The sequence below is a fragment of the Vibrio crassostreae genome (genome assembly GCF_041439375.1).
Lineage (GTDB): Bacteria > Pseudomonadota > Gammaproteobacteria > Enterobacterales > Vibrionaceae > Vibrio > Vibrio crassostreae_D.
Map to the genome: position 1 here is coordinate 1 of NZ_JBGONY010000035.1, position 57,361 is coordinate 57,361.

Below are 57,361 nucleotides of genomic sequence, written 5' to 3' on the forward strand. Positions count from 1 at the left end.
TGTCACGCCGGGGGTCGCGGGTTCGAGTCCCGTCCACTCCGCCACTTATTAGAAAAGCCCTGCTAGCAATAGCAGGGCTTTTTTACATTTGAAGAAAAGTGTTTTTCTCTAGCAGAATCAGTCCCACAAAGGTTTAGTCCTCAATTGGCGACCCTGCGTTTAGCGTTCTCGCTACTCCCTTCATTACGTATTAGAAACCCTAGTTTGACGACTAGGCTTTCGTCGTTTCCGATATCTGAGTTTTATTATCTGTCTCCGAGATCTTTACTTCCTATTAATTTGAACTGGCTGATAAAGATGCTTCGTTTTTAATAACAAGGTTTTGTTGGTCTGTAACTCTTGCTTTATCCCTTTTACTTCATGAATGAATCTACAGGGTTGTTACGTGAAGCCTCGGTTATAACGGTTTATAGTTGGACTATTGATGGCTATTTTGTTAATTCACCGTGACTTTAAGTGGGCATCTGTCTACGGGTAAATATCTTTAAACGCCTTTTCTCAAGGTGATCTCCATTTACTCTGGGCTTAAAGGTGTCACTTTTCTCTATGATTCCTCTTGAATCTCTTCTAAGAGCTTGTTTATAAAAATCGTAAACTACATACAGACACAATTAAAGTAGTTCTATGTGTGTTTGGGAGGCCCTAACGCACAATTTCATAGTTACTTTAATACACTTGGTTTGGTGGGGAAGGCGAGTAAGGGCTCGATAGATTATGGTTTATAAGTATCGTTGAGGTTATCTGGAGATAAACAACAGATATAAAAAAGCCGATGCTGGGCATCGGCTTCGTTGAGTTGCTTCGAGTTAAGCGGGTTGAACTAGAGCGAGCGCTTTACGAGAAACCTCGTGAGCTGCTTTCGTTAAGTTTTGCTTCTCTAGTGCGTCAGATAGATATCCGTAATCTGAAACATTTGAACGAAGTGCTAGCGCTTTCTCAAAGTGGCTTTGTGCTTCTGCCCACTTCTGTTCTCTTAGGTAGAACTGAGCCAATGCGCTGTGTGCTTCGGCATTGCCACCATCTTTACTGATGGCACGTTCTAGCATAACCACAACTGGGTGGTGATCGGCTAGATTCAGCTCTGGAAGCAACATGTAGAGCTCATTTGAACCACTCTTTGCAATGTTCTCTTTGATCACTGTGAACGCTTCTGTGTCAGCTTTACGAGCAATCAGTTGTTTCACAAAGCATGATACAAGGTGCGAACTTTGTTTCTGCTTTCTTGAAAGCTTGTTCCAATGGCTAATTAAACCTTCGCTACCTTGCTGTTGCGCGACATCATGAAGTAAACCACATTGTGCTTTCTGTTCTAATTCGCGCTGCTCATCATCTGTTAGAAGTTTGTTCTTTACTAACTTCGGCGTTAATTCTAGCAATGGCTGCCATAACTTAAGTTGCATATAGGTGGCTTTTAACAGGCCAAGTACAGCGGTGTTATTAGGGTATGTGCCTTTTAGGGTAGAAAGTGTATCGAATGCGGCTTCGTAGTTTGACTCACTGATCTGTTGTTTTGCTTTAGTTAGCTCTACCGCCAGTAGGGAGTCGTCCTGTTGGCTAGCAAGCTTGATGTACTTATCACGCTCACGTGTATTCCCTTGTTCGTGCGCCGCTTGAGAAGCGACTAAATAACAAAGTAGAGGCATGTCGTGATGGTTAGCCCAACGAGTTACCTTCTTCTCAGCGTTTTTCCAGTCACCTTCAAGCAGCTTGATGATGCCTTCGTTGGTATAACGACGAGAACGTTTCAGTTTACGAACACTGAACCAGTTCCAAGTTGTCGAGCTTGCGTACATAAGCTTTTTAAACAAGTACTCTAAGCCGAACAGAGCAGCTAGAAGAGCAATAACAAAGATAACCAGTGTTGTCACGCTCATCTCAATGGTCTTATTGGCAATTGAGATCAGAACGTAGCCTTGTTGACCAGAGAACTGAGTACCAACAATTAACCCAGCACCGAGAACGAGAAAAAGAAAAATCCAACGAATCATTATTTTTCCTCCGTGGTCATAACGGTGACTTCACGTCGTAGGCGCTCACGTATCACATCTGATAACTCATTCTGAGACTCAAGCTTTACAGGGTATTTCACAGAGATGTTCTGTTCACTTAACTGTTTAATCGCTTTCTCAAATTCAATCACTGAGTTGTTATCTTGGTTTAGGTACGCTTTCGACCACTCGCTAGCGGTATTAAGAGCTACACTATAGAGTTCACCTTGCTCTTTGTAGACGGCGCGAATAGCGGTCTCTAATTTACCTTTGATGTTTTCACGCAGGTAGAAGTGTTGCTCAGGAGATAGTAGAGGGATAACTTCGCCATCACGACTGCGGAATGTGATGAAGTTTTCTGAGAAGTCTTTCATCGACGTCATCAGGTTATTTTGCCAATCATTAATATCTTGCGATACTGCTTTTTTCTCAACAACTGCGGCTTCTGGAAGAATAGCATTGGCAAGCGGCAGCGAATCGACTTGCTGCTGAAGACTTGTGATGCGTAGAACTAAGCCATCACGGTCGATCAGAGGAATAGTGCGAAGCTTGGTAATGTCATTGGTCATTGATTGACGCAGTGACACTAAGCTAGGGTCGTTCAGTGCTGCGATACGTTGATCGGCACTTTCCATTAACTTAGTTGCGCTAACGGCATCATGCTCTAGAAACAGTTTACGTCCTGCTAGTTTCACAAGGTAATCGGCTTCGGCAAGTAACCAGTCATTCGGGCGGCGACCTTTAACGTCAGCCACTGCTAACTGTAGGCTTTGAATGCTCTTTTGCTGTTGAGACTGTACTACCTGAGCTTTCTCCACCGCGTGCGACGCTTCTTGGATAGTCTCTTGCTTGATGGTTTGCAGGTCTTTATTTACTGCAGATTGGGTATTCTGAAGTTGCGCTTGAAGAGTGGCGATTTGAGCCGAGTACTCAGAACTCTTTTGCTGCATTTGAAATGCGATACCGCCACTGAAAATAATAGAAATAGCGATCGCAATAGCACCTAGCTTGACACCGCGCTTACCTTGCTTTTCTGCTTTCTCTATTTGCTCTTTATGCTCAGCTTGAGGATGTTCATTATTAGCGGTATTTGAGACAGAGGCATCGAGCTTCTGTTCAGATTGTTTTGTCTCTGTAGAGTCAGCTTTTTCGTTTTCAACAACTACTGACTGAGTGTCTTGTTTCTTTTCAGGTTCAATATGCTCATTATTTTTTTTGCTTGTCATGCTTATTTCCTGTTTCTAGCTAGGGCCGGAGAGCAGCCAGTAATATTTGGTTCGTAGCACTGTGAGTATTGGTCACGTTCGAGAAACCGAGTTGTTGTGCTCGTTCTACAATGCGCTGGCTTGGGACAAATAGATGTCTTGTTGACAGCCAAGCCAAATACTCATCAGGGGTAATTGAGCAGAGATACTCCAATTGTTCCTGACTAGTGATGACAACTTTGGACGCTTTTTTGTTTATCCATGTTTGATAGGTATTGTGGTCGCTAATGGGAATATATTCTCTACGGTAGGTCTCACAATAAGAGACTTGTGCACCTCGATTGAGTAGGGAATCTCTAATGAGCTCACGCCCACCATTACCACGTAGTATCAAAACGGACTTATTTTCTACGCCATTAAGTTCAGTAAGTTTAAGAAGATGTTCACTATCACTAACTTGAGGGTAGTTTACTTTTTGTTTACAGACTTTGCTTAAAACGTGCGCAGTTTTTTGACCAACGCCAAGATAAAGCGGCGAAGTGGGCCAAATGGATGAGGTTTTCGAAAGGATGTTTTGAGCAGCGGTCACGGCGTGGTGACTGACTGCAATAATGATATCGCTGTTATTAAGCTGGGTGCTTAAATCCGAAGAGTTTGGATTATCAACGATACGAATCAGCGGATGATGGATTGCTTGAATTCCTTCATCCGCTAGTTGTTGGCAAAGCGATTGCCCCTCTGAACCGGGGCGAGTCACCAACACAGTCATGGTTATTCTTGGTCAGCGTAGAGTTTGGTTAGGATTTCTCTTGCACCATCATCCAGCAATTGATTTGCTAGAGTCACGCCAAGCGCTTCTGCGTCTTTACGAGGACCAGAGATCTCACCACGAACCATCTTCGAACCGTCCGGTTCACCAACTAATGCACGTAGCCAGATGTTGTTGCCATCTAATAGTGAATAGCTACCGATAGGCACCTGGCAACCACCTTCTAGAGTAAGGTTCATTGCTCGCTCGCAAAGTACACGATCAGCCGTGTCTTTATGATTCAGCGGCTCAAGAAGCTTGATTAGACGTTCATCATCTAGACGGCACTCAATACCAACAGCGCCTTGGCCTACAGCTGGTAGAGACTGTTCTGGTTCGATGAAGCTGCGAATACGCTCTTCTAGCTCTAAACGCTTAAGGCCAGCAGCAGCCAGTACGATCGCATCGTATTGACCATCATCGAGTTTACCTAGACGAGTACCAACGTTGCCGCGCAGCTCTTTGATGATTAAGTCAGGGCGAGACTCAAGTAATTGACACTGACGACGCAGGCTGCATGTACCCACGACGGCACCTTGTGGTAGCTCGTCGATATTGTTGTAGGTATTTGAAACGAAAGCATCACGAGGATCTTCACGTTCACAAATCGTCACCAGACCTAGACCTTCTGGGAAGTCTACTGGGACATCTTTCATTGAGTGAACTGCTAGGTCAGCACGACCTTCTAGCATTGCTACTTCAAGTTCTTTAACGAACAGGCCCTTACCGCCAACTTTAGCAAGCGGAGTATCGAGGATGATGTCACCTTTGGTCACCATAGTTACCAACTCAACCTCTAAACCAGGGTGAGCAGCTTGCAGTGCATCCCTTACAAAGTATGCCTGCCAAAGGGCAAGAGGGCTTTTTCTGGTCGCGATACGGATTGGTGCTGAATTTGTCATGGTGGTTCCGATATAGGTTCTGTAATAGCCTAATCCTACCATTATGAGGCGAGAATTCTTACTGTTTGATCATTCGATACTTTGATAGCTGAGAGATTTTCATTAGTTCACCAAAATAGTGTGATTGGTATCTCATTTGAAACATGGGCTATTATTAGAAATAGTCAATAAAGAGGACACTACGGCGCCGTGAGTTTAACTTTCTGTCATCAAGGAATTGACCAGTATGACGGATTCCTTTGCTTTACCACTAAGGGTAAAAGTGTTAAATTGATCACGTTTTGTTGCTGCTTTCGTTCAGTAACTAAACAGAACTGCACTTAACCTCAAACCAAGGACTTACCTTGCAGGCTTACACTCAAACTTTGATTCAACGATTAGACAATCTAAATCAGCAGCGCATTGATCGTGCGTTGGCGTTGATGAATGTGCAAGGCCAGCGAGTTTTCAACCTTATTCCCGCACTGCTTCACTTTAATCACCCGATGATGCCGGGTTATTATGACCAACAAGTTCCTTTTGGAATTCGTAGCTTCACGCTTAATGAATTCCAAAAGCAATTTGTCTCTGATACCGAATTAACGCTGGGTGGCAAACTTACCGAGGCTGCTGAACCTGCAATCCTTGGCTTGTACACCATGGGTAGTACTTCTTCTATTGGCCAAAGTACCTCAAGTGATCTTGATATCTGGGTGTGTGTGTCTCCAGATATGGATGGCGCATCTCGTGATAGCCTTACCAACAAATGTTTGCTGATTACCGATTGGGCTGAGACCTTAGGTGTGGAAGCTAACTTCTTCTTGATGGATGAACAGCGTTTCCGTTCGAATCATTCGGAAGAGATGACCGGTGATAACTGTGGTTCTTCACAGCACTTGTTACTGCTTGATGAGTTCTATCGCTCAGCGGTTCGTTTAGCCGGTCAACGTTTGTTGTGGCAAATCATTCCGCCTGAAATGGAAGAGTGCTACGACGAGTATGTTCAAGGTTTATGTCAGGACGGCTATCTTGATTGCTCGCAGTGGATCGATTTCGGTAAGCTAAATCGTATTCCCGCTGAAGAGTACTTTGGTTCAAATCTATGGCAGCTCTATAAGAGTATCGACTCTCCGTATAAATCGGTGTTAAAGGCGATCCTGTTAGAAGCCTATTCATGGGAATACCCAAACACTCAACTGCTGAGTATTGATACCAAGCGTCGCTTCTTCGCGGATGAACCGGATCTGTATGGCATGGATAGCTACTATCTGATGCTTGAGAAGGTAACGCGCTATCTAGAACGCATTAACGACCACACTCGATTGGACTTGGTGAGACGTTGTTTCTACCTTAAGACCCACGAGAAGTTGTCACGAGATGCGGGCATTGGTTCTGTTGCGTGGCGTCGTGAAGCCTTAACTGAGATGACTAAGTCTTGGAATTGGGGACATGAAACCATTGCTGAGCTCGATAACCGCCGTAACTGGAAGGTTGAGCAGGTTAAAGTGGTACACCATGCACTGCTTGATGCCTTGATGCTGAGCTATCGTAATCTGATTCAATTTGCGCGTCGCAACGACATCACTTCTGCAATTAGCCCACAAGATATTAGTATTTTGGCGCGTAAGCTTTACGCTGCGTTTGAGGTATTGCCAGGTAAAGTGACGTTACTGAATCCGCAAATCTCTCCTGATCTGCATGAACCAGACTTGAGCTTTATCGAAGTTCGTCAGGGTCAGTCGAATAAAGCCGGCTGGTACCTGTATAAGCAGCCATTGGTAGCGCATCGTATTCTTGGTCAGCCTTCACTTGAGCACCATGAGTACTTGAGTAAACTGGTTGCTTGGTCATTCTTTAATGGCTTGATTACGGAGTCGACGCGTTTGCACTCTGTGGTGCGTGATGCTCACATTGATATCGATAAGTTCTATCAAATGGTGAGCGATCTGCGTAATACGTTTTCTTTGCGTAAGCGTCGCCCGAGTATGCAAGCACTGGCGAGTCCGTGTGAGATAAGCCAGCTCGCGATGTTCATCAACTTTGAAAATGACCCAACTTCTGAGTTAAGTGGTCGTGCATTAAAAGTGGACCTCAAGAATGCTGATATCTTCAGCTTTGGTGAAGAAGGTAAGAGCTTAGTCGGCAGTGTCGATCTGGTTTATCGTAACTCTTGGCATGAAGTACGTACGCTTCATTTCCAAGGTGATACAGCAATGCTGGATGCACTTAAAACGGTTCTTGGCAAAATGCACCAAGATGCGTTGCCGCCAGAGTCGGTGGATGTGTTCTGTTACAGCAAAAACCTGCGTGGTGTGATGCGTAATATGGTGTATCAACTGCTTGCTGAGTGTATCGACTTACGATTGAAACCGATTGAACCAGAGAAGCGTCGCCGCTTTAAGGCTATTCGTTTAGCTAATAAGATGTTTGGTCTGTTCTTCGAGCGTCGTGGTGTATCGGTACAGATGTTGGAAAACTCGGTTGATTTCTACCGTAGTATCTCAACCAATAAGTTGAAGGGTTCACCTTTGCTGATGCTCGATAAAGAGCAGGAGTATCAACTGCCAGAAGTGGTGGATGGTTTTGCGAGTGAGGGTTTAATTCAGTTCTTCTTTGAAGATACCGATAAAGGTTTCAATATCTATGTATTGGACGAGTCGAATCAAGTAGAGGTGTATCACCAGTACAATGGTGAAAAAGATGAGATGATCGCGAACGTGAATTCTTTCTACACATCGGTAAAAGATGAGTCGAAGATGTCGTCTAAGTTGATTAACTTTAATCTACCTCAGTACTACCAAATCGTTCACCCAGAAGAGGGCAACTCCTACGTTGTGCCTTATCGTAACGATGCAACTTTAGCTTCTCGGAGCTCAAAGATAGTCAACATTTAGGTTATTTAGACTGATTGATACTAAAAAGGAGTGATTGATTCACTCCTTTTTAGTTTTGCTTACAAATGATTAGACCCAATCAATCTCTTCACCTGCGTGCTTCACGCATTCTTCTTTAACCATCTCAAACAGCTCCATGCCCGTCTTAGAACATGTCCATTTGTTATTGATCAGCTTGAAGTGAAAGCCACCAGATTTAGACGCTAACCAGATTTCTTTCATTGGTTCTTGGCGGTTGATAATGATTTGGCTGCGGTTCTCAAACTCGAGCGTCATTACGTTACCAGTCACTTCGTAATCAATATCTGCCTCTGATTCATCGATAGCTTCTTCGATGTTTTGCATCTGTATATCGACCAGCTGATGAAATTCAGTCTCGTTCATCCTTTCTATCCTATTGCTTTTCTTGAGTGTGGTGCGATTATAGGGGGCATTGAGTTAATAATCACGATATGCAAAATGAAAAAATTAATTACCGCTCTGTTTATGGTGTCCGTTATTGGACTTTCTGGTTGTGGTCAAACGGGTCCGTTATACGATCCTGATGAAGTTCAGCAGACTGAACAATCACAATAAGTGAAACACGCAGAAATCGTTATTTATAAGGGATAAGAACTTTGGATTACTTCAACTATCAGGAAGATGGCCAGCTTTGGGCTGAGGACGTCGCACTTTCACAACTCGCAGAGCAATATGGTACGCCGCTGTATGTATACTCTCGTGCAACATTAGAGCGTCATTGGAACGCGTTTGACTCATCGGTTGGTGAGCATCCGCACTTGGTGTGTTATGCCGTTAAAGCTAACTCGAACCTTGGCGTGTTGAATACTTTGGCTCGTTTGGGTTCAGGTTTTGACATTGTTTCTGGCGGTGAGTTAGAGCGTGTAGTAGCTGCTGGTGGCGATCCGGCAAAAGTTGTGTTCTCTGGTGTCGGTAAAACAGCTGCTGAAATGAAGCGCGCACTTGAGTTGAACATTAAGTGTTTCAACGTAGAGTCTGAGCCAGAACTTGAGCGACTGAATAAAGTTGCTGGTGAGCTTGGTGTTAAAGCGCCAATTTCATTACGTATCAACCCAGATGTTGATGCCAACACTCACCCTTATATTTCTACTGGTCTGCGTGATAACAAGTTTGGTATTGCTTTCGACCGTGCTCCAGCCGTTTATGCGTTTGCACAAACACTCGATAACTTGTCTATTCATGGTATTGATTGCCACATTGGTTCTCAGCTAACGGATATCGAACCTTTCATTGATGCTACCGATCGCCTGCTTGCACTGATCGACCAACTACGAGCTGATGGTATCAACATCAAACACCTTGATGTCGGTGGCGGATTGGGTGTGGTTTACCGTGATGAATTACCACCACAGCCTTCAGATTACGCGAAAGCCTTATTGGCTCGCCTAGAGAATCATTCTGATCTAGAGCTGATTTTCGAGCCTGGAAGAGCGATTGCTGCTAACGCTGGTGTATTATTAACAAAAGTCGAGTTCCTCAAGCCAACCGAACACAAGAACTTTGCCATCATCGATGCAGCAATGAACGACCTGATGCGTCCAGCGCTTTACCAAGCTTGGCAAGATATTGTTCCAGTTAGCCCGAGACAGGGTGAAGCCGTGACTTACGATTTGGTTGGCCCAATTTGTGAGACGGGTGATTTCCTAGGTAAAGATCGTGACCTTGTTCTTGAAGAAGGTGATCTGCTAGCAGTTCGTTCTGCGGGCGCTTATGGCTTCGCGATGTCATCTAACTACAACACTCGTTCGCGTGCGGCTGAAGTGATGGTTGATGGCGATAAAACTCATTTGGTTCGTCAGCGTGAAGAGCTTGCGAGTCTATGGGAACTTGAAAACATTCTTCCGGAGTAATTTTAAGCGTTATGCACTTCCACTTTTCTAAAATGCATGGTTTGGGCAATGATTTCATGGTCGTGGACTGCATTACTCAAAATATTTTCTTTTCTCCAGATTTGATCCGCCGTTTGGCGGATCGTCACACTGGTGTGGGTTTCGATCAGCTACTTGTGGTTGAGGCTCCTTATGATCCTGAAACTGATTTCCATTACCGCATATTCAATGCGGATGGCAGTGAAGTGGAGCAGTGTGGTAATGGGGCTCGTTGTTTTGCACGATTCGTTCGCATGAAAGGCTTAACGAATAAGTACAGTATCAACGTCAGCACCAAGAAAGGTAAAATGGTTCTCAAAATTGAAGAGAATGACCTGATCACTGTGAACATGGGTATTCCTGAGTTCGAACCAGGTAAGATTCCATTCAAGGCAAAACAGCCAGAGAAGACGTATATCCTGAGAACGGATGTACATACTTTGTTCTGTGGTGCGGTAAGCATGGGTAACCCACATGTGGTTACCGTCGTTGATGATGTCGATACTGCTGATGTGGACACCCTAGGTCCGCTTCTCGAATCACACGAACGTTTCCCTGAGCGTGTTAATGCTGGTTTTATGCAAGTGGTTAGCCGTGAAGAAGTTCGTTTGCGTGTTTACGAACGTGGCGCGGGTGAAACTCAGGCATGTGGCAGCGGATCGTGTGGCGCAGTTGCCGTTGGTATCACTCAAGGCTTACTGGCTGAGAATGTGAAGGTTCGTCTACCAGGCGGTGACTTACACATTAGCTGGCAAGGCCCGGGTAAACCTCTGTTTATGACCGGCCCGGCAACGCATGTGTTTGATGGTCAACTTTCTTGCTAATAACGATTTATAACCAATAGATTAATAAAACATAAAGGATAGGTTTTGTCTTACGTTGAAGCCGACGCACTCACCGCAGAAGTGGTCGCGGAATATTTACGTGATAACCCAGATTTTTTCCAAGACAGAAAAGATTTGGTTGATCGCCTTGCTATCAATAACGTTGAGCAGGGCGCTGTTTCTCTGGTTGAGATTCAGCTTAAACGCCAGCGTCATCGAATCGAAGAGCTTGAAGAAGAGATCACTGGCTTGATGTCGTTGGCGGCAAATAACGATAAAACCTTCTATGAGTTTATGGATCTGCAAGCGCAAGTGCTGAAATGCAGTGACTTCATGCAGGTGATAAAGGCCGTTGAACAAAAAGCGTTAGACCTTGGGCTTAAGGCTCATGTTCGAATTCTTTCACAATCGGGTTTTTATCATTTAAGTGCTGAGGGCTACTCTAAGTTTTCGCTGAACCATTTCAATGGCAAAGATGCTTATCTTGGGCGCTTGAGAAAAGCCGACAGACACGATTTGTTTGGTGATTATCCAGTTCCAGAGCTAGGCTCTTATGTAGTACTACCGCTTGCTAAGCAGTCTCCATTGGGGTTGCTCGCCTTTTCTAGTGAAGAAGGCGGACATTTCCAACCCCATATGGATACGCTCTTTTTACGTCATTTAGCACTTGTTGTCGCTCATTTGGCGGACACCTTACCTTGGCAGATAAATAATGAGCCTAGAGCCCAAAATACCTCTTCCTAACAGCCTTCAAAAGCCACTTTCTCGCTTCTATGAGTATCTCAGAAGCGAGAAGGGACTCAGCCTACACACTCAACGTAATTACAAACAACAACTTGAAACTATGGCCGGTCATTTAGTCACGCTAGGGCTAAAGGATTGGGGCCAGGTCGATGCAGCGTGGGTAAGACAACTTGCCAGTAAAGGCATGCGTGAGGGAATGAAAGCAAGCAGCATTGCAACACGCTTATCTTCACTGCGCAGTTTCTTTGATTTTCTTGTGTTGCGTGGAGAAATGACGGCCAATCCAGCCAAAGGTGTTTCTGCTCCACGTAAACAGCGTCCTCTGCCTAAAAACCTCGATGTTGATGAGGTTGGACAGTTGCTTGATGTTAACGAGGACGACCCACTGTCGATTCGTGACCGCGCGATGATGGAAGTGATGTATGGCGCTGGGTTACGACTGGCAGAACTGGTCGGTATTAACCTCAAAGATGTGTTGGGTCGCCAGGGTGAAATCCGAGTCATCGGTAAAGGCGATAAAGAACGCAAAGCGCCTTTTTCTGGTTTAGCTAAAGAGTGGGTCGATAAATGGCTTAAAGTTCGTGGTGAGTTGGCTTCACCGGGTGAAACCGCACTGTTTGTCTCGAAGTTAGGGACTCGTATTTCTCATCGAAGCGTGCAAAAACGTATGGAAGAGTGGGGAAAGAAGCAATCTGTCGCGAGCCACATCAGCCCGCATAAACTGCGTCACTCCTTTGCAACGCATGTGCTAGAGTCGAGCCAAAACCTTCGTGCTGTTCAAGAATTGCTTGGCCATGAAAACATCTCGACGACCCAAGTGTATACCCACTTAGATTTCCAACACTTAGCACAAGCTTATGATCAGGCTCACCCGAGAGCGCGTAAGAAGAACAAAGATTAGATTTAAGGGTTTACTATGCGAATTTATCGAGGGTTAAAGCCCATCAAAGCCATGACCTTTGACTTAGATGACACCCTGTATGACAACTGGCCTGTGATCATGAAGGTTGAGAAGGAGATGGCACAGTGGCTTTATCAAAAGCACCCAGTGTCGGCTTCTTTATCGCTCGAAGAGTGGCAGGGCATTAAGCAGCAAATCGCCTCTGAAAACCCAGCTTTGAAACATGATGTCACAGTATGGCGTGAAACTCAGATTAAAAGTGGTTTGCTGCAATTGGGTTATTCTCAGCAGCAAGCAGAACAAGCGGCTCGAGAAGGTATTGAGCATGCATTATGGCTACGTAATCAAGTCAATGTTCCTGACGAAACGCATCGTGTGATGACTGAGCTTAGTCAAGGTATTCCTCTAGTTGCGATTACTAATGGTAATGTCGACCCACACAAAATTGGCTTAGGGCAGTACTTTCAATTAATCCTTAAAGCTGGCCCTGATGGAAGAGCTAAACCCTGCCCAGATATGTTTGAAAAAGCTCAGCAACACCTAGATTGTGACGCTGAGAATATTCTTCATGTTGGTGATCACCTCAAAACGGATGTCTATGGAGCCAAGCAAAATGGCTTCCAAGCGTGCTGGTTTAATGACACTGGTTCCAATTTATACCTCTCTTCGAAGGCGAGCGTGCTCCCTGATGTTGAAATAGACCAACTTAGCGATCTTATGCGACTAATTTAATGGCTTGGTAAGCTTATTGTGTCGCATTTATGATAGTGAATTGTTACATTAGTCGCCTATAAAAGCCTGATTAGGCTAGGATAATTGGCGGCTACTTTTTATCGATTCATTTCAGTCATAGCAGTGGTTGCGGGTTCTCTACTCCATTAGAATTTGAACAAGGGTTGGCATGCAAACATTTACATTTCTCGCAAATACTGAGGCGTTGTTTAGAGCTCAACTTGATCAGCGAGAATGGTGTGACAGCAAACAGTACCTTATCCAAATTTTCTCAGCTCAATCTTCAGATCTAGCTCGTCAAATCGCGAGTGTTGCTCTCAATCGTTTAAACAATGCGACGCTAATTGGTCAGAGTGCTCGTCATGTTATCTGTGATAATTGCCTTGAAAGTGCATGCACCTTAGTCATCATCAGTGAGTTCAACGAAACCCATCTAACCTCGGCAGTCCAGCCTTTTACGGGTAATCCAAATCAAGATAGCCAAGACTTAGCTTTGCAACTGCACCTTACCGAAGGCACCAAAACGGTCATCAGTTTGTGCGATCAGGTCGAAGGGCGTGATTACCCTATCTATAGCGCTTTTGAAAACCTGCCTTACGCATTGCCGATTGCTGGTGGACTGTGCCATGAGAATGAATTTGGCCGTTGGGTTATGTATAACGAGCAAACCTACCAGCATGCCTGTGTTGCTGTGGCTCTGACTAACCCAAGATTGAAGGTTTGGTCGGATGCGTACTCTGAGTGGAACCCGATTGGGATGAAACTGCGAGTCACACATGCGGTCGGAAATCGCTTATACGCGTTGAATGACAAGCCGGCGATTGAAGTATTCAAACATTACCTTGCGGATGGCAAAGACCTTCCTTTTAGCCAACTGATGAGCTTTCCACTTTATCGAGAACTTGGCAGAAAGAAGGGTATTTCAACACCTCTACGCATTAATGATGATGGCAGTATCGAGTTTGATAGCCCTTGGCATGTCGGTGAAGAGGCGCAGTTTTGTTATAACCACCCCTCTTTGAGCGCTGAAAAGGTGCGTCACGGTGCCGAGATGCTAGCCATGCATCAGCCTGAGTCGGTGATCATTTATAACTGTGTATCTCGACTTGAGTTTATCGACAGTAAACTTGAGCTTAAGCCATTTGAAGGGATAGTGAATACATGTGGTGCCTACTGCATGGGTGAGCTATACCGCAATGAAGACCGCCAAGAGATACTGCACCACAGCCTGACTTATATCGCTATGCGCGAGTCTGACGAGGTTAAAGAGTTTCGTTGTGAAGATTTTCAGTGTGGCTCAACAGTGTCGCCATTGCTTAACTTGGTCAGAAATGCAGTCGCTGATCTTGACAGTATGAATACCCAGATGGAGAAAAAACTCCATCAACAAGCGCGTCGCTTAACCGAGAGCTATCGCATTGACTCACGCACTGGCTTACCGAACCGTATTGTATTAAAAGAGCGCCTCAATACGATTCTATTTAGTGAACACTTACTCACGTTAAAGCTCACGAATTTCCATCAAGTTAACGAAAAATACGGCTATCAGGTGGGTGACCAGTTACTGCTTGACCTGTCTAATCACTTTATTGAGCGATTGCAGCTTCGTGTCGTGAAGGAGCCTCGCGTGAAGGTTGAGCTGTTCAGTATTGGGGTCGGAGAGTGGGCGATTATCTTTAACGCCAGTGTTGGTAGTACAAAAATAAAAGAAGGTTTCGTTGAGTTTGCCGATGACATCGAACACATAAATTTTGAGCCGTATGGTTTGGCTGATATTGATTACCTGTCAGTTTCTCTGTGTGGCGGCTTTGCTAGTCGTTGTGATTTCTTAACCGACAGCGGTGACGAGATCTTATTGAAAGCGATCGAAGCTCGACGTTATGGGGTGCGGAACAATACCCACATCACCAATGCCAAAGACATTCAGGTGAGCGAAGAGGACCGCAAAGAGCAGCTCGGTTGGTTGAGCTGTGTGAGCCGTGCGATTTTAGATCAGAACATCATTACCTACTCTCAGCCGATTGTGGAATCGGGCACTCACGAAATGATTGGCCAAGAGTGTTTAGTCAGAATCATGGAGTCGGACGGTACTATTGTGGCACCAGGAAAGTTCTTACCTATCATTGCCGACACGCACCTCTACACACGCCTTAGTCGACATATGATTAAGAGCACTATCGGTTATATGGCGGATAAACAGAGTTCGTTCTCTATCAATCTATCCCCACAAGATTTGTTGAGTGACAAGACGCTTGAGGTACTCGAGGCTGCGATCAGTGGTATGAACGATCCCACTCGACTTGGCTTAGAGGTTTTGGAATCTGAGCAAATCAAGGATTATGGCCGCATGATAGAGGTGTGTGATCACTTCCGTGCACTCGGGGCGAGAATCATTGTTGATGATTTTGGCTCTGGTTACTCCAATATTGATGAGATCATTAAGCTTGAGCCACAGATTATTAAGCTCGACGGTAGCTTGATTCGTAATATCGACAAAGACCAAAAACAAAGAAATATCGCTTCTCAGTTGGTTCGCTTATGCCAAGTGTTCAATGCTAAGACGGTTGCTGAATTTGTCCATAACCAACAGGTTTGTGAGATAGCAGAACAAATGGGTGTCGATTATCTGCAGGGTTATTACTTTGGTGAGCCTAAGCGATTGTTTTAGTTATTAATACTCATGGGTTATCATGCCGGCTGGTTTCGAAAATGCTCAATCACCATTGATGTCTGCTTTGTAGTGGAATAAGTGATGTCTAACTAACGTCACATTATTTATAAGACGATTGTAAGTATTCCGTGCAAGCCTTATCTATAATAAGCACAATAATAAATCATTAACCTAGCGATTAATGTGAATATGCAGTCGACTTCTCTCCTGATACAAGACATTGAGCAAACCCAACGTGAATTGGAAAAGATAGATTTTCATCAACACGAAAACCTACTAATTCAGGTGTTTTCGTCTTTCGAGAAAGGTTCTGTTGCGGCTGCCTGCCAAGTGATTCAATCGACTTTCCCCAATGCCAAACTGATTGGTTGCAGTGCTAACCACTACATCAGCCAAGGCGTCATCCTGCACCAAGGTCTTTATCTGATTGTTACCCGCTTTGACGCGACGTCTTACTCTTGTGGTGTTGTCGAATATAGCGAGCAACCATTGGTCGATAGCCACGCTATGTGGCAACAGCTTGAGTGCAATGATAATACTCAAAGCATCATCTGTTTCGCAGACTGCTTGCAGATAAATAACCGAGTTCTATTTTCAGCGTTTGAGCAGTCGAGATATTTATTACCTATCTGTGGCGGTGCATCGACCATCACAGATAATGGACGATGGGTGATGCTAAACGGTATTTGCTATGAAAATGCCTATGTGATGTTGGCGCTGCACAGTGCAGAGCTATCCATCACTAAAGGTTATTTCACTGAATGGAACCCTATTGGCCGGACTTTCAGAGTGACAGGAGCCCAAGATAACTGGTTGGTTGAATTGGATGGTATACCTGTTCGTGAGCTCTACAATCGTTACCTCGCTGATGGCCTTGAATTGCCTTTTGAGCAACTGCATAATTTTCCTTTGATGGTTGGTGATCCGAAAGAGCAAAGGATTCACTTACCGCTCAAGGTGACGGAATATGGAGAGATAGAGTTCAGTGGCCAATTCCAAGTGGGTGATGAGGTCCGGTTTTGTTATGACCATCCCTCATTGACCCTGGAGCAGGTCCGACTGGGGGTTCAACAACTTGCCTCTCATAAGCCGGAACAGTTTTTTATCTATAACTGTATCTCTCGCATCGACTTTATTGATGGCAACCAAGAGGTTGAGGTTTTCCAGAAGCTGGCCGACAGCTATGGCGTGTACTGCATGGGAGAACTCTATCAAGAGAATGACCAACAGCGAATCTTGCACCATAGCCTTACTTACCTCGCATTAAGAGAAGGCGAGGGTAAGGTAGTATTGCCATTAGATACACAACCCGCGACCAATATATCCCCTCTGTTTTCATTGATCCGAAATGCACTGCTTGATGTCGATGACATGAACAACAGCATGGCGAGTAAGATTCAGCAACAAGCCACCGCGTTAACTGCGAGCTACCGAATTGATCACCGTACTGGCTTGCCTAATCGAAGTGTATTGCGTGAGAAGCTGTCGAAGATGAGCAGTGATAGCCACTTGTTAGCTTTGAAGGTCACGACCTTTGGTCAGATCAATGAAAAGTACGGCTATCGAGTGGGTGACAAGCTTCTGCATGACTTGAGTGAGTATTTTCAAAAGGCGCTGTGGCAGTTCTTTGATGAGGGATGTCAGCTCTACAGTATCGGTATTGGTGAGTGGGCAGTGGTGTTCGATAGCTGGGCGAGCCAAGAACATATTCATCAGCGATTCTCGGAGTTTGCCGATCAAACCGAGCATGTAAATTTCGAACCTACAGGTTTACCCGATATTGATTACTTGTCGGTGTCTATCTGTGCGGGTATTGCCAGCCGTCGAGATTTTCCAACGACCTCTATTGATGACTTATTATTGAAGGCGATTGATGCGAGGCGCAGTGCCGTCAGCCAGAATAAACACTTAGTGAGTGCTAAGACGTTAATTCAACTGGAGAAGCATCGCCAAGAACAACTTGGTTGGCTGTCGTGCGTGAGTCGCGCTGTGCTTAATCAGAATATTGTGGCGTGTTCTCAACCGATTGTTTCGGCGCATAGCCATCAGGTAGAGAGCTACGAGTGCTTGGTTCGAATTGAAGAAGACGGTCAGTTGATTGCACCGGGTAAGTTTTTGCCAATCATAGAAGGAACGCACCTCTATACACGCCTCAGTCGTCAGATGATAACGCGCACCTTTGATTTTATGAGTCAGCGAACCGATTCGTTCTCAATTAATTTAGCGCCACAAGATTTCAGCAATGAGAAAACCATTCTTCATCTTGAACAAGCCATCAAGAAAATCAGTCACCCACAGCGTATTGGTTTAGAAGTGTTGGAAACGGAACAAATTCAGGATTACGGTCGCTTGATTGAGGTGTGTAACCACTTCCGTGATCTTGGTGTGAATATTATTGTCGATGACTTTGGTTCAGGCTATTCGAACATTGATGAGATATTGAAGCTAGAACCACAAGTCATAAAGCTTGATGGTAGTCTAATTCGCAATATCGATACGGATAAAAAGCAACGTAAGATAGCGCAACAGCTGGTGAGCTTATGTCAGATTCTGAATGCTAAGACGGTGGCGGAGTTCGTACATAATGAACAGGTGTGTCGAATCGCAGAGGATATGGGTGTCGATTACCTGCAAGGTTACTACTTTGGTCAGCCTCAACGCTTATTCTGATAGGGAGAGTAAAATCTCTTTTCAACGAACAGCCAGAGTGTGCGTTTCACGTGAAACACTAAATGGTTCAATAGATTAAAGTCCGATGTAAAAAGGGTGAGCTCATGGCTCACCCTTTTTGTTTTTAGTATCTGTCCCGTCCTGAAATGTGTTTATTGCCTTCCCGCGCGCCTGCTTGGTCTATTTGAGGGCATGGCCACACTTGTCGGCATGGAATACCTTTAGATACTGTTGGTAGTAGTCATCAATGAGTTTGGCAGGTTCACCCTCACCTAAAGACTTGAGTAACTCAACGCCCACCTCGCAAGTACACAAGTGGCCACTGTCTTGATTACGGCGCAAGGTGTATGAAGATACGCTAATGATGTCGAGGTGAACTTGTGGAACGGCTTGTAACCATGAGCTCTTGTTAAGCATCTTCTTCGCTTCTTGCCATGTGCCATCTAAGATGATGAATAGCGGTTTACGACTCAGGGCTTGGGTCATCACAGCTTGCTGGCACTCGATACTTTTATCACTTGGGAATAACAGAAACGGTTGCCGTGTTTCATCGTCAAGCAGCGCCATTAGCTCCGCTGGTGGTGTTTTCCTTTGCCATACAAGGGACCGACACTGATCAAGGGATTGCTGAAGCAGCTTTCCGGTATTGGTATCGCGCGACAGTTCATTCTCATGAGTGAGCAGTACAAGATCGATTTGGCTTTCGACACTAGGTATCAGGTGACAAATACATTGGTGAGTGAAGCCACAACCAGGGCAAGCTTGTAGGTTACTCATGTTTACAGCTTAACCCCACTTTGTGCAGGTGAGATACCATCAGCAAACAAAACCACATCGCTGATATCAGCATCATTTGCAACTGGAGCGACACTTGGGTTGAGTGGGTAGCTGACACCAGAGTATGACAGTGTGTGTTTCGCTGGTGTTGCACCGCCGCCGCTGACATTGAAGATCAGATCTTGCCAGCCGTGGTTTTGTGATTTACCTAAGCGTATGTCGCCCTTAACCAATGTCACTCGGCTATTGAAGCGCCAGTTATCTTGATGATTTTCGAAAATCAGCAGTGTACAGCCACCAGAGCCACACCAATCGAGCTGGGCAAACAGTTCTTCTTTACCATCGCCATTTAAGTCGTAGGTTAACCAGCGGTACTTAGTATTGTCTGGTGAGGTGTTATTGATCTTAAAGTATTCGCGGATCGCTTGGTCAACTTTTTGATCAAGTTGATCGCTAGAGTTGACCTGCTTTGCGGTTAGATCCACGGCCGTGGTCGTGTTCACTTGTGCCTGTTCACTCTTGGCCTCAAATAGCACCAGACCACCATTGGCAATCGGATAGACAACGTTGCCCACTTTTTCTTTCTCAGCGACCAGCTTACCGTTATTGAGCGTGAAGATACGCTCTGAGATCAGGTATTGCTGCTGGTGGCGAGTCATAACCACTTGAACCTGATTTTGGTTGAGTTGCTGCCAGAAGCCTTGTTCAACAATCGAAGGATCGCCATTGCTGTAAGAGTAAGTCGTAATGGCGCTGTGGTCATCGTTGAGCTCTAGGTTAATTGAGAACCCAGAGTTTTGTGTTGAGCTTGCGAAGTAGAGTCCGCTCCAGTCCAGAGTTGGATCTTGGTTAGATACTGTTGCACAACCGTTGTATTTGTTGTCATTAAGGTTGAGTTTCGCTTCCCAGCCATAGATCGAATCGCTCATGCCGTCGCTGCAACTCTCTTTTGTAAGGTTGAGTTTGCCTTGCGCTGCTTTACCTTCTAATTGGTAATCACGACTGCTTGGTGTGGTGCGGCTTGATTCAATATCGAGGATCTGTGGCTGTTCGCCCATCTTAGTGTATTTGAGCTGGTCTTTATCGAAGCTTGCTGACCAGAAAGGTTCATTGCCGAATACACGTGTTGAACGCAAGGGTTGCTCACAACGATCAGGGTTTTCTGCGGTTAGGATATTCACTTGATCAACCACGAAACGTGCCGTGAAATCTGCGTTATACCCTGTTTGGCTCGGTACGGTTAGATGACCAATCAGCTCGCCGTATAAGGCTTGGTAAGGTCTCGCTGAGAGCCCTTGCGCTTCTAATGCGAGTTCTGGTGTTAAATCTAACCAGTATTGTTGTTGGCTACCGCAAGGGGTGAAGGTTCGGCTTTCGTGGCCAACCACAACCTGACCACGCATGATGAAGGTTTGCGGTTGAATGCTCAGTGGCTCATCCAAGGTTGTTGGTGGAACTTCAGATTGTTGCGGCGTATCTGGCGCCGTTACACAACCTTGTAGCGCGAATGCGACTAGCCATGTCACTGGGTTTTTCATTACCTTCATGTTATATCTTCCTCGGAGCAACCGTTAATTGGATTTATTATGGCATATTGGTTATTTAAAACAGAACCCGACACCTTTTCTATTCAGACTCTTAGAGTACAAAAAACCTCTTGTTGGGAGGGTGTACGCAACTATCAGGCTCGAAACATGATGCGTGATGATGTCAAGCTTGGAGACTTGGTGATGATATACCACTCATCATGTAAAAAAGTTGGCGTAGCAGGGATCGCAAAAGTAACCAGAGAAGCCTACCCAGATCATTTTCAATTCGATCCCGAGAGTGATTACTACGATCCTAAATCTTCTCCTGATAATCCTCGCTGGATTATGGTGGATGTCGAGTTTGTACGAGTGACTGAGCGTTTGATTCCCTTAGCAACATTGAAAGCCATGCCAGAGCTATCAGAAATGCCATTGGTGAAGCGCGGTAATCGCTTGTCCATCATGCCTGTTACTGAACAGGAGTGGCAGGCCATCTTAAGCAAAGAAGTACTCGGTTCTCGCTAACCTTAGAGGAAGCTTTTAGCGTAAGGTTCAAAAAAGGCAGCCATTGGCTGCCTTTATGTTTTTATTGGGACTGCTTAGAGTAGGTGTTTTTCTAAGTAGTGAGCAACGGCGTCGTCTGCGTTGCTGCCAATCACTTCATTGTCTGGCAGAGCTTTCATCACTTTCTCGTGTGATGTGCCCATGATCAGGCCTTTACCCGCCATAGCTAGCATCTCAGCATCATTCATACCATCACCAAAGGCGATGCAGTTATCAAGAGTCAGGTTCAGTGATTTCGCAACCGCGTCTAACGCATGGCCTTTCGATACTTCTGCTGCCATCACTTCTAGACACCAAGGTGTTGAGAAAGCGATGTTCAGTTTGTCGCCAAACATGTCTCTTAGCTTTTGTTCAAACGTCACTAGGTATTCATGGTCTTGTTCTGGGTGTGTGAAGAAAACTTTCGCAATGCCATCACTCGGCGCGTTGTCAGCTTCAAATCGCTTGTAGCTAAAGCCAGACTCACTGTGGAACTTAGCCAGCATTTCATCTTCACGATCCAGCAACCAATCTTCATTTTGGTACATGTGAATGAAGATGTTTGGATCTTGGCGAACCACATCAATAACAGGCTGAACTAAATCCTGAGGCACGTTCTGGCTATACATTAGCTGATCATTTTGGTCGTGTACGCGCGCACCGTTTGAAGTGATCATGTAGCCCGGAATACCAGCAATCTCTCGAATACCCGCAACATCGACATGGTGGCGACCCGTCGCGAAGATAAAGGTGTAACCTTGGTCGTGTAACTTCTTGAGTGTCAGCTTGGTAAAATCGCTTAACTGATGGTTGGGAGCCAGAAGCGTACCATCTAAATCAGAGGCAACGATTTTCACGGAATCTTTAAGTGCAGGAATAGTCATTTAACCCTCATTGCAAAATGCTTAACCAATATCGACACCAGCCAATGCTAGCGCCCTTTGAAATACAATATCTCTATCTAGAAATTGTATGCCAAATTCACGCAAGAAAAGAGGGCAAAGCTCACTTACTTCTCTTCCTCTTTAGCACATATCTTCTTGGTAGGTTGCTTAGCGTGTTAGCTCTGGGAAAAAAACTGATTGATCGCATCCAGTGTTTGATTGCGGTATTCATCTTGCTCAAACAACACTTCATGCCTAGAACCTTCAATCAACTTAAACTGGCAATTAGAGTTCGTTTTCTTCAGTTTAGAGATGAACTTTACTTGGGCACTGTTGCTGACAATCTTCTCTTCCCCTGCTTGAATCAAAAGCAGTGGGATTTTGATTTGGCGAGTTTGTTGGATGGCCTGCTTGGCTGCCATTAACCCTTGCCACACCCAGCGTGTGCTCGGTCCGCCTACCTGCAAAGAGGGTGACTCGTCATACAAACGGCGGAACCACTGATAGCGAACCTTGCTGTGGCTCAGTAAGTTGTTTTCGAAAGGTTTTGAGTAATACGCTTGTTGGCCTGGCGCATAAGTTGGTTTAGCGTGATATGCGGTAAGCACTTGTCCAACAACCATCGCGATAGGTTTTAGGTACCATTCAGTGTTGATGCCAAACATCGGCGCACACAGGGTTACCTTATCAAACGGGTGATCCGGATGAGTCTGTAGATAGCGAGTCGCGATGGTACTGCCCATTGAATGTGCAAGAAGATAACGCTCGGTATATTTACTTAAGTCAAAACTGGCAATGATGTCAGACATGTCTGATGCATAATCATCGAACTCATGAATGTGACCAATGTCAGAGTCTGTTACCATACGTTCCGACTGACCTTGACCTTGGTGGTCAAATGAATAAACGTCATAGCCTTGTTGATAGAAATCATAAAAGAGTTCTTGGTATTTTAGGCAGCACTCGATACGGCCATTTGAAATAACGATGGCTTTGGTATGAGTCGGTGAGGTTAGGCTACACCAGTACAGCTTCTTTTTACCGGATGATGTTACATACCCATCTTTTCGTTGTTGCCAAAGAGTGGGGATCGGGTGTTTAATCGCTTGCTCGAACTGAGGTTCTTGCGTGTACGAAAACGGGGCGACGCTGTGGTTTTCCATGGGAAATTACCTGAACTGGTGCATGTGAGAGCTTTATCGCTACTAATGTTGTTAGATTAAAGAACTAGTAAGGAAATGCAAATGGATACTCATGTTTGGCTTGCTTATGTCGTCACGGCGATATTGTTTAGTTTGGCTCCGGGTTCAGGTACCGTTAACTCAATCAGCAATGGACTAAGTTATGGTACCAAGAAGTCGCTCGCGTCGATCGCAGGCTTACAGCTCGGTCTTGCATTCCACATAATGCTGGTGGGCGCGGGTATTGGCGCATTAGTCGCTCAATCTGCGTTGGCATTCACTATCATCAAATGGGTGGGCGTGATTTACCTTCTTTGGTTGGGTATTCAAAAGTGGCGTGACAACTCTAGCTTAGTGGCCTCACAAGAAAACTCGACGCTATCGAGTGGCAAGCTGCTTAGAAATGCGGTGCTGATTAACCTTACCAACCCAAAATCTATCGTATTTTTGGTGGCTTTGTTTCCTCAATTTATCGATCCCACACAACCACAAGCACCGCAGTTATTAGTGCTAGGTGTGACGACGGTATTCATTGATAGCGTTGTTATGTTGGGCTACACCTCATTAGCTTCACAAATGGGACGTTTTATTCGTTCAGATCGCATAATGGGTAAGATAAATAAAATCTTTGGTGGTATGTTCATGGGCTGCGGCGCATTGCTGGCTGCCGCTAAAGCCTAGTGAAAGCAATAGAGTTATAGTTAAATCAATTAGAGTTATCAAGAAATGACCGCTACGTATGTTGCTCGACAACCTATCTTAAACCGTAACAAGAACACACTTGGTTATGAGCTGCTGTTTCGTGACGGAGAAAGGAATGCCTATCCAGCGCATATAGAGTCTAACAGAGCAACGTATCGTCTGATTGTTGAGAATTTCTTGTCGGTTGGTCTTAACCCGTCGATCCCATCTTCACGTTGCTTTATTAACTTCCCGTATCAAAGCTTGATTCGTCGGTTGCCTTTGAGCTTGCCGAAAGACAAGGTTGTGGTTGAGATCCTCGAAACCTGCCAACCGACCGACGAATTATTAGAAGCCGTTAAAGAGCTATACCAAGCGGGGTACATGATTGCTCTAGATGACTTTACTTCGACGCCAGAATGGGAGCGTTTCCTTAAATACACACATATTGTTAAGCTCGATATCATGCAGATGGGCTTGGATGAGGCGTGTGATTTGGTAAAAGCTCATCAAGGGAAAAAGTTTAGCTTTCTTGCTGAACGAGTCGAAACCGAACAAGAATTCCAGCAAGCCAAAGAGGCGGGCTTTAAGTTCTTCCAAGGCTATTTCTTTAGTAAACCGGAAATCATCAAGACCAAGTACATCAGCCCTGAACAAGTGATTGCCATGGAGCTGTTCCAAGAAGTGTGTAAGCCGGATGTCGACTTCCAACGTGTCGAGAGCATCGTCGCGAAGGATGTCGCTTTGTCTTATAAGCTACTGCGTTTTGTGAACACCATGTCGCCTCGTCTTGAGGTAACTATTTCGTCATTCCGTCAGGCCTTGGTTTACTTGGGGCAAGAGAAGCTGAAAATGTTTGTTTCGCTGGCGGTGGCGTCTTATGTCTCTGATAAAAAGCCGAAAGAGTTGTATGGCTTGTCTTTACAGCGAGCGCAATTTTGTCAGCGTATGTCTCGTTATCAGGTATTTGAAGGGCACACTGAGCAAGCCTTTATGATTGGTTTGTTCTCATTGTTGGATGCATTGCTCGATCTATCGTTAGAGAATTTAGTTGAGCAACTGCCTTTGTGTAAAAGTATCAAGGTGGCTCTGCTACGTAGAGAAGGGCCATATGGTACCTTGCTCGCGCTTGAAGAGAGCTTTGAACATGCCGATTGGCAACAGCTTGATGAGCACTGCGCTGATTTAGGATTAAGCGTGGATCAGGTAAAAACGGAGCTTACCGAAGCTCGCCGTTGGAGTCATACCGTGACCAACAAGCTCTGATGTTTCTTCGTTAAACTTTTATGACAATTGAAACGCACGCCTTGACGTGCGTTTTTTTATAATTAATATATACGCATATCCATATATGAGTATGTAGTTATGCTTCCTCACCAATTTTTTAAATTACTGTCTGATGAAACGCGAGTGCGTTGCTTAATGATGATTGTGCGCCAAGAGTGCCTCTCTGTTGGTGAGTTGACTCAGGCATTACAAGAAAGTCAGCCAAAGGTTTCACGCCACCTTGCGCAGTTGCGCTCAAACGGCATTTTGACTGACGTTCGCCAAGGACAATGGGTTTTCTACCGCTTATCCAAAGATTTACCGGGTTGGATGCTAAAGTTAATTGATGACCTTATCGCATCGAACTGTTTGAAAACTGAATATCAACAAGACATTGAACGCCTAGAAGCTATGACTTCACGCCCTCAATGTTGCGTTTAATTGAATATTTTTAGATTCCCCACTAGCTGAGAGAGCATACGATGACAGTTAAAGTAGGTATTAATGGTTTTGGCCGCATCGGCCGTCTAGCACTTCGAGCAGCATTCGATTGGGCAGAGCTAGAGTTTGTACAAATTAATGATGTAGCGGGCGATACCGCAACGTTAGCACATCTTCTAGAGTTCGATTCAGTTCAAGGTCGATTTCACCACGAAGTAACTGCAGAAGGCGATGAGATGATCATAAATGGCCAGCGCATCAAGACCACACAAGAGCGCGACATCGATGCGATCGATTGGTCTGGCTGCGATGTGGTTATCGAAGCGACCGGTGTTCACCGTAAGACTTCTTTCCTAAACAAATACCTAGAGCAAGGCGTGAAGCGTGTTGTGGTATCAGCGCCAGTGAAAGAAGAAGGCATCGCAAACATCGTTGTTGGTGTGAACGACAACATTTTTGAACCAGCAGTACACAAAATTGTGACGGCTGCGTCTTGTACCACTAACTGCATCGCTCCAGTAGTGAAAGTGATCAACGAGAAGCTTGGTATAGAGAATGCGTCATTCACAACGATTCACGATCTAACTAACACGCAAACCATTCTAGATGCGCCGCACAAAGATCTACGTCGTGCACGTGCATGTGGCATGAGCTTAATCCCAACAACAACTGGCTCTGCGAAGGCGATTGTTGAGATCTTCCCTGAGCTAGAAAACCGCATCAACGGCCACGCGGTTCGTGTACCACTAGCGAACGCGTCTCTGACTGACATCATCTTCGAAGTGAAGCAAGACACGACGGCAGAAGAAGTGAACGCGATGTTGAAAGAAGCATCTGAGAACGAGCTAAAAGGCATCCTTGGCTTTGAAGAACGCCCACTTGTGTCTATCGACTACAAAGGCGATCAACGTTCAACAATCGTAGATGCACTATCAACTATGTTGGTAGGTAAGCGCATGGTTAAGATCTACGCTTGGTACGACAACGAAATGGGTTACGCGACTCGTACGGCTGAGTTAGTGCGTACCGTTGGTTTAGCTTAATACTCTTCATACTTGAAGCTGCAGCGTTGTTAACTGCGTAAGTTCACCGGAGCGCCGGCCGCCCTAATCACATAGAGCCCCTATGCTCATAGGGCTGAACTTCATTCCTTTGTAGGGAAAAGGTTACCTAGCTGCAACTCCAATTATTTTGAGTATTGGTTCTATAAGAATTTAAGAGATAACACTATGACACACCCAACATGGCAATTAGACCTTGAACAAGGCGCGCTGATTCTGACTCCATGCCCAGGTACTAAAGACGCTGATCTTGATGCATCTCTGGCACAACTGAAAGAGCAAGGCGTTGAAGCTATTGTGACTGCGCTCGATGATGCAGAGCTAGCAAGCAAAGACGTGGCAGCACTTGGCGAGAAAACTCGTGTGCTAGGCATGCAGTGGTTCCAAATCGAAATCGAAGACGATTGTGCTCCGGGTGCTGAGTTTGCGGCGAAATGGTCTGCAGCAAGCCCTGAGCTACACAAAATCGTTGATAGTGGCGCTAAGGTAGCAATGCACTGCATGGGCGGCTCAGGTCGTACCGGTTTGTTCGCGGCTCATCTGCTTTTAGAAAAAGGCTGGGATCTCGACAAGATCGTTCAAGAAGTTCAAGCACTGCGTCCAGGTGCTTTCACTAAACCTATCCAGGTTGAGTACATCAATGGCGTAGCGAATAGCGAATAGCGAATAGCTAATAGTCATCGGTGTTAGACAAGGAGCTTTTGGTATCTGGAGTGTTAAGCTTATCGTGACCCAAAAGCTCTTTTTGTTTTGATTGCAGAGATAGCATTATGTTTTCAAATCTAAGTAAGAGCGTTCGCCAATACATGTTGGTGACTTTCAACTACTGGAACTTCACCATTACCGATGGTGCACTTCGTATGCTGGTGGTCCTGTATTTCTACGACCTTGGTTACAGTTCGTTAGAGATCGCCTCACTGTTCCTTTTCTATGAATTCTTTGGTGTGGTGACGAACCTAATCGGTGGCTGGCTGGGGGCGCGTCTTGGCCTCAATAAGACCATGAACATTGGCCTCGGGATGCAAGTCTTTGCCTTGGGTATGTTGGCATTGCCATCGGCTATGTTGACTATTCCTTGGGTAATGGCAGCGCAGGCCTTGTCAGGTATCGCTAAAGATCTCAATAAGATGAGTGCCAAGAGCTCAATCAAAACCTTGGTACCGGATGAGAAGCAAGGTGCTTTGTATAAGTGGATTGCGATTCTGACCGGGTCTAAGAATGCGCTGAAGGGTGCAGGCTTCTTTATTGGTGGTTTGCTGCTTTCAACTATTGGCTTCCAATACGCTGTGCTTGCGATGGCAGCCGTGTTGGCATTGGTGTTCATTGGCAGTGTGTTGAGCTTAGAAGCGGACATGGGTAAAGCGAAAACCAAGCCTAAATTCAAACAGATCTTCTCTAAGTCTGAATCCATCAACATCCTATCTGCAGCGCGTATGTTCCTATTTGGTGCCCGTGATGTGTGGTTTGTGATTGCTTTGCCGATTTACCTAGGCAGTGTGTTTGGTTGGGATCATTCATGGGTTGGTGGTTTCTTAGCTGCTTGGACTATCGCTTATGGCTTTGTACAGGGCATTGCGCCGAAGATTACTGGTAAAGCTCAAGGCAAGGTGCCAGATGGCCATGCTGCGCTGTTATGGGCAGGTGCGCTGGCTATCGTGACTGCTGCTATCGCTTATGCAGTACAGATTGGTTGGCAACCAGAGCTCGTTATCGTGGGTGGTTTGATGGTATTTGGTGCCATCTTTGCGGTGAACTCATCACTTCACTCATATTTGATTGTGAGTTATGCGAAAGGCGATGGCGTTTCTCTTGATGTCGGTTTCTATTACATGGCAAACGCGATGGGCCGTTTGATTGGCACGATATTGTCGGGCTTGGTATTCCAAATGGCAGGTTTGTTTGCGTGTCTGTGGGTTTCCTTCGCATTCTTAGCGATAACGACGGTGATCTCTCTGCGTTTACCTAAAGTACCGCAAATCTCAGCGGCATAAGCTTCAGCCGCATGAGTAAGAGCTCAAGTCGCATAAGCTAGCGTCGTATGAGCTAAATTCGCGATAAGCATCTCCTTTAACACTAAGCTGACTTGGTATTTATTCCGGTCAGCTTTTTTATTGCTATAGTAGAATGATTGAATATTAATCAGGCATTTACATGAAGCAGCGAATTCTCTTTTTTGATTTAGCACGATGTGTCGCGGCCGTAGCGGTTATCGCGATTCATGTTTTGGCGCCTTATCGCAATGAATTGGGCACTATTCCTTTCGGTGAATGGTTTACTGCCATTACGGTAAACGGTTTCAGCCGCTGGGCAGTACCTGTGTTCATTTTGATTACTGGCGCACTGATGCTCAGTGATCAGCGCCCGTTTGACGCCAAATACTACCTCAAGCGTCGTCTGGGTAAGGTACTGATACCTTTCATTGTCTGGTCGCTTTTCTATACCTATCTTTCGGGTTGGTCGGCAATGGGCTTTGATGCCGACGTCAGTTGGGACGTGTTGCTTAATAGCTACCATCATTACACCTATTACCACCTTGGTTTCTTCTATTACTTCATCCCGCTCTACTTTGTGATTCCGTTCTTGCAGATCATGGTCAGAAAGTACGGTGATAGATCTGTCTATGCCTTTACGGCGGTATGGTTGTTCACAACATTGCTGTTCTTACTGAAAATCGATGGCCCTTGGAGTCACGAGTTGTGGTTGTACACCGGTTACTTACCATTGGGTTACTTGCTGTATAAGATTGTGCCACTTAACAAGATGACAGTTGGCGTGAGTGTATTACTGGGTGGATTTGCGTTACTAACCACGGTTTACATGGTGGTTGATGCAAGCTTGGTGGCAGAAGAGTACACGGTAGGGCGCTGGTTATCTTACAAGACGTTGAATACCGTATTAGCAGCGAGCATGGTGTTCATGGTATGCCGTTACTATGGTGAAGGCTTGTCTGAGAAGAGTAACCAAGTAGTTGGCTTTATCAGTAAGCACAGCTTAGGTATTTACCTGCTGCACCCTATTGTCTTGTGGCCAATGAAAGAGTTCGGTTGGTACCAAGGACATCCAGCTTGGGTTATTCCATTATGGATTGTGATCAGCGGAGCTGGCGCGTTATGGATGAGCTGGTTGGTCTCTAAGTCAGAGAAAACACGTTGGTTATTGCCTTAGCGGTGAGTGCTAAGGCTTTCTGATGGATTGCTTAGGAGAGACAGTTGAAGCGGCTGACGTTTAGCGCTTCAACGCAAAGTGTAAGAACTTATCGCCTTGGTAGGTTAAGGTTCCTTTGTCGCCCGGGTTAAGGGCGTGGAAGTAGTGGATGCCGACTTGGAATTCTCGCTTCGGACCAACCACACCACGTTGAACGTAAATCCAGTACTCTTGATCTTCTTGGCCAGGTTCTGCGTCAGGAAGGTCGATGGATTGTTTGTCTAACACCGTGACATTCACTTTCTTCTCTGGCGCATTTTCACCTTGCGAGTGTTTTCTATAGAAACCAATAAATACCCAAGCCGCTAGAGCAGCGAGTGCAAAGATGGCAAAAAAGAGTGAATTAGGCATATAACCTCCATGTAGTCGTGATGGTTATTCTAGTCTTTCAGGCAATAGGGATATGTGTTTAAAGCCGTTATTCGTGAACTGTTGTAAGCCAAGCTGATTATTTTTCGGCAGACATCACATTTAATGGCCAGTTTGGGATAAAGCATTGTTATTTATTGTCTCTTTCTCTCGTAAATAACAGTGATTTTGTATAAGAATAGGGAAATGCTCGACTAGAATTATAGTGTGGAGTGGGAGGGCCAAGATGACCGATATTGAAAAAGTGGTGACAAGAACTCGCAATATAGAGAAATTATTGAGGCTTCAATATCATGCCGAAGGCGAAGGATTGCATGAGCTTGTAACAAGCTGTGAAGAAAGGTTACCGCACGATATGGTGAGTAAGCTGCGTTATATCGCAACGTGTCGTAACAAGGTAGTCAATGAACATGAGGCTAAGTTGGAAGACCAACATAAATTCATCATGATGTGTAACGACTGTGAGAAGGAGCTGACTCCACGTAGTGGTCGTTTTATCTGGCGAGTTGCGATTTTACTGATGATGGCAATGACTTTAGCTGCCGCAGGTTTCTATTATGCGAACTGGGATGTGCTAACACTGCATCTGTTTTCGAAGTGAAAAAATTGAACAAAAAAAGGGACGCTCATGGCGTCCCTTTTTTTATCTGTAACTTGCTTAGTACATCATCGGTAGTGTCATTAGACCTACAACTACCGCGATCATTACAAGTCCTTGTCTTTGCGAAGATGAAATCATAACACTACTCCTAAATTTGGTTGTCTCTCGCTATGTTTTAAAGAATAGCCCACTTATAGGTTTAGATCAAGAATTACTTTCGAAAGCTCCAAAAGTAGTAGAAAACTATTAGTTTTTGGCTTGTTTGTCTCTATTTAACTGTGTGTTTTGGTGTGTTCTTATTTTGTTCGTTGTGATTCATGTTTGTTCTTATTTATTTTAAGTTGCTGTTTTATAATGGTTGTTATGTGTGATTTATATTGTTAAAGGTTGTTAAATTGTATTAATGGGGGTTGGTGGTGGTGAGGTTTGTTTTGGTTGGTTTTTTAAATTTTCGGCTTGGTTTTTGTGGCGGTTTTTACCGGGGGCTTGAAATAACCTGACAAAACTGGGCTTTAAAAAAGAAAACTGGCTACTTTACAAGTCTAGGGTTGGTTGGTGTTTTTATTTTCCTATTAAACTTGAGTTTATCTCTTTAAGTTATTGTTATTATTTACTTTAAATGTGTTTATTTTAATTTTTCAAGTGTGGTTTTTGGCGGAATATGGTCGGTTTTTGTGGGTCTGATAGGTTAGAATTGACCAAAATTCAAGTATGGTGACTCTAATGCCAGTTTGAATGGGTTTTATGATGATTCGCGCTAGTTTTAAACGAATGGCCATTGTCACGGTAGTAATTGTTACGACTTCAATCTAAAGAGACTCTTTTTAGTGGAAGCGTAATCAAGATCCAACTTTGAGGCGCTGAGGCTTTACATCAACACTCGTGTGCCTAGACTGGCGACGATTTAAAGCAATAGGGCAAATGGTATGTGGAGTTGGTTGGCGGTTTCCTTGTCTGGTATCGGAGCAATAGCAGGAACGAAACATGGACATATCGGTCAGGCCTTATCGTATAAGGTTTTTACCTTTGTATTATTAGCGACCATTGCTTTAACTCAATCTGTCGTTGCTGATTTTACCTATTGGGTCGTTGCTGGGTTGGCGGTTTCTGCGATCGCAGATGTCTTGCATACTGTTACTCAAAAACGTTCTCTGCATTTTGTTTGCTTCTTGTTGGCTCAGCTCTGCTACAGCAAAGCATTTTGGTTACAGCTATCAGGAGAAATGGTCTGGTGGTTATTCGCGCTGCTGTTGGCGGCTTGTGTCGTTGCTTTCTTCTTATTACTGCCTCGCTTAGACAAACTCGTCTTTCCTGTGGTTATCATGGGTATTGTGCTTATTCAGCTTGCATGGGCTTCTGGTGAACTCTGGTTGCTTGATCCTCAACTGTCGCATGCGGTGGGCTTTGCTGGTTGTGCCGTGTTGCTGCTTTCGGCATTAGCATACGCGCTAAATTTCTATCGTAGCCCAATTAAGGGTGCCTACTTTTGGGTGACGGGCAGTTACTTTCTGGCTCACGCTCTCATTGTTGCTTCCCTTACCATTTAGGGTAGAGCTAGCTTAACTCTGAGCTACATCAAGGCAGCTCAGATGAAAGTAGGTACTCTACATCTACTTCATTAAACATGAGATAGAGTTATGACTACCGAAATTCATGCACACAACGTTTTAAACCTACTGAGTGAAAAGCCACTGACTCGCGAAGAGTTGACGCAGGAGCTTGCTCAAACTTATGGCGCAGAAGCGCGCTTTCATACCTGTAAGCTGAACGGCCTGGATTTAGATGGATTGCTGAAGTTTTTCTTGAAGATGGAAAAGGTCGTAGTTATTGATGACAAGCTTTGCACTAATCGCGAACGTGTGTGTAACCACTAATTCCCAGTGACTTGGTTTTTAGAGCCTTTTGGCTTTTATAGATTAAGAGGAGTGGATGCGATGTTTTCGGTTCCACTCTTTGAATTACCTTTCTACCTTTCTAGTTGCTCTCGAAAAACCATCTTCTAATTACATAAGTTAATCCTTTTATTACTGCGTTCGAAAATCAATGTTGAGGCTGCTATACTCCGCGCACTTACGCTTTTCGAGACAAACTTATGGAAATTTTATCTGCAGCAACCATGCTGTTTCTTATTATGGATCCGCTTGGCAACCTGCCAATCGTGCTCTCTATCCTTAAGCATATTGATCCGAAGCGTCGTCGTATTGTTCTTGTTCGTGAACTGATGTTTGCGCTGATTATCCTGCTGTTGTTCTTGTTTGCTGGTCAAAGCATTATGAACTTCCTGCATGTGCAGCCTGAAACCTTGAGTATCTCTGGCGGTATTATTCTGTTCATCATCGCGATTAAGATGATTTTCCCAAGTGCGGGTAGTATTACTGGCCTCGCGGCGGGTGAAGAACCGTTTATTGTGCCGATGGCGATCCCAATGATTGCTGGCCCTTCAGTGATTGCGGCATTAATTCTGTTGTCGACACAGCACCCTGACAACATGTTAGAGCTTTCAGCCGCGGTGATGTTGGCTTGGGGCGCTACCTTCTTCATTCTGATGTTTAATGGCTTCTTCCTGCGAGTGTTGGGTGAGAGAGGCCTTAAAGCCATCGAACGCTTGATGGGCTTGTTGCTGGTTATGCTGTCGACGCAAATGTTCCTAGATGGTGTGAAAGGCTACATGGGTTAACATCAGTATCATCGCTGAATAAAAAAACGCCGCTCAAATGAGCGGCGTTTTTGTCTCTACTGTTTCTGTCATGATGTTTTCTGTAGCTAAGCGTTTTATATCTGAGCTTAAGCTTGATTACATCATGTGCTTGCGTCGGATATCGAGTAGGGCAAAGACACCGAAAATCAATATTGACCACTTCTCCCAACGTGACATTTCGATCTTGTCGCCGAAAGCACCGATAAAAATCAGCATCTGCAGGCCGTGCATGAAGAACAAGAACGCTGTCATGATATAAAGCGCAATCGCCGCATTACCCGGGAACGGGTAGAAAATATTTACGATTAAGATAAACCAAACAAAGGCGATGGCTGCTTTTGCTAGTGGAAGCAAGAACTTCATTCAATAACTCCTATTCTTCAGTGATTCGATTGAACAGTCGGTAACTTGACTGTCCGGTAGTCTTATCGCGATGCAATTCCCAGTTCTCTGGCATAGCTTCGAGTTTCAGCTCTTTCTCTGTCTCGACGTAAATGATGGCATCGTCTGCAAGCCAACCGTTACTCTCAAGCAGTTGTACTGTTTCTGCCAATAAGCCTTTACGAAATGGTGGATCAAGGAAAACCATATCGTAAGGGGTGCCTGGCTTCTTAAGGAAAGAGATAGCGTCAGTATTTACAACATTGATGTTGTCTGCTTTGAGCTCTTTCGCGTTATCAGAAAGTTGTTTAGCAGCCTTTTGGTTCATTTCGAGCAGCGTCACCATTTTTGCTTGGCGAGAAGCTGCTTCAAAACCTAAACCGCCAGAACCGGCAAATACATCCAAGCAAGTTGAATGTGGGATATCTTGAGCCACCCAGTTAAAGAGTGTCTCTTTTACTCGGTCAATGGTTGGGCGTAATCCTTCTAAATCATGGACGGGCAGTTTTCTACCTCTCCATGAGCCACTAATAATTCGAACAAAGCCTCCGGATGGCTTTTTTTGTGATGTGTTTTGCTGGCGACGTCTTACCATAGATTTTTTGACCGCTAATAAAGTGATACTATACCGAGCCCAATTTAAGTGGGTTCGTGTATTAAATAAATTTGCAATGACAAAGTGTATCAAGCTAAAAGCAAACTTATCACTGCTTTGTCATTTTTCTTTACTATTCGTTTGTACAAGCTTGTATTGTATAACAATAGCAAAGAGTCGACGTGTATTAAGTCAATACAGCTAATTAGTAGATCTAGGAAACTCCTCTGATGACGGAAAAAAAGAAGCGCGGATTATTATCGTGGCTTGGTTTTGGTGAAGAAGAACAAAGCCCAAAAACTCAGAATGAAGCGAACGTAGAAAGCGTTGAAGATCAAACTGAAGTTGAATCACAAGTTGAGGCTGAACAGGTCGCGCCTGAAGCTGAAGTCGCTAAGCCAACGGCATCTGAGCAAGCGCTTGAAGAAGCTCAACAAGAACAGCAACCTGTCGCAGCAGAAGCAGAAGCAGAAGCAGAAGCAGAAGCAGAACAGGAAGAAGTGGTTGTTCCTCAAGCTAAGGTTGAAGAAGTACAAGAGAAGCCAACAGAAAGCTTCTTTGCTCGCCTTAAGCGCAGCCTAAGCCGCACTAAAGCAAACATCGGCGCCGGTTTCTTCGGTCTGTTCAAAGGCAAGCAAATCGATGAAGATCTGTTTGAAGAGCTAGAAGAGCAACTTCTGATCGCTGATGTGGGTATGAATACCACGGTTAAGATCATTGAAAACCTGACAGAAAAAGCATCTCGCAATGACCTAAAAGACGGTGAAGCGCTTTATGGTCTGCTCAAAGAAGAGATGGCAGACATCTTAAGCCAAGTAGAACAGCCACTGGTTGTTGATACCACTAAAACACCTTACGTTATCTTAATGGTTGGTGTGAACGGTGTAGGTAAGACAACTACGATCGGTAAACTGGCAAAACAATTCCAAAATGAAGGCAAGAAAGTGATGCTAGCGGCGGGTGATACCTTCCGTGCTGCAGCCGTTGAACAGCTTCAGGTTTGGGGTCAGCGTAATGATGTGCCGGTTATCGCTCAGCACACAGGTGCGGATAGTGCGTCTGTTATCTACGATGCGATTGAAGCAGCGAAAGCACGTGGCGTTGATGTTGTGATTGCCGATACAGCGGGTCGTTTGCAGAACAAGAGCAACTTGATGGAAGAGCTGCGTAAGATTGTTCGTGTAATGAAGAAGATTGATGACTCTGCACCACACGAAATCATGCTAACGCTCGATGCCGGTACGGGTCAGAATGCTATCAGCCAAGCGAAACTATTCAGTGAAGTGGCTCCAGTAACCGGTATTACACTGACTAAGTTAGATGGTACGGCGAAAGGTGGCGTAATTTTCTCAATTGCTGACCAGTTCCAGATTCCAATCCGCTACATTGGTGTGGGTGAAGGTATTGATGACCTGCGCCCATTTGAATCTAAAGACTTCATTGAAGCACTATTTAGCCGCGAAGAGTAACGCGAGTAGCAAAGTGGTTTATCCTTAATCTGCTACCGTTTTTAAATTTGATATTAGTGATCGTAAGAGGAATTTTCGGTGATCAAATTTCAGCAAGTGAGTAAAGCCTACCGAGGTGGAAGACAAGCGCTCCAAAAAGTGGACTTTCACCTGAAACGTGGAGAGATGGCTTTTTTGGGTGGGCACTCTGGGGCTGGTAAAAGTACCTTGCTGAAGTTGATCTGCGCGATAGAGCGTCCAACCGATGGACGTGTCTGGTTCAACGATCACGATATCACTCGTATCCCAGCCAAAGACATCCCTTTCTTACGCCGTAATATTGGGATTGTTTTTCAAGACCATCGCCTGCTGATGGACCGTTCGATTTTCGATAACGTCGCTCTGCCTATGCGTATTGAATCTATTTCTGAAAACGAAATAAAACGCCGAGTCAGTGCTGCGTTGGATAAGACAGGCCTATTAGATAAAGCCCGTTGTTTGCCAAGCCAGCTTTCTGGTGGTGAACAGCAACGTGTGGGCATTGCTCGGGCTGTGGTGAACCGTCCAACCCTACTGCTTGCGGATGAGCCGACGGGTAACCTAGACCCTGAATTATCTAACCGTGTGTTGCGATTATTTGAAGAGTTCAACCGCGCAGGTGTGACGATCATCCTAGCGACGCACGATATCGGGTTAGTGAACACTCGCCCTCAGTACCGCCATCTTGAATTAAACCAAGGATTTTTGAGTGAGGTTGAAGACTATGGCCGCGAATAAGCGCATCAAAAAACCTCAATCTAATCGAGCAGCAAACCGCACCTCAAGCGACGGCTTCTTTGTTGTTCACTGGAAACAAGCCAAGTCATCGTTCTCGCAAATGTGGCAGCGCCCGTTAGGCAACTTGCTGACCCTTGCGGTGATCTCTATGGCGTTGGCGATGCCAGCTTGTTTGTACCTGTTGGGTAAAAATGTGGGTGAAGTAGCGCAAGATGTCACTAGCCCGTCACAAATAAGTGCTTATGTAGAGGATGGTATTCCTGAGCCACGAGTAATGGTGCTTAAGGATGAAATCGAAAGTTGGGATCAAGTTGAGCTGGTGGAGTACATATCTCCGCAGCAAGGGCTTGCAGACCTCAGCCAGTATTCTGGTTTTGAAGACGCCCTAACTATCCTAGATGATTATTCACTGCCAGGTGTGCTGGTGATTACACCAAGCGTACACAGCGATACCTTAATTAAAGAACTGGCAGGCACAGTTAAACAACAAGAATTAGTAACCGATGTTCGTCTAGACGAAGATTGGTTAGCTCGATTAGATGCGATCAAAGCACTCGCGGCTGTCATCGTGATTACCTTAACGGTATTGATGTTGGGCGCGGTATTTCTGATTATCGGCAATACACTACGATTTAATGTGTTGGCGCATAAAGAAGAGATTCAAACCATGAAGCTGATTGGTGCGACCGACAGCTACATTCTTCGACCATACCTTTATGCTGGGATGTGGTTTGGCGTATTAGGTTCGATTAGCGCTTGGGTAATGACGGCATTAATTACCGTATTACTGAACAGTGCAGTGGATGACTTGGCTCAGTTGTATGACAGCCACTTCCGCTTAATTGGCCTGAGCTGGGATGAATCTTTACTGCTTTTGATCGTCGGAACTCTGCTTGGTAGTGTGGCTGCGAAGCTTTCTGCACAGCGTCACCTAAAAGAAATTGAACCAGTTTAGGTGAATAGAGTCATATTTAGACGAAAAATAGGCACTTCTTAACCAGTTTTTGCCTTGTATAGACGAATTGATTATGCATAATTACTTCCCCCTCCTTGAAACCTGTTCATTTTAGGTTCAAGATTGTCGGGTTTTAATAGATGTATTACTCCAGATCAGAGATTGATGAGGAACCGAATGGCAAACCAAGCGTATCAAATGGCTTTAGTCACACAAGATAGTTTAGATAGCTATATCCGCTCAGCGAACAGCTACCCAATGCTGACACCTGAAGAGGAACGTGGACTTGCAGAGCGATTACATTACAAAGGTGAGATCGATGCTGCGAAAGGCTTGATCCTTTCCCACCTACGATTCGTGGTGCACGTCGCAAGAGGCTACTCTGGCTACGGGCTGCCAATGGCTGATCTCGTCCAAGAAGGTAACATCGGCTTGATGAAGGCTGTTAAGCGCTTCAATCCAGAAGTTGGTGTTCGATTGGTTTCTTTCGCAGTTCACTGGATCAAAGCTGAAATCCATGAATACGTTCTGCGTAACTGGCGCATCGTTAAAATTGCGACAACTAAGGCACAGCGTAAACTGTTCTTTAATCTTCGTAAGTCTAAAAAGCGTTTAGGTTGGTTTAATAACGGTGAAGTTGAGACAGTTGCTCGTGAACTGGGCGTTGAGCCTTCTGAAGTTCGTGAAATGGAATCTCGCTTAGCGGCACAAGACGCGACGTTTGAAGCGCCTATGGACGATGACGACGGCGGTTCTGCTTACACAGCTCCAGTTTACTACCTAGAAGACAAAGCATCAGACGTTGCTGAAACGGTAGAAGCGGCTAACTGGGAGTCACACACCAATAATCGCCTAGGACTCGCACTAGCAAGCTTAGACGAGCGTAGCCAACACATTGTTCGCTCACGTTGGTTAGACGACAACAAAGCAACCCTGCAAGACTTAGCGGATACCTACAGCATTTCTGCAGAGCGTGTTCGCCAGTTAGAAAAGAATGCGATGAAGAAATTGAAGCAAGCTGTTGGCGATTTCTAATAGCATCTAGTTTCTATTAGCTTCAGAGCTAGCAAATAACTGAATTTTGAAAAGGCCGAGATCGAGAGATCTCGGCCTTTTTATTTTGGATCGATTTCTCAACTTTTGCGATCGAAATTTGCAAAATGATTTTGTGGATAACTCTGTGAGAAGTTTATTCGTCAGCTGTCTAAAAGCAGGGTGTAGTAAGGCTTTGACGGGGTTTTTCGAGTGGGGATATTTTTCAGTTAACCCACAGTTAGATCAGGATCCTTACTACATGTTGTGGATCTATTTTTAAAAAGGCACTTTATTCACGCAATTCACAGATTTATCCACAAATGGTGTAAAAGTGATCGCTGGTGGATAACCTCATTAAGTGGATGTGAATGTTAGCCTTGGGATAGGTTACAATGGCAGCAAAGTAAATCAGTATAAAAGAGAAAGTCATGGACCAGTTTAAACATATCGATGTTAAAGGCGCTCAAGCCCTCATTGAACAAGGCAACGCTCGACTTGTCGATATACGTGACCCGCAGTCTTTTGCGGTTGCTCACTCACAAACAGCTTACCACCTGACTAACGATACAATGGTGTCGTTCATGGATGAGGTTGAGTTCGAACAACCTATCTTGGTGATGTGCTACCACGGTATTAGTAGCCAAGGTGCAGCACAATATTTAGTGAACCAAGGCTTTGACGAGGTATATAGTGTAGACGGCGGTTTCGAAGCTTGGCACCGTGCTGAACTTCCTGTGATTGCTGGTTAATTACCTTTATCGCTTCAAGCATCTCTCATAGTATGAATAGGAAGTAACAATGATTAGATTGATGGTGTTAGACAACCCACGTCTTGCTCAAGCATTTATTGATTATATGGCGTCTCGTCAGATCCCTATTCAGATGTCTCCTGAGGGGGAAGGGCGTTTTGCGCTTTGGCTTATTGATGGTCAATTTCAAGTTGAAACCGAAGCTGAGCTCAATCGCTTCTTGTCGGAACCCAATCATAAGCGCTATCAAGCGGCGTCTTGGGACATGGCAGAGACCAGGAAGAGCAACTTTCATTATCATACACCAAGCTTCATGGGCATGATAAAAGCCAAAGCAGGCCCTGTGACACTCAGTATCATGCTGGTATGTGTGGTGATTTTTGCTCTGCAGCAGATAGGTTTCGGGCAGGCGATTTTTAACGCCTTACATTTCCCTGCGGTTGATGGGCAGCAATGGCAATTATGGCGCTGGCTCAGTCATGCTGTTTTGCATTTCTCGGTTATGCACATCGCATTCAACATCTTGTGGTGGTGGCAACTGGGCGGAGATATTGAGAAAAAGTTAGGTGGTCTTAAGTTACTTCAGATCTTTGCCGTATCTTCAGCGATTTCTGGTGCCGGACAATACTGGGTCGAAGGGGCGAACTTCGGTGGTTTATCTGGAGTAGTGTATGCCTTGGTTGGTTACTTATGGGTTGTCGGAGCAAAGGCGCCGCAACTCGGTTTAGGTATCCCAAGACAGATCGTTGGCTTTATGTTGGTGTGGTTAGTTCTTGGATACATGCAGCCATTTATGGCCATCGCTAATACCGCTCACTTGGCAGGTTTAGTCGCAGGTGTGATTATCGGCTTTATAGATTCAATGAAAGCGCCGAAATCGGCAACAAGCTAGCGCGTTAGTTACCGAGAATCGATAGATACAAAAAAGCGGCCAGATGAGCCGCTTTTTTATTAGGATTCGTTTTTACATCATTACTGATAAAGGTATTTGGTAAACAGTAAGTCAGCAATCAGGGTTTTGCCCGTCTCAGGCAGAAGAATCTTGTTGAGGTGTTCAACCAAAGTCTTTCTCAAATCTTCACGACCAGACAGAGACTTAATCGTTTCTTCGTTTTGTTTACCAAGTAATTCAATCACGGCATCGCGGATTAATGGTTGGTGATGCTCAATGGCAGCTAGGTCATTGCTGTTCGCAACCATAATATCGAGGCGAACCTGAATGTAGCCCAGTTTTTTACCTTTAGTGTAAAAATTGGTGGTCAGGTCTGGCTCTAGCGTGAAGTAGGCTAGTTTGGGTGCCAATTCCTCTTCAGCGAAACTTGATGCTGAAAAGAGTAGGGTAATCGCAAGAATTATTTGGGCTACATAACGTTTGTGCATATTTGTGACTTTTCTTTAGTTTATTCGCGATATTCGAAACGCATTAGTCTTGTTACAATGAGCGGTCTAAATCTAAATACGTTTACAATTCGAAGAGCGCTTTAATTTTGTTCGAAAGTTGAAGCTTTATTGTACGTGTAAAGTCACCTATTGAATACTAGTATGAATCAGCCAATATCGCTGTATCTTAATTCGTTAATGAATGTAGATTGGCAAAGTACAGAAACATTTGATTTTCCTAATGAAACCACCAAAGAGTGGCTTATGGAGCAAGGTTCTCTTTCCCGCAAGTTGGGTAAGAGCTGTCAGCACCTGTCTGTTGAGTTGCTTCATAATCAAGTTGTAGAACGCTCAAGGCTACAACAAGACGAGGAACATCTTTTATCATCGTTTGATTGCTTACTGCGTAAAGTAATTTTAAAGGGTGATGATGAACCGTGGGTGTTAGGTCGAACCTTGATTCCCCGAGTCACATTAGAAGATCATCAGCACTCTGACCTTTCTCAACAAGGTAATGTCCCGCTTGGATTGACCGTTTTCAGTGCTGAGAACGTGGAGCGAGATGCGCTGCAAGTCGGTTGGGTTATCGCGGGCGATGAGCAATTACTCGCACGTCGTTCTCGATTATGGATGAACCATAAACCGATGCTTGTGGCTGAACTGTTTTTACCAACATCACCCATTTACTCTAAGGAGAGTGTGTAAATGCTTGCCACCAAAGCGAAGGCGTATTGGCAATTAACGCGAATGAATCGCCCGATTGGTACCCTGTTACTTCTTTGGCCGACCTTGTGGTCACTGATTATCGCCGCACAAGGTATGCCTGATTTTGATGTCTTGGTTGTTTTCGTACTCGGTGTGGTGTTGATGCGTTCGGCTGGCTGTGTGATCAATGACTTTGCTGACCGTAAAGTAGATGGTCATGTTAAACGTACCAAGCAGCGTCCATTACCTTCAGGTTTGGTTTCCAGTAAGGAAGCGATTCTGCTCTTTTTAGTGCTAGCCGTGGTTTCCTTCTTGCTGGTACTGACCATGAATCCACTGACCATTAAGCTCTCATTTATTGGTGTTGGTCTGGCGTTCATTTACCCTTTCATGAAGCGTTTTACGCATCTTCCACAGTTGTTTCTCGGCTTAGCGTTTAGTTGGGCGATACCAATGGCTTGGGCGGCACAAACCAATGAACTGCCAAGCATTGTGTGGTTTATATTCGTGATTAACGCGTTGTGGACGATTGCTTACGACACGCAATATGCGATGGTTGATCGAGATGACGACCTGAAGATTGGTATTAAATCGACGGCGATTTTATTTGGTCGCTTCGATAAACTGATTGTTGGCTCTTTGCAACTCGTCACCCTAGCGATGCTGATTGCGTTAGGCATGTATTACCAACTAGGTGATACCTTCTATTGGGCATTGTTGGTAGCAGGAAGTTTGTTTGTGTATCAACAACACCTGATGCGCCACCGTGATCGAGACCTTTGTTTCCAAGCATTTCTCAACAATAATTATGTTGGAATGGCAGTGACTGTAGGCTTATTCATTACCTTCTGGTAAGCATCAGCTTTTCGAGTTAACGAACGCTAAAGAAAAAGGCACCCAGTGGGTGCCTTTTTTGATCGTGTTTCGCTTTGCTATGAAAGCGACGCCAAACGGATTGTTACTCTGCTTGGTGGATACTCTCTTGAATCGTCAAACGTACTTCTGGGTAAAGCATTGAGTAGAGAAGCTTAGCGAATTGCTGAGTCTTTTCTAAATCACAGTTACCATCGTTATCCAGATATTGCTGCTGTTTCAGAGTTGCAAACATCGATGCAAACACGCCTTTATCGAAGAACTCTGGTGCATTGATGCCTTGTAGACGACCAAGTCGCTGTGCAATGTCTTGGCTCTTCTGCTCAAGGTCTGATTTATCCAAATCAGGATTCTCAGCCAATAGGTTCAGAGCAATTGAATAACGTTGTAGTGTCTCTGAAATCGTACGACCTAGTAGCATCAGTGCTTGGCTGTTTGACTGGTTGATGGTGACTTCGTTATCAGAAACTACAAGCATGCCTTGGCCGACTAGTTCTTCAATGATCTTTGAAACCACATCTTCAAGCTGATCTTCGTCGTAGCTTAGGAACAACTCTTTCTTCAAGAAAGGGTAAATTGCTGCAACATTCTTTTGAATCGCATCAATCGTTAAGCCGTGCTGACGAATAGTCATCTGAGCAATTAATGATGGCAGAGCAAACAAGTGAATGATGTTATTACGGTAGTAGGTCATCAGAATTGACTGGTGACGGTCTAGTGAAATAATGTCGCCCATTGAGTCTGATTCAATCAAGAACTTGTTCAGTGACTCAGCATGTTTTACCAAATCTTCAGCGCTGTCTTTTGGCACAGTGAACGTTGCAGAATATGGAACGTTCTTAAGCAGAGACAGGTAGCAATTGATCTGAGAAACTAAAGAATCACGAGACAATGCGCGCTGTCTTGAAGCCAATAGTGCCGTTGCACAAAGGGTCAGGGCATTGGTCGCTGCCGCATCGTTAATGTGCGTCATCATTTTGGTCGCCAAGTCATTAACCACCGGGTTCATCCATTGTGGTTTGCTGGTTCCCATAGGGTCGATGTCTTTCGTCCACTCTGGTGAGTGCTCATTCAGGTATTGGTTCAGCTGAATCGGCTCACCGAAGTTGACGTAGCCTTTACCAAAGTTACGCAGCTTACGAATGGTACGAATCACTAGGCTCGCGTTTTCTTTCTCTTTACGCTTGCCACGAAGTTCTTTCGCATAAGTCGCCACTTCCATCACGTGCTCGTAGCCGATGTACACAGGAACCAAAGTCACTGGACGGTTCATGCCGCGCAGCATTGCTTGAATTGTCATGGCTAGCATGCCCGTTTTCGCTTGCAGTAAACGACCTGTACGAGAACGGCCACCTTCACTGAAGTACTCTACTGAGTAACCTTTAGCGAACAATTCCGCTAGGTATTCACGGAAAATGGTCGAGTAAAGCTTATTGCCTTTGAAGCTACGGCGAATAAAGAACGCACCACCATGACGGAAAATCGGACCGGCAGGGAAGAAGTTCAGGTTGATACCCGCAGCGATATGCGGAGGCACCATGCCTTCGTGGTAAAGCACATAAGAAAGCAACAAGTAATCCATGTGGCTACGGTGACAAGGTACATAAACGATCTCGTGGCCATCTTGAGCCAGTTTACGAACCGTTGAAGCGTTGCTGATATGCAGGCCTTGGTATAGCTTATTCCACAGCCAGCCAAGAATCTTCTCACCACGCTTGATCAGCGAGTAAGAGAAGTTCGCCGCAATCTCGTCCATGATATCTTGAGCTTCTTTGCTCGCTTTCTCGATCGAGATGTTCTTTGCTTGCGCTTCGTCTTCAATCGCTTTCTTGATCGCTTCTGATTTTAGTAGGCGATCGAACAGAGCCTGGCGGCTTGGCAGGTTAGGGCCTGAGGCAGCAAGTTTCTGGCGAGAAAAGTGAATTCGTGCCACGCGCGCCAGTTTGTGAGCGATGGTGCTGTCGGTGCCGTGTGAATTGGCCATATAGCGTAGAGAAACCACTGGGCTAAAACGAACCAGACAGTCGCGGCCTGCTAGCAATACTGCTTTTGATTTCTCTAAGCCGTTCATTGCCTGTAGGTAAGGCTTCTGATTATTCTCTTTACCAGGTTTGCGTCCCCACAGCACAGTGGCAGGGATGACTTGAACATCGAGTTCAGAGTCGTCAGCGTGTAGTGAAAGCAATTCAGAGAAAACTTCAATTGAAGAGCTTGGTACATAATCATCGTCTTGCAGTAGAGTTTTGCGAGAAGAGATAAAAACGTAGCGTTGCAGTGATTTGCCGTTGATTTCAAGCATGCTCAACGGATCAGGTAGGCCTAATTCAAGTGCATGTTTTTGCAATGTAAGAATGTCTACACTTGAGCGAAACGGTAAGGCGTATACAATCGGTTTGCTCAAATCAATGTTCAAATCCTCGACAGGGTTTGAAGGAATTGATGTGCCCTTTACCAATACGGATAAAGGTAGCTTCATTAATGAACGTGAAAAAGATTGTCCAGAAGACATATAGGTTCACTGCCTCAATAGTTATTTCAATGTGCTGAAGCGTATCTCTATTTCTATGCTAAAAAGGATAAATCCTATGAGTGAAATAGGGATAAGCCTAGGCGTAAATTTAATCGATGCAAGAATACCAGAAACTGGTCTAACCTTTTAATGGAAATAGTCATATTGCCGTTAAGTTTGTGGAAAATCATTCATCGACTGATTGAGTATAGGGTTAAAAATGACCAAAAAATCAAACACCGGATTCAAACGCATCATCAAAGCAGCAGGCTTTTCATGGCAAGGCATTACCAGTTCGTTTAAAAACGAGGCTGCATTTCGACAAGAAGTGTTCATGGCAGCCGTGCTTATTCCGTTGGCATTTTACTTAGATGTAAGCCAAGTAGAGCGAATCCTGATGATCTCAGTAGTCGTGTTGGTGATGGTTGTCGAGCTAATCAATACCGCGATTGAGGCGGTTGTCGACCGAATCGGCAGTGAACACCATGAGCTTTCCGGGATGGCGAAAGATGTCGGTTCGGCTGCGGTTTTCATCTGTTTGGCACTAGCCGGTTATGTATGGCTAGATATCTTGTTTTTGTAATTTGCTAAAAATGAACTAAAAACAACCAATTGCTTTGCTTTTGTTCAGTTACTGGATATACTCACAGTCAACTGTATAAAAAGACAGGTGAATCATGAAGCCGTTAACGCCCCGCCAGCAACAAGTCTTTGACCTTATCAAAGGTAAGATCGAAGATTCCGGTATGCCACCGACACGTGCAGAAATCGCACGTGAACTAGGCTTCCGTTCTGCTAATGCTGCAGAAGAACATTTGAAAGCTCTTGCTCGTAAAGAAGCGATTGAGATTATCCCGGGTGCGTCTCGCGGTATTCGTATTTTGCTCGAAGATGCTGCAAACGAAGAGCAAGGTTTACCATTAATCGGTCAGGTTGCCGCTGGTGAGCCTATCTTGGCTCAAGAGCATGTAGAGATGCATTACCAAGTTGACCCAGGCATGTTTAAGCCACAAGCTGACTTCTTACTTCGTGTAAATGGCGAAAGTATGAAAGACATCGGTATTATGGATGGTGATCTACTGGCTGTTCATAAAACACAAGATGTACGCGATGGTCAGGTTGTCGTGGCTCGTGTCGATGATGATGTAACGGTAAAACGCCTAGAACGTAAAGGTTCAACGGTTCTGTTACACGCTGAAAATGAAGAGTTTTCTCCAATCCATGTCGATCTAGAATCTCAACACTTGTCTATTGAAGGACTTGCGGTTGGTATTATTCGTAACACCGACTGGATGTAATAAGTACAAACTGTTTATTGATATTTATTCTCAATAACTTGTTATTGTAATTGATATTCATTATCATCTTCTTTGTCGAGATACAAGGAAGATGATGATGCCAAACCCAACCAAACCTCAAATGAAGCCGCTTACTCGTAAGCCGCGCTCCTCTGTGCAAAAGGCTTCTTCTGTTCAAGGGGCTGCACATCAAGAATTCCAAGTTCCAACCAACCTCGTTCAACACCTTTGGTTTCGTAGTCGTGAAAGCCTAGCTGATGATGGTCTCGTTTATGACCCTATCGCAGCACAAGCCTGCAAGCGTTGCCAACTCGCACCTGAATGTCTTACTGGCGAGCTCGATCAGCAACAACTTCTCTACGCAACACTGACTCAACTTTGTGACTCTCAAGTTCAACAATTTCTGTCTCACAACCCAGATGCCTGGATCATCAATGTTGGGGCAGGGCTCGACACCCGTTTCTACCGTTTGGATAATGGACGCTGCCATTGGGTTGAGCTGGATGTGACGGAAAACCTAGTGTGGCGCCAACGCCTGTTCCACAAAAATGAACGCTATCGTTTGGAGTGTGGCTCTGTTGATGAACTAACTTGGTTGGATGAACTTAACATTCCAGAACAAGCCTCAGTGATGGTGGTGTGTGAACATGCTTTGCTGGATTGCAATGAACAACAGACCGCGCACTTTATTCAGTCTCTCAGTCGTTATTTTACTCATGCACACGCGTGTTTAGTGTTAGCTGGAGATAAAAGCTCTAGTGCTCTTGGGCAAAAGCTTGGTTCAGGAAAGTATGCTCACGGGTTATCTTCACCAATAGACAGTGTTCTCAATTGGTTGCCATGGGCTCAATGGGTTAAGTCATTTTCACCATTAGAACAGCAATGTAATCGTTGGAAGTTGTGGCAGCGACTTCTTTGTAAAATCTCTCAGGTCAAAAAGCGCTTAACGCCGCAGTTAGTACTCGTTAAGTGGTAATCTTAGCGATTCTGCATTTCGAGTAACTGAGTACACAATCGGTATAAGTAAAATTCCACAACATAGTGAAAGCCCACCCACTAGGTTAAACTATCGCCTCTAAACTAAGAGGTGATCGTGAAGCTATTTAACCCCCAAATTATTTTTCAAACGCTATCCAATCAGGCGATGCACAAAAAAGTGCTGTTGCTCGCGATCCCGATGGTTCTCTCTAATATTACTGTTCCACTGCTGGGCTTAGTCGATGCGGCGGTTATCGGCCACTTAGAGCATTCTTGGTATTTAGGTGGTGTGGCGCTGGGCGGCACAATGATCAGCGTGACCTTTTGGTTGCTTGGTTTTCTGCGTATGTCGACAACAGGGCTAGCCGCACAATCTTATGGTGCGAATGATGGTAAGCAACTTGGCCTAGTTTTTGTGCAAGGCGTGACCATGGCTTTAGGGTTTGCAGGTGCCTTTTTGCTTTTACACAGTCTAGTCGCCGATTTAGTTTTCTCATTGAGCAGCGCCAGTGATCAAGTTAAGCACTATGGTCAGCAATACTTCTCAATCCGAGCTTGGAGTGCGCCTGCTGCGCTGACTAATTTTGTGATTCTAGGTTGGCTGCTCGGGACTCAAAATGCCAAAGCGCCAATGTGGATGGTGATAATCACCAATGTCACTAATATCGTTTTGGATATCGTTTTTGTTATCGGTTTAGGGTGGCAAGTGGAAGGTGCAGCATTGGCATCTGTAATGGCTGATTATGCTGGTCTAACATTTGGCCTGATTTGTGTTTACCGAATCTGGGCGAAGAAACAGTTGCCATCGCCATGGGATCTGCTTAAGAAAACCAGCCAAGGTTTGAGTCGTTTCGTGAAACTGAATCGCGATATCTTTCTTCGTTCATTGTGCCTACAAGCGACTTTCACTTTCATGACCTTCCAAGGTGCAAGCTTTGGCGATGATGTTGTTGCGGCCAATGCAGTGTTAATGAGTTTTTTGATGATCATCTCTTATGGGATGGATGGTTTTGCCTATGCAATGGAAGCCATGGTCGGTAAGGCGATAGGTGCGAAAGACCAAGATGAACTGAACCAGTCATTGATTGGTACTTTCTTCTGGAGCTTCAATATTTGTTTGGTACTGACCATAGTATTCGCAATTGCTGGCTCGAGCTTAATTAATATGATCACTACAATCCCAGACGTGAAGAGCCAAGCCGAGGTGTATTTACCGTGGTTAATCGCAATGCCATTGGTGTCTATGTGGTGCTTCTTGTTGGATGGTATTTTTGTTGGGGCCACTAAAGGCAAGGATATGCGCAATAGTATGTTTGTTGCGACCTGCAGTTTCTTCGCGATTTTCTACTTAGCATCAGGTTTAGAGAACCATGCACTGTGGCTAGCGATGCTGAGCTTTATGGCAATGCGCGGGGTTGGCTTGGGTGTGTTGTTTGTTTCTCAGTGGAAGAAGGGTGAGTTTCTCGCTTAGCTCTTGGGACTCTGTTTATGGAAGGGTAAATGAGGTTGTACAGGTAAAGAGGTATTTAGAACATCATGATCTAATTGCTACTAATGCCCTATTATTCAATGCCTTAAATAAAAACAGCAAGCGCGCGGCTTGCTGTTTATGTATTTGGCCTATGGGTGGTCAAATACTCCTATCGGTTCTTTATCTAGAACAAACGGTTAAGACCGTTGAGTGCTGCAACACGATAAGCTTCTGCCATGGTTGGGTAGTTAAAGGTCGTATTCACAAAGTACTCGATGGTATTTGCTTCACCTTTTTGTTCCATAATCGCTTGTCCGATATGAATGATTTCAGCTGCACGCTCACCAAACACGTGGATACCTAAAATCTCTTTGGTTTCGCGATGGAACAGAATCTTCAAGCTACCAATATCTTTCCCCGCAATTTGAGCGCGAGCTAGGTGCTTGAATGAAGAACGTCCTACTTCATACGGTACTTTTGCAGCGGTAAGTTCTTGTTCTGTTTTACCTACAGAGCTGATCTCAGGGATGGTGTAGATACCTGTTGGAATGTCTTCAATTAGGTGACCTTCTGCTTCGCCTTTGACAATTGCTTGGGCAACAAATCGACCTTGGTCATAAGCCGCGCTTGCTAGGCTAGGGTAGCCTATGACATCACCTACCGCGTAAACGTGATCAACGCTAGTTTGGTAGTTGGTATTCACTGATACCTGACCTCGAGAGTCCGCTTCTAAGCCAACAGCACTAAGGTTAAGTTTGTCGGTATTACCCGTTCGGCCATTGGCATAGAGAAGGCAGTCAGCACGCATCTTTTTACCTGACTCTAGGTGGATGATCACGCCATCATCAGTCCCTTCAATTTTCTCAAAGGTTTCATCGTTGCGAATCACGACACCGCTGTTCCAGAAGTGGTAAGAAAGTGCATCTGAGGTTTCATTGTCTAGGAATGACAACAAGCGGTCACGAGTATTGATAAGATCGGTTTTTACACCCAAACCGCGGAAAATCGACGCATATTCACAACCAATAACGCCAGCACCATAGATAATGATGTGTTGCGGGTCGTGTTTAAGAGAAAGAATCGAGTCGCTGTCGTAGATACGTTCATGCAGGAAGTCGACGTTATCTGGTTGGTAAGGGCGAGAGCCTGTCGCGATAACAAATTTGTCTGCACTGTAATGTTCTTCAGTGCCATCGCTTTGCATTACCGAGACAGTGTTGGTGTCGATAAAACGTGCAGTACCAAATACCAGCGTGCACTGGTTGCGGTCGTAGAAGCCTTGGCGTAATCGAGTCTGTTTATCGATAACTGATTTAGCATGACCCAAAATGTTGGAAAACGTAGAGTGAATGCTTTTGTTGTTCTGACAAAACAGCGGATTACTGTTGAATTCGATAATACGACTTACGGCATGGCGCAGTGCTTTTGAAGGTATTGTTCCCCAGTGAGTACAACCACCACCAACGCTGCTCTCTTTCTCAATGATTGCAACGTTCAACCCGGCTTTGGTTAATCCCATCGCTGCCCCTTCTCCTCCGGGGCCACTACCAATTACGATTACATCAAAGTGGTTGGAGTGCGGCATAGATATCTTCCTTGTTATATTTGATTAACATTGCTTTAGCGAGATTTTAACTGATTCTGTTCTTGGGTACATGAAAAGGGCATCAGAGAGTCGGTGGGATCACGCAGTGTTATCGAAAAAATAATATTTGGTCTGTCGTATGTCTCCAAATGACAGTGTGGATATTGAAATTTTTTCTGCGAACGTATTTACTTCGGTACGTGAACAAAGAGGTATGTTTAGTGTCTTATATAACCAGAGTGCCTTATATAAATAAGTGATTCGCGTTATATTAAACAGAGTATTAGACACGCCTGTTTAGGCTGTAAAAGAAGAAATTGATAAAGTATGAAACCAATGGGCATTCGCGCACAGCAAAAAGAAAAAACTCGTCGCAGCTTAATCGATGCAGCATTTAGCCAGCTCAGTGCCGATCGTAGTTTTTCCAATCTAAGCTTGAGAGAAGTCGCTCGTGAGGCTGGAATAGCACCGACTTCCTTTTATCGTCACTTCAAAGACATGGATGAGCTTGGCTTAACCATGGTTGATGAAGGTGGCTTACTGTTGCGCCAGTTAATGCGTCAAGCTAGGCAACGCATAGTAAAAGAAGGCAGTGTGATTCGCACATCGGTTGAAACCTTTATGGAATTCATTGAAAGCAGCCCTAACGTATTCAGACTGTTATTGCGAGAGCGCTCAGGAACTTCATTTGAGTTTCGTGCAGCGGTAGCTCGTGAGATACAGCACTTCTCTGCTGAGTTAACCGAATATTTGATAACGACTGGCATGACAAGGGACGAAGCTTTCACTCAAGCTGAAGCCTCGGTCATCTTAGTCTTCAACTCAGGGGCAGAAGCATTAGATTTAGATCGACGTCAGCGAGATGAATTGGCTGAACGCTTGATCATGCAATTGCGAATGATGGCCAAAGGAGCTTTTTGGTATCGTAAAGAACGTGAACGTAACCGATTAAAAGGCGGGATTGAATAATGTCGAATGAAAATAATACTGTAAACCGTGGTTCTGAAAGAAAGACACTCGTACTTGCTGTTGTAGCCGGTGTATGTGGTGATGCATTGTTATCTTGGGTAACAATGAGCGAAGTGGGCTTCTCTATTTTCCCGCTTATCGCTTTAGTTTTGGCAGTACAAGCGCTTTACCAAGAATACCTAACTAATCCAGTATCTGAAGATATCCCACTAGTAGGTCTAGCTTGTTTCTTCGTGGGTGCATTTGGCCACTCGGCTTTTGTGAAAGCACAACACCCTGATGCAGGTTCAAACTTCTTCGCGATTATTGTCGCGATGCTGCTTTTAGCCTGGGTAGGTAAGAAGCTAGGCTTTATCGGTAAAACCGCTTAAACCAATCTATAAATAAAAAAACGAGCCAATTGGCTCGTTTTTTTGTATTTGCTGTTTGTCTTAGGCCGAGAAAGCGAGACTTATGCTTTGCGCTCTAAGAATACACCCGCTTCCATGTGGTGGGTGTAAGGGAACTGGTCAAACAGAGCAAAACGAGTGATATTGTGTGTTTCGCTTAGGAGCTCTAGGTTCTCTTTCAACGTTTCAGGGTTACAAGAGATGTACATGATACGCTCGTAGCCTTGAACCATCTTACAAGTATCTACATCCATACCTGAACGCGGTGGATCAACAAAGATAGTGTTGCAGTTGTAGCTTTTAAGATCGATGTTCGCTTGCTGTAGACGACGGAATTCACGCTTGCCTTCCATTGCTACGGTAAAATCTTCTGCAGACATACGGATGATCTGAACATTTTCAATGTTGTTCGCCGCGATGTTGTATTGCGCAGATTCCACTGACGGCTTCGCCAGTTCTGTTGCCAGTACACGCTCGAAGTTTTGTGCCAGCGCTAATGAGAAGTTACCGTTACCACAGTAAAGCTCAAGCAAGTCGCCTTTGCTGTCTTGAGTACAGTCGACAGCCCATTCCAACATTTTCTCTGCTACTTTTCCGTTTGGTTGAGTAAAGCTGTTCTCTACTTGTTGGTAGATGTAGCTATCACCATTCACGTCTAGCTTTTCAATAACGTAGTCACGGTCCAGTATGATTTTCATCTTACGCGCACGACCAATTAGGTTTAGGTTAAAACCTTCATCGTTTAATTGCTGCTTAAGTACTTTAGCATCTTGAATCCACTGTTCACCTAATTGACGGTGGTAAAGTAGTGACACCAAAATCTCGCCGCTTAATGTAGAAAGGAAATCTACTTGGAATAGTTTGTGGCGTAGAGAGTAGTTGTCCTTCATTGCATCCGTTAATAGAGGCATCAAGTCATTGATTAGACGGCTAGCAGCAGGGAACTGGTCTACGCGATATTTTTCTTTAGTCTCTTGGTTGAACATGACGTAATACATATCGTCACCTTCATGCCACACGCGGAACTCAGCACGCATGCGGTAGTGTTGTTCTGGAGATTCGTACACTTCCAGCTCAGGCACATTATATTCTGAGAACATTTCAGTAAGACGCTCTGTCTTTTCTGCCAGTTGTTCTTGGTAGCGTTGCGGGTTTACATCTAAATTCGCCATTGTTATGCCTTTTGCTGTCGTGCTTTTAAATCAAGAGCGCAGATTTTATTCAATCACAGGCGCTTGTCCAGTGTTGAGAGTCATTCAGTGTAAATAGGCCATGAAAACTATAGCTTATAACTATCTTAGACTAGACAAATGATTCAGAGGTCAATACTATCTTCGGCAAGCTGGTGTCATTTAGATGTATAGATGGCTGAAGAGGGAATCTGGTGTAAATCCAGAACTGACGCGCAGCGGTAAAAGAGAACGAGTATTCATAAGACACTGCAAATAGCTTTTTGTGGGAAGTCGAGTATTAGGTAACCATAAAGGTTGTGCTCTTGAGTCCGAATACCTGCCAGCGGCCAAACCATAAGATGTGGTTTGGTAGGACTTTACGCGATTTAGGATCACAACATGAACAAATCCCTTTTAGCGGTTGCTGTAGCATCGCTGCTTTCACCTATCTCCAATTTACACGCCCAACAAGCATCTACCGACGAAACCATGGTGGTTACGGCTAACCGTTTTGAGCAAAGCACTGAAAGTGTTGTCGCTCAAGTTGAGGTTGTGACACGTCAAGATATAGCTCGTATTCAAGCTAAGTCACTAACTGATGTATTCAAACGATTAACGGGTATTCAAGTTACACAGAATGGTGGTAGAGGCCAGCAAGCTTCGATCTTTGTTCGAGGTGCTAACTCTGATCAGGTTCTTGTGTTAATTGACGGCATTCGTTTTGCTCGCGCTGCAAAAGGTGGTGTCGATTTCAGCCAGCTGCCAATCACATTTGTTGAACGAGTCGAGTATGTACGAGGCGCTCGTGCTGCTATGTATGGTTCAGAGGCTATTGGTGGTGTGATTAATATCATTACAGTTGCCAGTTCTGACAATGAAGAAACGGTAGTGAGTGCGGGATTAGGCAGCCGTGATTATGAAGAGTTAAGTTTTGTTAGCGGTACTAAAGTTGGCGAAAATGGTCACTTAAACGTATCTGTTGGTTACGATTCGGATGAGGGTTACAACGTTCACCCAATCTCGGGAATAAATGATGGTGACCGCCATGGTTTCGAATCGCGCAACGCACTAATTGGTTATGTTCATAACTTTGATCAGCAATGGAGTGGCTTTGCTAACTTCCGAATGTTCGAGACTATCTCTCAATATGATGGTTCGTATGTTGATTATATTACGGGAGCACCTGTCCACTCTTACAAAGAGGCAGAAGTTCAGAATTCTACCTTTGCTGCTGGGGTTAAATATAGTGGCAGTGAACTTAAGTCTGATTTCCTAGTTAACTATCAGAATCAAGATAACTGGAACTACGAACAGTCCTTAGGTAAAAACTCGGTGTCAGCAACATCTGATGAACTCGAACAGCTAAATGTTCAATGGGTGAATTCATACAAACTGACTTCGGCACTGACTCTTAGTGGCGGTGTAGATTGGCGTGATGAGGCTTATATTGTGAAGCCTTCGAATACTGAATACGATAGAACGAATATTGCATACTTCGCAGCATTAAACGCAGATGCGGATAAAGTGTTTGGTGAGCTTAGCCTTCGTGTTGATGATAATGAACAGTTTGGTACTGAGACTACTTACAATACCGGGTTAGGCTACCGTTATGCTGAGTGGCTTTTCGTAAAAGCGGCTTATGGCACATCATTCAAGGCACCTAACTTATATCAACTTTATAGCTACTACGGTAATGCACAGTTAGAAGCTGAAAAGGCAGATTCATTTGAGCTGACTTTTGGTGGCTTAATCAAAGATGTTGATTGGTCGATTACTGGCTATGATACGAATGTCGAAGACTTAATTGATTACAACTACGCGACAAGCAAGTACTACAATACCGGTGGCGAAAGCCAACTGCGTGGTGTGGAAGTGGTCGTTGGATTTGATACTAGCTTTATTAATCACCAAGTGAGCGCTAACTTCCAAGACCCAGAAGATCAATCTGGTGAGCAATTGATACGCCGAGCTAAGAAGATTTACAAGTATAATGCAGTGGCTAGTTTCGATGAGGTTGATGTTTCGCTAGGTTACCAATATGTCGGTGAGAGACCGGATTTCTCTGAAGATCTTGCAGCGTATAGTTTGTTTGATGTTTCAGTGAACTACTATGCGAATGAAAACCTAACTTTAAATGGTCGAGTGGATAATTTAACTGACGAAGAGTATGAGACTGCTGGTGGGTACCCATCACCAGAGCGTACATATCACATGAATGCTACTTACCAATTCTAATTAACACCTAAACCGCCTTCGGGCGGTTTTTTCTTATTGGGTATATCAATGAAAAAGAAAGTCGTCATAAGTTGGTCATCAGGCAAAGACTCTACATTAATCCTAGAACGTCTACTTGAAAGCACTGAGTATGAAGTTGTTGCTCTCTATACTACGTATGTGGGAAATGAGGTTCCTTTCCAAGTAACGCCAATCGAGGTTGTCGGAATGCAGGCAACATTGATTGGTTTGCCATTAATAACGATTGAGCTGCCGGAAGTCTTTCCAAGTAATGAGATCTATCAAAGTACTATTGTTACGGCACTTAAAGGATCTGGTTTATTTATCGATGCCGTGGCATTCGGCGATATGTTTTGCAATGGTATTGCTGATTACCGAAGAAGTTATATAGAACCTGCGGGTTGGGAGTGTGTTTTTCCTCTACTGGGACAGAGTAGCCAAGCGCTGGCTCAAGAAATAATAGATAGAGGAATCGAAACCTTTCTCGTCACAGTTGATATCGATGCATTAGACATGAGCTATTGCGGGAAAGAATACACACCTGAACTAATAGACAGTCTGCCAAGTCACGTCGACCCATGTGGTGAAGGTGGTGAGTTTCATACCTTAGTAACGTCAGCGCCATGCTTTAAAGGAAAACTTAAGATAGAGCTAGAAAATGCAGAGCAGGGTGAGCGCTTTGTGCATCAACGCTACCGAGCTTGCATTATGTAGAGTGATGATTGGCGAAAACTAAGTGAAGGGGTATCATTGCTGTGGAACTTATTACAGGTAATGGTTGTGTCGGAAAGCATACAAAAAAACATATTGGTCTTTGATTCTGGAGTTGGCGGTCTGTCTGTATATAAAGAGATAAGCCAGTTACTACCCAATCACAACTATATCTATGTATTCGATAACGAAGCTTACCCATATGGTGAGCTCGATCAGCAAGTTCTCATTCAGCGAGTCCAAAGTATCGTGGCCAGTTTTGTGGTGAGTCACGATATTGATATTGTAGTGATAGCTTGTAATACGGCCAGTACGATAGTCTTGCCTACACTTCGCGCTAATAATCTTATCCCTATTGTCGGTGTTGTCCCGGCAATCAAACCAGCTTCATTATTGGCTAATAAAGCCGTTGGCCTTATTGCAACTCCAGCGACGATTACTCGTGAATACACACACGATCTAATCAAAAATTTTTCGAGTAATAAAAGAGTGGAGCTATTAGGTTCCACTCGGCTGGTGGATATGGCCGAAGATAAACTTAGAGGCGAGGAGATTAGCCTTGAAGAGTTGCAGCAAATTCTTCAACCGATGATCAACATGATTGATGTGGCAGTTTTAGGATGTACCCACTTCCCACTGATCAAATCAGAGATTCAACAAGTATTAGGTGAAAGCGTAGTGCTGATAGATTCTGGTAAAGCGATAGCTAAGCGGGTTCAAGATTTGTTGAGCTTGGAAAGCATTAATAAAGAAGGTGGAGTGCGTGAGGTTTTTTGTAGTGCACTCCCTAAAAAAGAAAGTGCACTAAATAGTATGTTAAAGCAGTTAGGATTTAGCTCAGTTCAGATTCGTCCGCTTCAGGATGTTTAGGATCATTTGCAACACGTACTTTTAAAGTTCGTTGCATGTAATCTTTATCGTTAAGTGCAGATATTGCATGATTCACATCATTACTTGCCATAACAACAAATCCAAAGCCTCTTCTTTTACCAGTACGTTTGTCTTTCATTAAACGTACTGCAAATACTTCACCATGCTCTGAGAATAATTCACGTACATGTGATTCGTTCGCTTTGTATGGAAGGTTACCCACATAAAGTGTTTTTGTTGAAGCCTTAGGTTCTGAATCTGATTTTGAGTCGGTGCTTGAAAAGTTAACAACAAAAGCGGAAGCCAAGACACCAAGGATAAAGGTAATTGCAGGCGATATATCTACCTGAGAGAAAACAATGCCGCCTAATACAGCCAGTGCGACAATTAACAACATCGATTTTTTTGAGTTCATATCGGAATACTACATATTAATAAACGAAATAGACGCATCTACCATTAACAAAATAGACACATGAATCTTACGTTCATGGCTTCCATTTTTCCAATGTATTGCTGTGATACGTCTCAAATGTTTAGTTTTTATTCGAAAAATGCGGATCTGGTGGCTTTTTAGGCGAACAAAACTTTTATTTCAAAAAGCCCTTGTGCTCCCCTTCAATCTCTCTATAATGCCGCCTCACCGACACGGAGTGAGACGAAAGTCACACAGCGAAATCGGTAGAGAAAAAGAGTTTGAAAATAACCCTTGACTCTCAAAGTGGTGCAGGTATAGTACGCACCCCTAGCGACTGAGATGTGAATCACAAAACGCTAGCGCTCTTTAACAATTTAAACCTATCAATCTGTGTGGGCACTCGTTGATGAATATCA

General features: G+C 44.6%; 55 protein-coding genes and 1 riboswitch. Of the genes, 38 read left to right on the forward strand and 17 right to left on the reverse strand.

Annotation, left to right across the window (positions count from 1 at the left end):
- Positions 1-806: 806 nt before the first annotated feature.
- Genes ACED45_RS14805 through hemC form a run of 4 tightly spaced genes read right to left on the reverse strand, consistent with a single transcriptional unit; the run spans position 807 to position 4,903 of the window.
- Positions 807-1,988 carry a heme biosynthesis protein HemY gene (locus ACED45_RS14805; RefSeq protein ID WP_371714353.1) on the reverse strand — a complete coding sequence of 394 codons (1,182 nt, stop codon included), beginning with the start codon at positions 1,986-1,988 and terminating at the stop codon, positions 807-809.
- Positions 1,988-3,214 carry a uroporphyrinogen-III C-methyltransferase gene (locus ACED45_RS14810; RefSeq protein ID WP_371714354.1) on the reverse strand — a complete coding sequence of 409 codons (1,227 nt, stop codon included), beginning with the start codon at positions 3,212-3,214 and terminating at the stop codon, positions 1,988-1,990. Before ACED45_RS14810 ends, ACED45_RS14805 begins: the two co-directional genes overlap by 1 nt.
- A 19-nt stretch (positions 3,215-3,233) precedes the next feature.
- A complete protein-coding gene (locus ACED45_RS14815) occupies positions 3,234-3,962 on the reverse strand; it encodes a uroporphyrinogen-III synthase (RefSeq protein WP_132982608.1) in 729 nt (242 codons plus the stop codon).
- A gap of 2 nt (positions 3,963-3,964) precedes the next feature.
- Positions 3,965-4,903 carry a hydroxymethylbilane synthase gene (gene hemC, locus ACED45_RS14820; RefSeq protein WP_019825210.1) on the reverse strand — a complete coding sequence of 313 codons (939 nt, stop codon included), beginning with the start codon at positions 4,901-4,903 and terminating at the stop codon, positions 3,965-3,967.
- 344 nt (positions 4,904-5,247) lie between these two features.
- On the opposite strand from hemC, the gene ACED45_RS14825 reads away from it, so the two are divergent.
- The gene (locus tag ACED45_RS14825) at positions 5,248-7,776 is read left to right on the forward strand and encodes a class I adenylate cyclase (protein ID WP_371714355.1); all 2,529 of its coding nucleotides are present in this window, start codon (positions 5,248-5,250) and stop codon (positions 7,774-7,776) included.
- Positions 7,777-7,845: 69 nt separating this feature from the next.
- Here ACED45_RS14825 and cyaY read toward each other — a convergent pair whose 3' ends face one another.
- Positions 7,846-8,160, reverse strand: a complete 315-nt coding sequence (cyaY, locus tag ACED45_RS14830) for an iron donor protein CyaY (RefSeq protein WP_132982606.1) — start codon at positions 8,158-8,160, stop codon at positions 7,846-7,848.
- A 75-nt stretch (positions 8,161-8,235) separates the two neighbouring features.
- Between cyaY and lptM the strand changes: the two genes are divergently transcribed.
- The 8 genes from lptM (at position 8,236) to ACED45_RS14870 (ending at position 18,207) form a co-directional block, all read left to right on the forward strand.
- Positions 8,236-8,352, forward strand: coding sequence for an LPS translocon maturation chaperone LptM (lptM, locus tag ACED45_RS24080; protein WP_407829960.1), 117 nt, complete (start codon positions 8,236-8,238; stop codon positions 8,350-8,352).
- Positions 8,353-8,393: 41 nt separating this feature from the next.
- Positions 8,394-9,647, forward strand: coding sequence for a diaminopimelate decarboxylase (lysA, locus tag ACED45_RS14840; RefSeq protein ID WP_061019782.1), 1,254 nt, complete (start codon positions 8,394-8,396; stop codon positions 9,645-9,647).
- 11 nt (positions 9,648-9,658) lie between these two features.
- Positions 9,659-10,489, forward strand: coding sequence for a diaminopimelate epimerase (dapF, locus tag ACED45_RS14845; protein ID WP_371714356.1), 831 nt, complete (start codon positions 9,659-9,661; stop codon positions 10,487-10,489).
- Between the two features lie 45 nt (positions 10,490-10,534).
- On the forward strand, positions 10,535-11,233 hold the full coding sequence (locus ACED45_RS14850; protein WP_132982604.1) for a DUF484 family protein: 699 nt from the start codon (positions 10,535-10,537) through the stop codon (positions 11,231-11,233).
- Positions 11,202-12,134 carry a tyrosine recombinase XerC gene (gene xerC / locus ACED45_RS14855; protein WP_017061015.1) on the forward strand — a complete coding sequence of 311 codons (933 nt, stop codon included), beginning with the start codon at positions 11,202-11,204 and terminating at the stop codon, positions 12,132-12,134. Before ACED45_RS14850 ends, xerC begins: the two co-directional genes overlap by 32 nt.
- A 15-nt stretch (positions 12,135-12,149) precedes the next feature.
- Positions 12,150-12,866: a 5-amino-6-(5-phospho-D-ribitylamino)uracil phosphatase YigB gene (gene yigB, locus ACED45_RS14860; protein ID WP_017071800.1), complete on the forward strand. Its 717-nt coding sequence runs from the start codon at positions 12,150-12,152 to the stop codon at positions 12,864-12,866.
- A gap of 169 nt (positions 12,867-13,035) precedes the next feature.
- Positions 13,036-15,534, forward strand: coding sequence for a bifunctional diguanylate cyclase/phosphodiesterase (locus ACED45_RS14865; protein WP_371714357.1), 2,499 nt, complete (start codon positions 13,036-13,038; stop codon positions 15,532-15,534).
- A 192-nt stretch (positions 15,535-15,726) separates the two neighbouring features.
- On the forward strand, positions 15,727-18,207 hold the full coding sequence (locus ACED45_RS14870; RefSeq protein ID WP_371714358.1) for a bifunctional diguanylate cyclase/phosphodiesterase: 2,481 nt from the start codon (positions 15,727-15,729) through the stop codon (positions 18,205-18,207).
- Between the two features lie 180 nt (positions 18,208-18,387).
- On the opposite strand, the gene ACED45_RS14875 is transcribed toward ACED45_RS14870, so the two are convergent.
- Entirely contained in the window at positions 18,388-18,984 is a 597-nt protein-coding gene (locus ACED45_RS14875; RefSeq protein WP_146489794.1) for a tRNA-uridine aminocarboxypropyltransferase, read from the reverse strand.
- A gap of 2 nt (positions 18,985-18,986) precedes the next feature.
- Positions 18,987-20,531 carry a COG3650 family protein gene (locus ACED45_RS14880; RefSeq protein ID WP_371714360.1) on the reverse strand — a complete coding sequence of 515 codons (1,545 nt, stop codon included), beginning with the start codon at positions 20,529-20,531 and terminating at the stop codon, positions 18,987-18,989.
- Positions 20,532-20,570: 39 nt separating this feature from the next.
- Between ACED45_RS14880 and ACED45_RS14885 the strand changes: the two genes are divergently transcribed.
- Positions 20,571-21,038 (forward strand): EVE domain-containing protein, encoded by a 468-nt coding sequence (locus ACED45_RS14885; protein ID WP_017633148.1) that lies wholly within the window; start codon positions 20,571-20,573, stop codon positions 21,036-21,038.
- A gap of 74 nt (positions 21,039-21,112) precedes the next feature.
- Here the strand turns inward: ACED45_RS14885 and ACED45_RS14890 are convergent, their stop codons facing one another.
- Both ACED45_RS14890 and ACED45_RS14895 read right to left on the reverse strand, forming a co-directional pair.
- Entirely contained in the window at positions 21,113-21,940 is an 828-nt protein-coding gene (locus ACED45_RS14890) for a Cof-type HAD-IIB family hydrolase (protein WP_371714361.1), read from the reverse strand.
- A 176-nt stretch (positions 21,941-22,116) separates the two neighbouring features.
- Positions 22,117-23,103, reverse strand: a complete 987-nt coding sequence (locus ACED45_RS14895; protein ID WP_146489791.1) for an alpha/beta fold hydrolase — start codon at positions 23,101-23,103, stop codon at positions 22,117-22,119.
- Positions 23,104-23,184: 81 nt separating this feature from the next.
- Between ACED45_RS14895 and rhtB the strand changes: the two genes are divergently transcribed.
- The 7 genes from rhtB to ACED45_RS14930 all read left to right on the forward strand — a co-directional run bounded on the left by rhtB (position 23,185) and on the right by ACED45_RS14930 (position 29,735).
- Positions 23,185-23,802, forward strand: coding sequence for a homoserine/homoserine lactone efflux protein (gene rhtB, locus ACED45_RS14900; protein ID WP_210447744.1), 618 nt, complete (start codon positions 23,185-23,187; stop codon positions 23,800-23,802).
- 45 nt (positions 23,803-23,847) lie between these two features.
- Positions 23,848-25,068: an EAL and HDOD domain-containing protein gene (locus ACED45_RS14905; protein ID WP_285954868.1), complete on the forward strand. Its 1,221-nt coding sequence runs from the start codon at positions 23,848-23,850 to the stop codon at positions 25,066-25,068.
- Positions 25,069-25,167: 99 nt separating this feature from the next.
- The gene (locus tag ACED45_RS14910) at positions 25,168-25,509 is read left to right on the forward strand and encodes an ArsR/SmtB family transcription factor (protein WP_146489789.1); all 342 of its coding nucleotides are present in this window, start codon (positions 25,168-25,170) and stop codon (positions 25,507-25,509) included.
- Between the two features lie 41 nt (positions 25,510-25,550).
- Positions 25,551-26,552, forward strand: a complete 1,002-nt coding sequence (locus ACED45_RS14915; RefSeq protein ID WP_146489788.1) for an ArsJ-associated glyceraldehyde-3-phosphate dehydrogenase — start codon at positions 25,551-25,553, stop codon at positions 26,550-26,552.
- 186 nt (positions 26,553-26,738) lie between these two features.
- On the forward strand, positions 26,739-27,233 hold the full coding sequence (locus tag ACED45_RS14920) for a cyclin-dependent kinase inhibitor 3 family protein (RefSeq protein WP_371714362.1): 495 nt from the start codon (positions 26,739-26,741) through the stop codon (positions 27,231-27,233).
- Positions 27,234-27,340: 107 nt separating this feature from the next.
- Entirely contained in the window at positions 27,341-28,561 is a 1,221-nt protein-coding gene (gene arsJ / locus ACED45_RS14925; RefSeq protein ID WP_371714363.1) for an organoarsenical effux MFS transporter ArsJ, read from the forward strand.
- Positions 28,562-28,721: 160 nt separating this feature from the next.
- Complete coding sequence (locus ACED45_RS14930) at positions 28,722-29,735, forward strand: acyltransferase (protein WP_210447749.1); 1,014 nt, start codon at positions 28,722-28,724, stop codon at positions 29,733-29,735.
- Positions 29,736-29,795: 60 nt separating this feature from the next.
- Here ACED45_RS14930 and ACED45_RS14935 read toward each other — a convergent pair whose 3' ends face one another.
- Positions 29,796-30,125: a DUF2500 domain-containing protein gene (locus tag ACED45_RS14935; RefSeq protein ID WP_017061032.1), complete on the reverse strand. Its 330-nt coding sequence runs from the start codon at positions 30,123-30,125 to the stop codon at positions 29,796-29,798.
- Positions 30,126-30,369: 244 nt separating this feature from the next.
- On the opposite strand from ACED45_RS14935, the gene ACED45_RS14940 reads away from it, so the two are divergent.
- The 4 genes from ACED45_RS14940 to ACED45_RS14955 all read left to right on the forward strand — a co-directional run bounded on the left by ACED45_RS14940 (position 30,370) and on the right by ACED45_RS14955 (position 33,421).
- Positions 30,370-30,744 (forward strand): hypothetical protein, encoded by a 375-nt coding sequence (locus tag ACED45_RS14940; protein ID WP_004736595.1) that lies wholly within the window; start codon positions 30,370-30,372, stop codon positions 30,742-30,744.
- 926 nt (positions 30,745-31,670) lie between these two features.
- Positions 31,671-32,291, forward strand: coding sequence for a lysoplasmalogenase (locus ACED45_RS14945; protein ID WP_146489784.1), 621 nt, complete (start codon positions 31,671-31,673; stop codon positions 32,289-32,291).
- A gap of 90 nt (positions 32,292-32,381) precedes the next feature.
- The gene (locus tag ACED45_RS14950; RefSeq protein WP_017061034.1) at positions 32,382-32,618 is read left to right on the forward strand and encodes a YecH family metal-binding protein; all 237 of its coding nucleotides are present in this window, start codon (positions 32,382-32,384) and stop codon (positions 32,616-32,618) included.
- Positions 32,619-32,836: 218 nt separating this feature from the next.
- Complete coding sequence (locus ACED45_RS14955; protein ID WP_048658880.1) at positions 32,837-33,421, forward strand: YhgN family NAAT transporter; 585 nt, start codon at positions 32,837-32,839, stop codon at positions 33,419-33,421.
- A gap of 117 nt (positions 33,422-33,538) precedes the next feature.
- Here the strand turns inward: ACED45_RS14955 and ACED45_RS14960 are convergent, their stop codons facing one another.
- Positions 33,539-33,805: a DUF1145 domain-containing protein gene (locus tag ACED45_RS14960; RefSeq protein WP_016784000.1), complete on the reverse strand. Its 267-nt coding sequence runs from the start codon at positions 33,803-33,805 to the stop codon at positions 33,539-33,541.
- Positions 33,806-33,815: 10 nt separating this feature from the next.
- Positions 33,816-34,418 carry a 16S rRNA (guanine(966)-N(2))-methyltransferase RsmD gene (rsmD, locus tag ACED45_RS14965; RefSeq protein ID WP_048658879.1) on the reverse strand — a complete coding sequence of 201 codons (603 nt, stop codon included), beginning with the start codon at positions 34,416-34,418 and terminating at the stop codon, positions 33,816-33,818.
- A 230-nt stretch (positions 34,419-34,648) separates the two neighbouring features.
- Here rsmD and ftsY point away from each other — a divergent pair, with 230 nt between their 5' ends.
- From ftsY to glpG, 6 genes are all read left to right on the forward strand, one after another.
- Entirely contained in the window at positions 34,649-35,887 is a 1,239-nt protein-coding gene (gene ftsY / locus ACED45_RS14970) for a signal recognition particle-docking protein FtsY (RefSeq protein ID WP_123953385.1), read from the forward strand.
- A 78-nt stretch (positions 35,888-35,965) separates the two neighbouring features.
- The gene (gene ftsE / locus ACED45_RS14975; RefSeq protein ID WP_004736585.1) at positions 35,966-36,643 is read left to right on the forward strand and encodes a cell division ATP-binding protein FtsE; all 678 of its coding nucleotides are present in this window, start codon (positions 35,966-35,968) and stop codon (positions 36,641-36,643) included.
- Positions 36,630-37,598: a permease-like cell division protein FtsX gene (gene ftsX, locus ACED45_RS14980; protein ID WP_371714364.1), complete on the forward strand. Its 969-nt coding sequence runs from the start codon at positions 36,630-36,632 to the stop codon at positions 37,596-37,598. The genes ftsE and ftsX overlap by 14 nt, the downstream gene beginning before the upstream one ends.
- A gap of 177 nt (positions 37,599-37,775) precedes the next feature.
- Positions 37,776-38,633 carry an RNA polymerase sigma factor RpoH gene (gene rpoH / locus ACED45_RS14985; protein WP_017055518.1) on the forward strand — a complete coding sequence of 286 codons (858 nt, stop codon included), beginning with the start codon at positions 37,776-37,778 and terminating at the stop codon, positions 38,631-38,633.
- A gap of 428 nt (positions 38,634-39,061) precedes the next feature.
- A complete protein-coding gene (gene glpE, locus ACED45_RS14990; protein ID WP_371714365.1) occupies positions 39,062-39,382 on the forward strand; it encodes a thiosulfate sulfurtransferase GlpE in 321 nt (106 codons plus the stop codon).
- Positions 39,383-39,431: 49 nt separating this feature from the next.
- A complete protein-coding gene (glpG, locus tag ACED45_RS14995) occupies positions 39,432-40,274 on the forward strand; it encodes a rhomboid family intramembrane serine protease GlpG (RefSeq protein ID WP_102432596.1) in 843 nt (280 codons plus the stop codon).
- 80 nt (positions 40,275-40,354) lie between these two features.
- Here glpG and ACED45_RS15000 read toward each other — a convergent pair whose 3' ends face one another.
- The gene (locus ACED45_RS15000; RefSeq protein WP_048662879.1) at positions 40,355-40,762 is read right to left on the reverse strand and encodes a flagellar basal body-associated protein FliL; all 408 of its coding nucleotides are present in this window, start codon (positions 40,760-40,762) and stop codon (positions 40,355-40,357) included.
- A 162-nt stretch (positions 40,763-40,924) separates the two neighbouring features.
- Here ACED45_RS15000 and ACED45_RS15005 point away from each other — a divergent pair, with 162 nt between their 5' ends.
- Positions 40,925-41,467: a chorismate lyase gene (locus tag ACED45_RS15005; protein ID WP_165886754.1), complete on the forward strand. Its 543-nt coding sequence runs from the start codon at positions 40,925-40,927 to the stop codon at positions 41,465-41,467.
- The gene (ubiA, locus tag ACED45_RS15010; protein WP_048662881.1) at positions 41,468-42,322 is read left to right on the forward strand and encodes a 4-hydroxybenzoate octaprenyltransferase; all 855 of its coding nucleotides are present in this window, start codon (positions 41,468-41,470) and stop codon (positions 42,320-42,322) included. It begins immediately after the preceding gene.
- Between the two features lie 103 nt (positions 42,323-42,425).
- Here ubiA and plsB read toward each other — a convergent pair whose 3' ends face one another.
- Positions 42,426-44,849, reverse strand: coding sequence for a glycerol-3-phosphate 1-O-acyltransferase PlsB (gene plsB, locus ACED45_RS15015; protein WP_146489777.1), 2,424 nt, complete (start codon positions 44,847-44,849; stop codon positions 42,426-42,428).
- Between the two features lie 220 nt (positions 44,850-45,069).
- On the opposite strand from plsB, the gene ACED45_RS15020 reads away from it, so the two are divergent.
- From ACED45_RS15020 to dinF, 4 genes are all read left to right on the forward strand, one after another.
- Entirely contained in the window at positions 45,070-45,432 is a 363-nt protein-coding gene (locus tag ACED45_RS15020) for a diacylglycerol kinase (protein ID WP_029405300.1), read from the forward strand.
- A 94-nt stretch (positions 45,433-45,526) separates the two neighbouring features.
- Positions 45,527-46,147, forward strand: coding sequence for a transcriptional repressor LexA (lexA, locus tag ACED45_RS15025; protein WP_019820514.1), 621 nt, complete (start codon positions 45,527-45,529; stop codon positions 46,145-46,147).
- Positions 46,148-46,244: 97 nt separating this feature from the next.
- Complete coding sequence (locus tag ACED45_RS15030; protein ID WP_146489776.1) at positions 46,245-47,123, forward strand: class I SAM-dependent methyltransferase; 879 nt, start codon at positions 46,245-46,247, stop codon at positions 47,121-47,123.
- Positions 47,124-47,240: 117 nt separating this feature from the next.
- Positions 47,241-48,596 carry an MATE family efflux transporter DinF gene (dinF, locus tag ACED45_RS15035; protein WP_186727998.1) on the forward strand — a complete coding sequence of 452 codons (1,356 nt, stop codon included), beginning with the start codon at positions 47,241-47,243 and terminating at the stop codon, positions 48,594-48,596.
- A 184-nt stretch (positions 48,597-48,780) separates the two neighbouring features.
- Here dinF and sthA read toward each other — a convergent pair whose 3' ends face one another.
- Complete coding sequence (gene sthA, locus ACED45_RS15040) at positions 48,781-50,181, reverse strand: Si-specific NAD(P)(+) transhydrogenase (protein ID WP_019820517.1); 1,401 nt, start codon at positions 50,179-50,181, stop codon at positions 48,781-48,783.
- Positions 50,182-50,508: 327 nt separating this feature from the next.
- Between sthA and fabR the strand changes: the two genes are divergently transcribed.
- Together fabR and ACED45_RS15050 are read left to right on the forward strand one after the other, a co-directional pair.
- Positions 50,509-51,150 (forward strand): HTH-type transcriptional repressor FabR, encoded by a 642-nt coding sequence (fabR, locus tag ACED45_RS15045; RefSeq protein ID WP_010438693.1) that lies wholly within the window; start codon positions 50,509-50,511, stop codon positions 51,148-51,150.
- Entirely contained in the window at positions 51,150-51,521 is a 372-nt protein-coding gene (locus ACED45_RS15050) for a YijD family membrane protein (protein WP_004736696.1), read from the forward strand. Before fabR ends, ACED45_RS15050 begins: the two co-directional genes overlap by 1 nt.
- An 80-nt stretch (positions 51,522-51,601) precedes the next feature.
- Here the strand turns inward: ACED45_RS15050 and trmA are convergent, their stop codons facing one another.
- Complete coding sequence (trmA, locus tag ACED45_RS15055; protein WP_371714366.1) at positions 51,602-52,711, reverse strand: tRNA (uridine(54)-C5)-methyltransferase TrmA; 1,110 nt, start codon at positions 52,709-52,711, stop codon at positions 51,602-51,604.
- A 154-nt stretch (positions 52,712-52,865) separates the two neighbouring features.
- Positions 52,866-53,070: riboswitch (cobalamin riboswitch) on the forward strand.
- A 40-nt stretch (positions 53,071-53,110) separates the two neighbouring features.
- On the opposite strand from trmA, the gene btuB reads away from it, so the two are divergent.
- From btuB to murI, 3 genes are read left to right on the forward strand one after another with little or no spacing between them, the layout of a single operon-like run.
- The gene (gene btuB / locus ACED45_RS15060; protein WP_371714367.1) at positions 53,111-54,946 is read left to right on the forward strand and encodes a TonB-dependent vitamin B12 receptor; all 1,836 of its coding nucleotides are present in this window, start codon (positions 53,111-53,113) and stop codon (positions 54,944-54,946) included.
- A gap of 48 nt (positions 54,947-54,994) precedes the next feature.
- On the forward strand, positions 54,995-55,660 hold the full coding sequence (locus ACED45_RS15065) for an ATPase (RefSeq protein ID WP_371714368.1): 666 nt from the start codon (positions 54,995-54,997) through the stop codon (positions 55,658-55,660).
- Positions 55,661-55,720: 60 nt separating this feature from the next.
- Positions 55,721-56,527 (forward strand): glutamate racemase, encoded by an 807-nt coding sequence (gene murI, locus ACED45_RS15070; RefSeq protein WP_102478826.1) that lies wholly within the window; start codon positions 55,721-55,723, stop codon positions 56,525-56,527.
- On the opposite strand, the gene ACED45_RS15075 is transcribed toward murI, so the two are convergent.
- Positions 56,490-56,942 (reverse strand): RNA recognition motif domain-containing protein, encoded by a 453-nt coding sequence (locus ACED45_RS15075; RefSeq protein WP_017061054.1) that lies wholly within the window; start codon positions 56,940-56,942, stop codon positions 56,490-56,492. The genes murI and ACED45_RS15075 overlap by 38 nt on opposite strands.
- Between the last annotated feature and the right edge of the window lie 419 nt (positions 56,943-57,361).

Bases quoted from the DNA above. Each gene is read 5' to 3' on its own strand.
- ubiA (WP_048662881.1), top strand. From the start codon at position 41,468: ATGCTTGCCACCAAAGCGAAGGCGTATTGGCAATTAACGCGAATGAAT.
- ACED45_RS14930 (WP_210447749.1), top strand. From the start codon at position 28,722: ATGAAGCAGCGAATTCTCTTTTTTGATTTAGCACGATGTGTCGCGGCC.
- ftsX (WP_371714364.1), top strand. From the start codon at position 36,630: ATGGCCGCGAATAAGCGCATCAAAAAACCTCAATCTAATCGAGCAGCA.
- ACED45_RS14960 (WP_016784000.1), bottom strand. From the start codon at position 33,805: ATGAAGTTCTTGCTTCCACTAGCAAAAGCAGCCATCGCCTTTGTTTGG.
- ftsY (WP_123953385.1), top strand. From the start codon at position 34,649: ATGACGGAAAAAAAGAAGCGCGGATTATTATCGTGGCTTGGTTTTGGT.
- ACED45_RS14920 (WP_371714362.1), top strand. From the start codon at position 26,739: ATGACACACCCAACATGGCAATTAGACCTTGAACAAGGCGCGCTGATT.
- ACED45_RS14865 (WP_371714357.1), top strand. From the start codon at position 13,036: ATGCAAACATTTACATTTCTCGCAAATACTGAGGCGTTGTTTAGAGCT.
- ACED45_RS14815 (WP_132982608.1), bottom strand. From the start codon at position 3,962: ATGACTGTGTTGGTGACTCGCCCCGGTTCAGAGGGGCAATCGCTTTGC.
- ACED45_RS14945 (WP_146489784.1), top strand. From the start codon at position 31,671: ATGTGGAGTTGGTTGGCGGTTTCCTTGTCTGGTATCGGAGCAATAGCA.
- ACED45_RS14885 (WP_017633148.1), top strand. From the start codon at position 20,571: ATGGCATATTGGTTATTTAAAACAGAACCCGACACCTTTTCTATTCAG.
- plsB (WP_146489777.1), bottom strand. From the start codon at position 44,849: ATGTCTTCTGGACAATCTTTTTCACGTTCATTAATGAAGCTACCTTTA.
- hemC (WP_019825210.1), bottom strand. From the start codon at position 4,903: ATGACAAATTCAGCACCAATCCGTATCGCGACCAGAAAAAGCCCTCTT.
- lexA (WP_019820514.1), top strand. From the start codon at position 45,527: ATGAAGCCGTTAACGCCCCGCCAGCAACAAGTCTTTGACCTTATCAAA.
- ACED45_RS14805 (WP_371714353.1), bottom strand. From the start codon at position 1,988: ATGATTCGTTGGATTTTTCTTTTTCTCGTTCTCGGTGCTGGGTTAATT.
- sthA (WP_019820517.1), bottom strand. From the start codon at position 50,181: ATGCCGCACTCCAACCACTTTGATGTAATCGTAATTGGTAGTGGCCCC.
- btuB (WP_371714367.1), top strand. From the start codon at position 53,111: ATGAACAAATCCCTTTTAGCGGTTGCTGTAGCATCGCTGCTTTCACCT.
- ACED45_RS14955 (WP_048658880.1), top strand. From the start codon at position 32,837: ATGGAAATTTTATCTGCAGCAACCATGCTGTTTCTTATTATGGATCCG.
- ACED45_RS15020 (WP_029405300.1), top strand. From the start codon at position 45,070: ATGACCAAAAAATCAAACACCGGATTCAAACGCATCATCAAAGCAGCA.
- glpE (WP_371714365.1), top strand. From the start codon at position 39,062: ATGGACCAGTTTAAACATATCGATGTTAAAGGCGCTCAAGCCCTCATT.
- ACED45_RS15005 (WP_165886754.1), top strand. From the start codon at position 40,925: ATGAATCAGCCAATATCGCTGTATCTTAATTCGTTAATGAATGTAGAT.
- ACED45_RS15030 (WP_146489776.1), top strand. From the start codon at position 46,245: ATGCCAAACCCAACCAAACCTCAAATGAAGCCGCTTACTCGTAAGCCG.
- lptM (WP_407829960.1), top strand. From the start codon at position 8,236: ATGAAAAAATTAATTACCGCTCTGTTTATGGTGTCCGTTATTGGACTT.
- dapF (WP_371714356.1), top strand. From the start codon at position 9,659: ATGCACTTCCACTTTTCTAAAATGCATGGTTTGGGCAATGATTTCATG.
- cyaY (WP_132982606.1), bottom strand. From the start codon at position 8,160: ATGAACGAGACTGAATTTCATCAGCTGGTCGATATACAGATGCAAAAC.
- ACED45_RS14950 (WP_017061034.1), top strand. From the start codon at position 32,382: ATGACTACCGAAATTCATGCACACAACGTTTTAAACCTACTGAGTGAA.
- ACED45_RS14910 (WP_146489789.1), top strand. From the start codon at position 25,168: ATGCTTCCTCACCAATTTTTTAAATTACTGTCTGATGAAACGCGAGTG.
- ACED45_RS14875 (WP_146489794.1), bottom strand. From the start codon at position 18,984: ATGAGTAACCTACAAGCTTGCCCTGGTTGTGGCTTCACTCACCAATGT.
- ACED45_RS15075 (WP_017061054.1), bottom strand. From the start codon at position 56,942: ATGAACTCAAAAAAATCGATGTTGTTAATTGTCGCACTGGCTGTATTA.
- ACED45_RS15065 (WP_371714368.1), top strand. From the start codon at position 54,995: ATGAAAAAGAAAGTCGTCATAAGTTGGTCATCAGGCAAAGACTCTACA.
- ACED45_RS14810 (WP_371714354.1), bottom strand. From the start codon at position 3,214: ATGACAAGCAAAAAAAATAATGAGCATATTGAACCTGAAAAGAAACAA.
- yigB (WP_017071800.1), top strand. From the start codon at position 12,150: ATGCGAATTTATCGAGGGTTAAAGCCCATCAAAGCCATGACCTTTGAC.
- glpG (WP_102432596.1), top strand. From the start codon at position 39,432: ATGATTAGATTGATGGTGTTAGACAACCCACGTCTTGCTCAAGCATTT.
- ACED45_RS14940 (WP_004736595.1), top strand. From the start codon at position 30,370: ATGACCGATATTGAAAAAGTGGTGACAAGAACTCGCAATATAGAGAAA.
- rhtB (WP_210447744.1), top strand. From the start codon at position 23,185: ATGGATACTCATGTTTGGCTTGCTTATGTCGTCACGGCGATATTGTTT.
- murI (WP_102478826.1), top strand. From the start codon at position 55,721: ATGGTTGTGTCGGAAAGCATACAAAAAAACATATTGGTCTTTGATTCT.
- ACED45_RS14870 (WP_371714358.1), top strand. From the start codon at position 15,727: ATGCAGTCGACTTCTCTCCTGATACAAGACATTGAGCAAACCCAACGT.
- rpoH (WP_017055518.1), top strand. From the start codon at position 37,776: ATGGCAAACCAAGCGTATCAAATGGCTTTAGTCACACAAGATAGTTTA.
- ACED45_RS15050 (WP_004736696.1), top strand. From the start codon at position 51,150: ATGTCGAATGAAAATAATACTGTAAACCGTGGTTCTGAAAGAAAGACA.
- ACED45_RS15000 (WP_048662879.1), bottom strand. From the start codon at position 40,762: ATGCACAAACGTTATGTAGCCCAAATAATTCTTGCGATTACCCTACTC.
- rsmD (WP_048658879.1), bottom strand. From the start codon at position 34,418: ATGGTAAGACGTCGCCAGCAAAACACATCACAAAAAAAGCCATCCGGA.
- xerC (WP_017061015.1), top strand. From the start codon at position 11,202: ATGAGCCTAGAGCCCAAAATACCTCTTCCTAACAGCCTTCAAAAGCCA.
- ACED45_RS14905 (WP_285954868.1), top strand. From the start codon at position 23,848: ATGACCGCTACGTATGTTGCTCGACAACCTATCTTAAACCGTAACAAG.
- arsJ (WP_371714363.1), top strand. From the start codon at position 27,341: ATGTTTTCAAATCTAAGTAAGAGCGTTCGCCAATACATGTTGGTGACT.
- ACED45_RS14890 (WP_371714361.1), bottom strand. From the start codon at position 21,940: ATGACTATTCCTGCACTTAAAGATTCCGTGAAAATCGTTGCCTCTGAT.
- ACED45_RS14935 (WP_017061032.1), bottom strand. From the start codon at position 30,125: ATGCCTAATTCACTCTTTTTTGCCATCTTTGCACTCGCTGCTCTAGCG.
- fabR (WP_010438693.1), top strand. From the start codon at position 50,509: ATGAAACCAATGGGCATTCGCGCACAGCAAAAAGAAAAAACTCGTCGC.
- ACED45_RS14880 (WP_371714360.1), bottom strand. From the start codon at position 20,531: ATGAAGGTAATGAAAAACCCAGTGACATGGCTAGTCGCATTCGCGCTA.
- trmA (WP_371714366.1), bottom strand. From the start codon at position 52,711: ATGGCGAATTTAGATGTAAACCCGCAACGCTACCAAGAACAACTGGCA.
- ACED45_RS14895 (WP_146489791.1), bottom strand. From the start codon at position 23,103: ATGGAAAACCACAGCGTCGCCCCGTTTTCGTACACGCAAGAACCTCAG.
- ACED45_RS14915 (WP_146489788.1), top strand. From the start codon at position 25,551: ATGACAGTTAAAGTAGGTATTAATGGTTTTGGCCGCATCGGCCGTCTA.